This window comes from Brevundimonas sp. UBA7507 (assembly GCF_002478355.1).
Classification (GTDB): domain Bacteria; phylum Pseudomonadota; class Alphaproteobacteria; order Caulobacterales; family Caulobacteraceae; genus Brevundimonas; species Brevundimonas diminuta_D.
Map to the genome: position 1 here is coordinate 214,193 of NZ_DLNP01000011.1, position 42,682 is coordinate 256,874.

Below are 42,682 nucleotides of genomic sequence, written 5' to 3' on the forward strand. Positions count from 1 at the left end.
CCCCTGCGCCGAACGCGCCGCCCCGCCGGTCGGCCGCGCCCTGACGGTCGACGACTGGTCGAAATCCGTCAGCCCCTATCCGTTCGCCTAATTCTTCCTTCTCCCCTTGTGGGAGAAGGTGGCGGCCGTAGGCCGACGGATGAGGGGTTGCGCTGTCGGTTGAGAGCCCCTCATCCGACCTCGCTTCGCTCGGCCACCTTCTCCCGCAAGGGGAGAAGGACACTTCATCAATGCGCCAGCATCAGCGCCACAGGCGCTTCGTTCAGCAGGGTCTGCGTCACCCCGCCGAAGATCCACTGCCGCATCCGCGCATGGCCCCAGGCGCCCGAAACCATGAGCCCCGCCCCCATTTCCTCGGCGCAATCGATCAGCCGCCGCCCGCCCGAGCGGTCGTCATGGGCGCGGGCGTCCGGTTCAGCCGCAATCCCGTGCCCCGCCAGCCAACGCACGACGTCCTGCGTCCGCAGGCGCGCGCCGTCCGTGTCCTCGGGATCGCACAGTTCGACCACGCGCACGCCGTCAGCGCGTTTCAGCAGGGGCAGAGCCGCCTGCGCCGCCAGGCGGCTCTCGCGCGTATCGGTCCACGCCAGCAGAGCGGGCGCATCCACCATCGAGCGGATCGGATTGGGCGGCAGAACCACTACCGGCCGCCCCGAGCGCATGGCCAGGTCCGCCGGATGCGGCGCGCGCCAGGCGCTGGCCCCGCCCGCGTCACGCCCGACCAGCGCCGCGTCCGCCGCCCGCAGGTGGCGCAGCGTCAGGCCCGTCGGATCGCCGACGTCGCCGCGCCACTCGCCCTCGACGCCCGCCGCTTCGATGGCGCCGCGGAACCGCTGCTCGGCGGACTTCAGCGTGGATTCATTGCGCGCCTGCTGGGCCGCCATCACTTCGCCCAACAGGATGCCCGCCCCATAGGCGTCGGCCACCGGCGTCTCGGGCGCGCAGCCCGACACCCCGATCAGCCGCGCCCCATGCGCGCTTGCCAAGGCGCAGGCTTCGGTCAGGCGAGCGGGGTTGTCGGCTTCATCGTCGACATAGACGATCAGACTGGTCCAGGGCATGGGGGCCTCCTGCTTCAGGATACGCCCCATCAACGCACAAACCGCCGTTCCGCGCCTTGAGCAGGATCAATTCGCCAGAATGACGCGTCCATCCTCGACCCGATGAGGCACGCCCGCGCGGCGGAACAGGCTGGCGATCTCGGCGGCGGGATCGGCCGCGCCCTGATCCAGCATCCGCCCGATGTCGGCCGCCAGCGTCGGATCGCCCGACACGCGCGTCAGGGCGTTCATCCACTCGGCGCGGCTCAGCACCCCGTCCCGGCGGTTGGCGTCCAGCAGAGGCCTCAGGAAGCCGAACCAGTCGCCGCCGTCGCGCCGCTTCTGCGCCCCCTCGGCCGTCATCGCGAAGACGGCGCCGCAGGCGTAATAGGCGCGGTGTTCGCCCCGCACGCCCGCCTCGGCCACGCCGCGCCCCTGGCTCAGGGTCACGCAGTCGTCGACCTCTTCCTGCAGGGCCTTGCGGTCGTCATAGGCCGGGTCCAGCGCCTTCAGCGCCCGCACCGCCATCAGGTCGGCGCCGCCCTCGGTGATCCAGGCGTCGCGTGCGAACTCGTAGCGCACCGTCTGGCCCAACCAGAAGTGGGCGCTCTCATGGCCGATGAACCAGCGGGACACCCGCTCCATCTCCGCCGTCGGCCGGGTCACGCCGGTCCCCTCGAACGACATGACGATCAAGCCGGGCAGGACGCTGCCGCCCATGCTGGTCATTCGCTCGGTCGGGCCGTTCCACGACACCATGACCACCGGATTGTCGCCGCCCGAGCCGGGGCGTCCCAGGCGCTGCAGGTAGAACTGGCCCACGCGCGGGGCGAAGTCGCGGATCTTCTCGCCGATCCAGGCCGGCAGATTGGGGTCCATGACCGTGGTCAGCCCCTCGCCCGGCGTCACCCGCGCCTGTCCCAGCAGGACATAGGACCGCTCGCCCGTCGTCGTCAGTTCGGCGTGGCGCTCGCCGTTGAACAGCACCGGCCCGTCCAGGTCGCGCCAGGTCACGCGCGACGCCCCGCCGTCCAGATTGACGCCGTTGAGGTCCGCCGGCATCGCCTCCGCCGCCTCGGGCGAGCCCAGGGCGAAGACGTCCATCTGCCGCGTCGGCAGGGCCACCGCCCCGTCCGAGAAGACCAGGGTCTTGTATTCCGCCTCCAGCTCGACCGCCTTGGGCGTCACGCTGAAACGGACATGGCGCGGCACGGGGCCGCCGTTCGTGCTGCGGATGATGTCGTAATGGCCGCGTCGCTCCATCACTACGCCGGGCGTCTCGACCGTCCACTGGCGCGGCCGCCACGGCTCGCGCACCTCAGAGATCAGGGCCGAATCAATGAAGGCCCAGACCACGGCGTCGCGGTTGAAGACATAATCGACCGTCAACCGCCCGTCCTCGCGCGTCACCGTCACCTGCGGCGCCGCCTCGACGTTCCAGGGGCCGGGCGCAGGGCTGGCGGCGCAGGCCGTCAGCAGGGCGACGACAGAAAGGGCGGTTGCAGACAGGGCTTTCAGACGCACGAAGAGCAGTCTCCTACAAGGAACGGCGCAGCTTAGGGCTCCCAAACGCCGCACGTCACCTTACGGTTTCCTCAGTTTTCCGCCCGTTCGAGGGCGCGGCCCGCCGCCCCAAGCGCCTCGGCCATCACCGTCTTCAGCCGGTCCGGCTCCAGGATGGTCGCCTGCTCGCCCCAGGTGAACAGGTGCCAGGCCAGTTCGCGCATCCCCGAAGCGCGGAACCGCACCACGACCGATCCGTCGGCCTGATCCTCGATCGTCTGGGTCGGGTGCCAGCGCCAGCCGCGCGCCTCGTCCGCCCCCTCTGGCGCGATACGGACGGCGACCTCTTCGATCTCGTCCTGATAGATACCGAACGACTGGCTGGCGAAGACGCCCAGGTCGAAGTCTTCGGGCGGGCGCGCCGTGCCCTCGCCCGCCTCGACCGCGCTCATCCGGTCCAGACGGAAGGTCTGGATGCGCCCGCTCTCGCGGTCGGCGGCCACCAGATAGTTGGCGCGCCCGAACATCAGGCCGCATGGCGTCATGGTGCGGGTGCGCGCTTCCGCCCCCGGCCGGGCGTAGATGAAGTTCAGCGGCCGCTCGGCCAGCACCGCCCCGCGAATCTCGGCCAGCACCGTCTCGTCGGCGCTGGGGCGCGGTCCGGCCTGGACGGCGATGGTCTCGGCCCGCACCAGAGCCTCCAGATCGGGCGCCATGCGGTTCAGGGTGGTCGAGCGCATCGCCGCCTTCACCTTGCGCTCAAGGCTTTCCAGCGCCGCCGCCCGCGCCGGTTCCCCCGCCGCGCGCAGGGCGGCCGCCGCCTTGGTCAGCTCCAGCATCTCGGTGGCCGTCGGCGCCTGTTCAAAGGCCGACAGCCCGCCCCGGATGCGCCAGCGCTTGGTCGGCGGATCCGACACCTCTTCCACCTGCGGGAACAGCATCAGCACGGCGTCGCGCATCCGCTCGGCCGTGCGGCGCCCGACGTTCAGCTGGGCCGCCATTTCGTTCAACGTCAGCCCCTCGGCGCTGGCCGCCATGCCCCGCGCCAGATCGATGACCATGGCCGCCTTGTCGTGCCGCAAATGACTTCTCCACAGACATACGTCCGAAACTGGCGCAATGCTGTCGCATCTTCATCCTGTCAGCAAGAGGCGACCGCCTCCGCATCAGGAGTTTTCCCCATGGCCTTCGTCCGCACCCCCACCGTCCAGAAGCCTGCTCGCAAGACCTTCTCCGACCGCTACATGATCGTGCCGTGCGAGACCGAGAGCGATCTGGCCGTCATCTGGGACCGCCAGGAAGAACAGGTCGTGGACGTCATCAGCGCCTCGACCAGACGCTACACCAACGAGGACGCCCTGTGGGACGAGTTCCACACCCCGCCGTTCAACGCCCGCTCGGACTGGCGCGCGGCGGCCTGAGCCGAGAAGTTTGCGGAACCCCCGCCCCCGCTCCGACGTTGCGCCAGCGTGGCCATATGCCGCCACGCCCAAGGGGAACTGAAACCATGTCCTCGTCCAACGCCGCGCCTTCGCTGGAAGGCTTCGTCAAATCCGCCCTGCATCGATCCTGGTGGTTGCTGCTGTTGCGCGGGATCGCCGCCGTGGCCTTCGGCGTGCTGACCTTCGTCTGGCCGCAGATCAGCCTGCTGACCCTGATCATGGTCTACGGCGTCTACGCCTTGATCGACGGCGTTCTAGCCCTGATCGCAGCGATCCGGGGCGGCGGGTTCGTCCCGCGCTGGTGGCTGGCGTTGGGCGGGGTGGTCAGCATCCTGGCCGCTGTCGTCGCCTTCGCCTGGCCGGGCCTGACGGCCCTGGTCCTGGTCTATCTGATCGGCTTCTGGTCGATCCTGCGCGGCGTGCTCGAAATCATCGGCGCCATCCGTCTGCGCAACGAGATCGCCAATGAGTGGACGCTGGGCGTCGCCGGCGCCCTGTCGGTGATCTTCGGCCTGATCCTGGTCTTCATGCCGGGCGCGGGGGCCCTGGGCCTGCTGTGGCTGATCGCGGCCTGGGCCGTGCTGTTCGGCCTGCTGCTGATCTGGGTCGCCTTCAAGGTCAGGACGCTGGCGAAGGCTTAAAGTCCGCATTGCGCGCCGCGACCCGAGCGCGGATCTCGGCGCGCATCCGCTCCAACTCGGCCGCATCGATCAGGCGGCCGCGCAGCACCACCGCCTCGGCGTCGCGCGTGGCGCTGACGTCAGCCAGCGGGTTCGCCTCCAGCACCAGTAGATCGGCCGACTTGCCCGCCGCCACCGCGCCGTAACGCTCGCCCTGATTGAGGAAGCGCGGCCCGTCCACGACCGAGCCCGCCAGGGCCTCGCGCGGCGTCAGGCCCAGCGACACATAGAGCTCCAGCTCGTCGTGCAGCGAAAAGCCCGGATAGTTGAACGAGTTGAGGAAGCCCGCGTCCGTCCCGGTCAGGATGGTCACGCCCGCGTCGCGCAGCATGGGCAGGGTTCGCGCGGTGACGTCCTTGACGAAGTGACGGTCCTCGACCTGCTGCGGCGTGGCCTGGGCGGCGCGCTGGACGCGCCAGTCATAGGTCGCCCGGATGCCCGGCCCGACATAGGCCAGGCCGTCGTCGTGCGTGTGGTCGTCCCTGTCCAGATTGGCCAGGGTGGTCGAGCCGTAGAGGGTCGGCGACACCGCCGTACCCAGCTCCGCCAGCCGCGCATAAACCCGGCGCGCCGTCTCCACGTCGAAGGTGTCGGCATAGCGGCGCATGGTCTGAGCATAGGTGTACTTGCCCGCCAGATAGTCGGCCGCGATGGCCGCCTCATCGCGCGAACCGGCCTTCATGGCGTAGTCGAGGTGTTCGATCGACGTCAGGCCCGCCTCGGCGGCCTCCAGCACCGTGATGCTGGCCGGAATGTGGGCCGAGGTCTTCATGCCTCGCTTCTTCGCCTCGCGCACCGCGTAGAGGAAAAGCTCGGGCGTCAGGGTGTTGTCGGTGATCTTGACGAAGTCGACGCGCAGGGCCTGAAGGCGGTCCAGGGCGGCGTCGACATCCGTCTCGCTGCCGGTCTCGATCACGCCCTTCCAGACGGGGGCGATGCCCTCGATCTTGGGGCCGGAGGTGAAGATGCGCGGCGCATCGGCGGTCGGCGGCGACGCGCGCCAGTCCAGCACCTGCTGCGCCAGATCGCCCGCCGCGTCGCGCACCGCCACCACGCCGTTGACCACGAACAGCGGCATCAGCTCGGCGTTCTCATCGATCAGGGTCTCGCCCCCGCCGAAGTGGACGTGCATGTCCCACAGGCCCGGCATGACATAGCGGTCGCCCACGTCCAGCGTCCGCGCGGCCTGATAACGGCCCGCCTCCCCCTCAGGCCCCACGGCCACGATGTGGCCGCCGCGCACCGCGACCAGTTGATCCGGCGTCGTCGTTCCCTTCTCGACATCGACCACCGTGGCCGAGGTCAGCAGCAGATCGATCGACTGGACCGGCGTTTCGGCGGCGGCCAGCGGCGCCAGGGCGCAGGCGGACAACAGGGCGGAGGCGGCGATCAGGAAGGTGCGCATGAATCCGCTATAGTCCGTCGGCCGCCGTCGGCAAGCCAATCACGGATAGCGGCGTTTCATCTCGTCCCAACTGGCGATGCAGAGGTCGCGCAGCACGCCCATGTCCGCCTGATCCAGCCGCTTGATGTAGAGGCAGGCTGTGCTCGTCGCGTGGGGCCCAGCCGCGCCAGCATGGCCTGCGTCTGCGGCGTCGGCGGGCTTGGTCTTCGACTCGCTCATTCCCGGCCTCCCGCTCAGGACAAGCCGTCACCTTGCGCCTGTCCGATCCGCCCCGCCAGACACCATCCGCCGACCGCCCGCGTCCTCAGCCAGCCGCCCGCCGGGGCCGTCACCCACACGCCCGATCCCGCCGCCAGGGTCTCGCGCCGCACGCCCGTATCCGTGGCCAGCTCGACCTCAAGCGCCGCGCCCATATAGGCGGTCCACAGCTCCTCGGCCTCGATCGCGCGCCAGTCCGCCGGCGCCTCGGGCGTTAGCAGGCGATAGGCGCCGACCGCCTCTCCGCGCGCGTCCGCGTCCGCCCCCGCCATCGGCCGCCCCCAGCCGCCCTCGGCCAGCGGCCGCAGCCCCAGGTTCTCGACGACCTCTTCGAGCGTGAAATCCGCCTCGCCTTCCATCCAGCCGCTAGTGAGGTGCTTCGCCGCCTGCGTCCACGCGCGGACCGCGCTCCGGCGGCGTGACAGGACGCCAGCGGCCGTTCTCGAACACCACCTCGTCCCCGCCGCGCCAGGGCACGCGGCTCAGCGGTCCGCCGGTCAGGCCGTAGCCGACGATCGTGTATCGCACGCCGGGTTTCAGCGGTGCCGCCTCCACCGTCGTTTCGAACCCCTCGGGCGTCTCGCCATAGACGACCTGCCTCAGACCCCGGCAGTCGCGGCCGCGCGCCTCGATCGACCAGACCGGACGCATCATGGCGTTCGACCGCTCATGCACGGCCAAACCGCCCAGGCAGGCCTTCTCGGGCTTGGCGGGATCGACGCCGAAGGTCGCGACTGGCCGTTCCAGCCCGCCGCTGATGTTGACCGGGATCATCGCCGAGCACGCGGCCAGGGCGACGGCCGTCGTCGCCAGCGCCGCTCCGACGCCCGCGCCGCGTTTCATCGCCCTCGCCCTCAACAGCGGCCGTAGGGAACGTAGCCGACCTCGATCTCGTCAATGCGGACGGCCTTCAGCTCGCGCACCGCCATCTGGTCGAAGTCCGCGCTGCAGTTGAAGGCGGCGTCGATGACGTAGTCCTCGCCCTTGGCCGCCTTGATGGCGTCGCGGATGCGGAAGGAGGCGTCGATCGTGGCGTCGCTGACCATCACGGCCGAGGCGCGAATGCCCGGCGACACGCGCGGGCCGGCGCTTTCCAGATAGACCCACGGGTCGGCCGCATTGCCGCACAGCATCAGGCAGTCGGCCTTGAAGTCCACGTTGCTGCGCGCGGCGGCGAACTCGCCCATGGTCAGGTCGATCTTCTGCGGCAGATCATAATCCTTCAGCGCCGCCAGGGCCTGGGTCGAGCAGGCCGGCGTCATCGGCACGGCGTAGCCGACGACCTCGTCGCCCTCGGCGCGGACGCGGACCGTGCAGCCGCCGATCTCATAGGTGCGTTCCTTGTCCTGAACCGTGCGGGCCGGACCCAGCTTGGATTCCAGATAGGCCACCTGCACGCCCATCATCTGGTCGATGGTCGGCGCGCCGTCCGTTGCGGACGCGACTTCAGGCGCCGCCTGGGTCGCCTCGGCCGGAGCGTCAGTCTTGTCAGCCGTCTTCTCCGCCTGACCGCAAGCGGCCAGTCCCGCCAGGACGCCCAGCACGGCGACGGTTTTCAGTCCTTTGAATGCGGTCATCATCTCTCCACGGCTCAGGTTGAGCGTCGCAAGCCAACGCACCGCCACGCGAAGGGTTCTCGCGCACGAACGTCAGAGGGCTTTCACGATCCCTTCGACCATCTTCTTGGCGTCGGCGAACAGCATCATGGTGTTGTCGCGGAAGAAGAGCTCGTTCTCGACCCCGGCATAGCCGCTACCCATCGACCGCTTGATGAACAGGACGGTGCCCGCCTTCTCCACGTCCAGCACCGGCATCCCATAGATGGGCGACTGCGGATCGGTCTTGGCGGCCGGATTGGTCACGTCGTTGGCGCCGATGACGAAAGCCACGTCGGCCGAGGCGAACTCGCTGTTGATGTCCTCCAGCTCGAACACCTCGTCATAAGGCACGTTCGCCTCGGCCAGCAGGACGTTCATATGGCCCGGCATCCGGCCCGCGACGGGGTGGATGGCGTATTTCACCTCCACGCCCTCTTCCTTCAGCGTGTCAGCCATTTCGCGCAGGGCGTGCTGGGCCTGGGCCACCGCCATGCCGTAGCCGGGCACGATGATGACCTTGGACGCGTTCTTCATGATGAAGGCGGCGTCCTCCGCCGAGCCCTGCTTGACCGGCCGCGTCTCGACCGCCCCACCGCCCGCCGCCGCGCCCGCCTCGGCGCCGAAACCGCCCAGGATGACGCTGATGAAGCTGCGGTTCATCCCCTTGCACATGATGTAGCTGAGGATCGCGCCCGACGACCCGACCAGGGCGCCGGTGATGATCAGGGCGATGTTCTCCAGCGTGAAGCCCAGGGCCGCCGCCGCCCAGCCGGAATAGGAGTTCAGCATGGACACCACGACCGGCATGTCCGCCCCGCCGATGGGGATGATCAGGGTCGCGCCCAGGATCAGGGCGATGGCGAACACGCCCCAGAAGGCCCAGATCGCCGTCCCGCCCGTGCCGATCAGAATGCCGATCAGGAAGACCTGGGCCAGCGCCAGGGCGATGTTGATGAGGTGCCGCGCCGGCAGGATGATCGGTGCCCCGCTCATCCGCCCGTCCAGCTTGGCGAAGGCGATGACCGATCCGGTGAAGGTGATGGCCCCGATGGCCACGCCCAGGCTCAGTTCGACAATCGACAGGGTCTTGATCCCGCCGGTCGCCGTGACGATGCCGAAGGCGTCGGGCGCATAGACCGCCCCCACCGCCACTAGACAGGCCGCCAGGCCGACCAGGGAGTGAAACGCCGCGACCAGTTGCGGCATGGCCGTCATCGGCACGCGGTTGGCGATGACCGCGCCCGCGCCGCCGCCGACCACGACCCCGCCCGCGATCAGGGCCAGGGTCAGGGGGTCCAGGGCGCCCGACGTCCCCAGCGTCAGCAGGGTGACGCCGACGGCCAGGGCCATGCCGACCATGCCGAGCGTATTGCCCCGTCGGCTGGTCACAGGGCTGGACAGCCCCCTGAGCGAGAGGATGAACAGAACCCCCGCCGCCAGATAGGCCAGCGCCGCGATCGATGCGTTCATCCCCTCCCCCCTTGTTTCATGCCTAGATCAAAAAACGTTGACCACGGCGGGCGCCGCGCCGTTGGTGCCGGCGGCGGTCGCTTGGCCGTTCTTGACCACCGCCACGCCGACCGGACCCTGGCCCCCCGTCTTGGTCACGCGGCAGCTGCCGTTGTCGCCCGGCAGGCGTCCGGCCATCCGGCCCGAGCCGGTGTGGTTGATGCGGTTCATGTGCACGCCCCTGATGGTCACCGGGGCGAAGCCGCACTCCAGCGTCCAGCTGGCGCCCTGGGGCGCGGCCACCGACCAGTGCAGGCCGGTATAGGGGTCATTGCCCACTTCGCGCGCGGATTGCGCCGAGGCCGCGCCGGCGACAGCGGCGGCCGACAGGGCCAGGACGGAGATCAGGGAAGCTTTCATCACGCAATACTCTTCGAGGTTAACGTTTGACGGATTGGGTGCGCGACAGACGCCACAGCGCCGCCGCGATGAACAGAGGCCCCAGCAGGATCATCGCCCAGTCGAAGACCGTCATCTGACGATCCTGGATGATGATGCGCGTCAGGACGGCGGCGAAAACCAGCACGACCCCGCAGTCCTGGAACCGCAGGCGCCCGATGGGGTCTTTCACCCGCACCCAGCTCCAGATCCACAGGGCCACGCCCAAGCCGGTGACGGCCCAGGAGGCATAGAAGGCCAACAGGATAGGCGACAGGGTCACGAGGCGGCGGAACCTTCGGCCAGACGCTTGCGCCGCGCCCAGATTATACGAACGCCGCTCCAGGCGATGAAAAAGGCGAAAGCCACGGCGCCCAGCGCCGCCAGCTTGTCTCCGGCCGCCATCAGGCCCGCCGCGCGCCAGATCAATTGGGCGACGACGACTGGAAAGAAGACCAGCGCCATGCCGAGCTCGACGCGGCGGCGCGTCTCAGCCGACAGCTTGCCGCCTAACGTAGCGGCCGCCAGAACCACCAACACGGCGACGGCCAGAAGAACCAGGATCAGGCCGTTGATCAGATTATACATCAGGCGCGCTCCTTCTTCTTGTACATGGCCAGCATCCGGCGCGTGACCATGAAGCCGCCGAAGATGTTGACGCTGGCCAGCGTCACGGCGGCCACGCCTGCGCCCTTGGCGATCCAGGCGTGCGGCCCGCCCGCCTGCGCGCTCATCGCCGCCGCAGCGATCAGACCGCCGACGATGATGACGCTGGAAATGGCGTTGGTCACGGCCATCAGCGGCGTGTGCAGCGCGGGCGTCACGCTCCAGACAACATAGTAGCCGACGAAGATCGACAGGACGAAGATCGCCAGGCGAAAGACGGTGGGATCGACGTGTTCCATCAGCCTCTCACTCCTTCATGCACCACGGCGCCGCCGTGGGTGACGACGGCGGCCTCGAGGATTTCCTCCTCCAGGTCGACCGCCAGGGCGCCGTCCTTGATCATCAACCCCAAGAAGGCGACCAGGTTGCGCGCATAAAGGGCGCTGGCGTCCGCGGCGATGCGGCCGGGCATGTTGCTCCAGCCGACGATCTTCACCCCATTGGCCGTGGTCACGACCTCGTTCGGCTTGGAGCCCTCGACGTTGCCGCCCGCCTCGACCGCCAGGTCGATGATGACCGAGCCGGGCTTCATCGAGGCGACATGCGCCGCCGTCACCAGCTTCGGCGCCGGGCGGCCGGGGATCAGGGCGGTGGTGATCACCACGTCCTGCTTGATGATGTGAGCGGCGGTCAGTTCGGCCTGCTTGGCCTGATACTCGGCCGACATGGCCTTGGCGTAGCCGCCCGTCGTTTCGGCCGCCTTGAACTCTTCATCCTCGACCGCGACGAATTTGGCGCCCAGGCTTTCGACCTGCTCCTTGGCGGCAGGACGCACGTCGGTGGCCGTGACGACCGCGCCCAGGCGCCGCGCCGTGGCGATGGCCTGAAGCCCCGCGACGCCCGCGCCCATGACGAAGGTCTTGGCGGCGGCCACCGTCCCGGCGGCCGTCATCATCATAGGGAAGCCCTTGCCATAGGCGTAGGCCGCCTCGATCACCGCTCGGTATCCGGCCAGATTGGCCTGAGAGGACAGGGCGTCCATGACCTGGGCGCGCGTGATGCGCGGCACGAACTCCATGGCGAAGGCGGTGGCGCCTGCGCCCCTCAACGCCTCAAGCGTGGCCTTGTCGCGCCAGGCGTCCAGCAGGCTGACGACCACCACGCCGGGCTTCAGGGCGCTGATCTCCGACGCCGTCGGGCCGCGCACCTTCAGCAGGATGTCCGCTCCCGCCAGCGCCGCCGACAGGTCCGGCTTCACGCTAGCTCCGGCCTCGGCGTAGTCGGCGTCAGGCAGGGATGAGCCGAGGCCCGTCCCGGCCTCGACGCTCACCGTCGCGCCCAAGGCGATCAGCTTCTTCACCGTTTCAGGCGTAACCGCGCAGCGCGTCTCGCCTTCACGACGTTCACGGGTCACGGCGATGGCGACGGCCAAGCGAATCCCTTCCACTCCCCAGGGTCAGATCGACGTTAGGCCTAAGGTCGAAGGGTCGTCAAACAAGCAAAAGGCCCGCCGGACACGCCGACGGGCCTTGCTGCATTCAATAGGGGGATCGCCCTTAGTGCGCCTTCTTGCTCTTCAGCATGAAGTAGCCCGCCACCGACAGAGCCGCGCCGCTGATGAAGGCGGGAACGAAGCCGGCGCCGACGGCGAACCACACCGTCAGGAACAGGATCAACACGGCCGTCGCCAGCGACAGCCACTTGGTCAGGCCCATGAACAGGCTCCAGGTCCAGGCCTGTTCCGAGATGTTCATATCCCCGTGGACGTGGGGGGCGGTCGCTTCAGCGTGCTGGTCGGCCATGGGGCATCCAAAAAAGAGTCGAGATTTCGACCGCTCTTATAGCGAGGCCTGCGCGCGGCTCAAGCCCGTCAGGGTCAACGACGCCTCAGTCGAGGCTTTCCAGCACCGAACGCGCGAAGGCGGCGACGTCGAAGGGCTTGCCCGCCGGATCTTCGCCGCGCCGCACGATCACCACCTGGCGGCTGGGCACGATCACCACATACTGCCCCCGGTTGCCGAAGGCGGCGAACGCATCAACCGGCACGCCTTCGGAGCGGTTGATCAGCCAGAAGGTCGCCCCATAGCCGAAGTCGCCCGTCGGCGGCTGCGGCCCGGCGGGCGCCGTAACATAGTCCCGCCAGCCCTCCGGCAGGAGGCGCCGCCCCTCCCACACCCCGTCCTGCAGATACAGCTGGCCGAAGCGGGCCAGATCGCGCGCCGTGGTCCAGACCTGGCTCGACAGGATGTAGTTGCCGCGCCAGTCGGTCTCGGCCCAGGTGTGCGTCATGCCCAGCGCATCGAACAGTTCGGCGGGCGGATGGGCGGTGAAGGTCGGGGCGGCGGCCAGGGTCGCCAGCAGGGTGTCGTTGTTGGCGTAGCGATAGACCGTCCCCACCGGCGCCAGCAGCGGCCAGCCGGGCGCCTGTTCATCGACGGCCACGCCGCCGAAATAGAGGCCGTCGGTGCGGTTACCCGCCGTGTCGCTGGTCAGGCCGGACGACATCCGCATCAGGGCGTCGACCGTGATGGTCGCGCGCGGATCGCCGGGGCGGCTCCAATTGGCGATGGCGGCGGGCGCCTTCACATCCAGTTCGCCGCGCTGGACCGCCGCGCCGATGACGGTTCCAGCCAGGCTCTTGGCCACCGACCATGTGCGCTGGGGCGTGTTCGGGCCGAAGTCGGCGGCATAGCGTTCCGCCACCCGCTTTCCGCCCTGCATGACCACGACGCCGGTGGTGTTGGTCCCTTCGCCGAATCCCTGATCGAAGGCGCGCGCGACGGCGGCCTCCAGCGCGCGGGCGTTCCCCTTGGGCCGCGCGGTCGGCAAGTCCGGCGCCGAGGCCCGACGCGCCAGCGGCGTCCGCTCAGGCGCAGCGCCCGGCGCATAGCCCATCGGCTCGATGACGCAGCCGCGCCCGTCGGTCCAGGTCGCGACGCGCGGCGGCGCGGCCTGATCCCAGGCGACGGTGACGGCGTTCCCGGCCATCTCGGCCTTCATGCTTCCGATCAGCGGCTGAAGCTCGGGATAGACGCCGACCAACTCGTTCGCCTCGACGCTGGCGACCGTGCGATCGGCCCCCGCCGCGCGCGCCGAATGCAGGGCGCTGCACACCGTCAGTGCCTTGTACCCCGCCGCCAGGGCGCGGTGATTGGCGGAAGGCTCAGCCGTCTGGGCGAGGACCGTCGTCGGCAGGGCGAGGACGGCGGCGAGAACAAGCACACGGGACGCGATTTTCATGCGGCCACGCTTCAACGCCGCGTCCCGCCTGTCAACGCATTCCGGTCAGCCCAGCGCCTCGAACCGATCGATCAGACCTTCCAGCCGCTTGGTCCCGATGGTCCAGAAGGCCGGGTCGCGCGGGTTCAGGCCGAACGGCTTCAGCGCCTCGACATAGGTCCGCGCCCCGCCGCCCGACAGCAGGTCGCGATACAGGGGCGTAAAGGCCGCCGGATCCTTGGCCCGCGTCTCCATCAGCGCCGCGACCAGCAGGTCGCCGAACGCATAGGCATAGACATAGAAGGGCGCGTGGACGAAGTGGCTGACATAGGCCCACCAGTCTTCATAGCCGCTCAGGTCCACCGCCGGACCGAGGCTGGCGCCCAGCTCCTCCATCCAGATTTCGCGGATGCGCTCGACTGGAACCTCTCCGCCTGCCCGCTCGTCATGGAAGCGCGTCTCGAAGCGGTGAAAGGCGATCTGGCGCACCACCGTGTTCAGCCCGTCCTCGATCCGACCCGCCAGCAGGACGCGCTGTTCGTCCGGCGTCGCCTCGGCCAGCAGGCGGTCGAAGGTCAGGCCCTCGGCGAAGATCGACGCCGTCTCGGCCAGCGTCAGCGGCGTATCGGCCAGCAGGCTGCCCTGCCCCGCCGCCAGCGTCTGGTGCACCCCGTGGCCCAGTTCGTGCGCCAGCGTCAGCACGTCGCGCCGCTCGCCCATCCAGTTCAGGAAAACATAGGGGTGCCGATCCGCCGTCACCGGGTGGGCATAGGCGCCGGACTGCTTGCCCGCCCGCGCCCGCGCATCGATCCACGGCCGGTCGAAGAACCAGCCCGCACGCTCGGCGAAGTCCCCGCCCAGGTCAGCAAAGCTGGACAGCACCACCTCGCGCCCGCCCGCCCAGTCATAGGCGCGCGACGCCGCCGCCTCGATCGGGGCGTTGCGGTCCCAGTGGGCCAGCCGGTCCTTGCCCATCGCCTTGGCCTTCAGCGCATAATAGCGATGCGCCAGACGCGGATAGGCTTCGGCCACCGCCTCGGCCATGGCGTCCACGCTCTCGCCGTCGACTTCGTTGCCCAGATGGCGGCTGTCCGCGGGACGCTTGAAGCCGCGCTTCCTGTCCTCCAGCGCCTTTTCGGCGGCCACGGTGTTCAGCACCATGGCCATGGTCCGGGCGATGCCGGAAAAGGCCGTCGACAGGCCCTCGCCCGCCGCCTGACGCTTGGCGCCGTCCGCGTCGCTGAGACGGTTCAGACCCTCTGCCAGGGTCAGTTCCTCATCTCCGACGGATGCGCGCAGCACAGCCAGGGTCTCGTCGAACAGGCGCGGCCACTGAGCCTGGATCGGCCCGCGTTCGGCGATGAAGGTCTCAAGCTCGGCCGACAGCTCATGCGGCTTCATCGCCCGCACCCGGCGCAGCCACGGCGCCCAGCGCGCGGCGGGCGCATGGGCCGCCAGCGCCGCCTCCACCGCCGCCTCGTCCAACGCATTGATCTCCAGCGTCAGCCAGACGGTCGGCGTGGCGATGACCGTCAGCTTCTCGCGCACATCGGCCTCGAAGCCTTGCGCCGCCGCATCCTCGCGGTTGGTCGAGGCGGCGAGGAAGGCATAGGCGCCCAAGGCCCCCATCACGTCCGCCGCCTGTTCGTAAAGCCCGATCGCCTCGTCCAGCGCCCGGCCCAGCTCGGCGCCCCACAGCGCGGCCAGCCGCCCCTGCCAGGCGTTCATCCGGTCGACCAACGCCCTTGCCCGCTCCAGATCGGCGGCGATGCGCGCATCCTCGCGCGAGGCGTAGAGGTCGGACAGATCCCACAGCGGGGCGTCGGCGAATTCGGTCGGTTTGACGGGCGCGTTCATGCCCTTGGTTGTGGGGAGGCGAAGGGCGCGATGCAAGCCGCATCCCTTCCTTCTCCCACCAGGGGAGAAGGAAAAGTCTTCCCTTCGCCCTCAAAATCGAGCACTGTTCAAATATGACCCATGCCGCCCCCGACCCCACCGGCCGCGCCTCGCTGGAAGGCGCGCGCGGGCTCGCCGCCATCCGCATCGGGATCGGTCTGATCCAGGGGCTGGTTCTCTATCTGCTGTATCGCTCGGCGTCGGACGCCACGGCCCTGGCCTGGCCTGCCACCCAGCCTTCGCTGTTCGCCGCCCTGGTGCTGGCGGCGGCGTTCGCGCCGATCATGCTGCTGGCGGGCGTCGGACGGATGGGATGGAAGACGCTGGCGCTGTGGGGCGCGGTCGCGACGGCGGTTCTGGCCCTGCTGGGCTGGCACGACGCAGCCCAGCAGGCGAGCGACTATTTCCGCCCGCCCTATCTGAACTTCCCGGTCGTGGCCTTCTCGGCGGCGGCCCTGTTCATCGCCCATCACCTGATCGTTCCGGCCGTCCAAGGGCGACGCTGGATCGCCGATTACGACGACTATTTCGACACGGCGTGGAAGGCGGGCGTGCAGCTGGTGCTGTCGCTAGGCTTCACCGGCGCCTTCTGGCTGCTGCTGTTCCTGGGCGCGGCCCTGTTCCGCGTCATCGGCCTCAGCTTCCTGAGCGACCTGTTGGGCGAGGAGTGGTTCTCCATCCCCGTCACCTGCCTGGTCTTCGCCGTGGCAGTGCAGCTGACCGACGTGCGCGGCGGCCTGATCCGGGGCGTGCGGACGGTGGCGCTGATGCTGTTGTCCTGGCTGCTGTTGGTCATCACGGTTCTGGTGGCGGGCTTCCTGGCCGCCCTGCCCTTCACCGGGCTGGATGGATTGTGGAAGACGGGCAGCGCCACGGCCCTGGTGCTGTCGGCCGCCGCCGCCCTGATCGTGCTGATCAACACCGCCTATCAGGACGGACGCGAGGACAATCTGCCGCCCGCCGCCCTGCGCCTGGCGGTGCGGGTCGCCTCGGTGCTGCTGACGCCGCTGATCCTGATCGCCGTCTGGGGCCTGAGCCTTCGCATCGGCCAGCACGGCCTGACGCCCGACCGCATCATCGCCTCGGCCTGCGCCCTGGTGGGCGTCCTCTACGCCGTCGGCTACGGCTGGGCCGCCCTGTCGCCCCTGTGGCGCAAGAGCGCCTGGATGAAGCCGCTGGAGCGCGCCAACGTCCTGGCCGCCGTCCTGACGGTGCTGGTCATTCTGGCCCTGTTCAGCCCCCTGGCCGATCCGGCCCGCCTGTCGGTCAACGACCAGGTCGCCCGGCTGAAGCGCGGCGCCGTCAGCGCGGCCCAGTTCGACTACGCCTTCCTGCGCTTCGGCGCGGGCAAGACGGGACGCGCGGCCCTGGCCGAGCTGGCGAAATCCTCCGACGCCGAGATCGCCCGCCGCGCCAAGGCGGCCCAGGCCGTGACCTCGCGCTATGACATAGAGGAAGCCGTCCTGCCCGCGCGCGCGCCGAACATCGCCCCGTGGCCGGCGGACAAGCCCCTGCCCGCCGCCTTCCTGGCCCCGGCGCCGTCCGGCGATCCGCGCTACGCCTGCAACAGCGACGACAACTGCCTCGCCGCACAGCGCGACCTGAACGGCGACGGCCGCGACGAAATCCTGTTGGCGACCACTTACAGGATCGCCCTGTTCGCTCAGGGCGCCGACGGCCGCTGGGTCCATCAAGGCGACTATCAGGTTCCGCATTGTCCCGGTCCCGGCGGCCGCGATCTGCGCGAGTCGCTCAAGCACCCCGACCTGAAGACCGCCGCATCGCCCTGGCCCGATCTGAACATGGGCGCCGTGACCGGGCGGCTGCAGCCGGAAGCCGTCTGCCCGAAGCCCGCCCCCGTTAACCCCTGACTCAGGTCTCCGAAACCCGATCTTCATTCCCTCCGTTCTAGGGTTGTGTCGAAACGAGCCAGTCCCGACCCAATGAGGACGGCCGTTCGATGGTGATGTTGAAGGGTGTGCTCCAATGGCCAAGACCGTTCTGGTCGTCGACGATGATCCCACGCAGCGCCGCCTGATTCAGGCGGTGCTCGACCGTGAAGGCTATGCGGTCGTCCACGCCGAGAGCGGGGGCGAGGCCATCGACCGTCTGACCAAGGGCGGCGGCGCCGACGTGGTGCTGCTGGACCTCGTCATGCCCGGCCTGTCGGGCATGGAGGCCCTGGCCGAGATGCGCACGGCGGGCGTGACCACGCCGGTCATCGTGCTGACGGCCAACGGCGGCATAGAGACGGTGGTCAAGGCCATGCAGGCCGGGGCCCAAGACTTCTTCGTCAAGCCGGTCGGCCCCGACCGCCTGCTGGTCGGCGTCCGCAACGCCCTGCAGATGACCCAGCTGACCGCCGAGATCGGCCGCCTGAAGAAGCGCGCTGCGGGCCGCACCTCCTTCGACGACATGGTCGGCGACAGCGAGCCGATGCGGATGGTCAAGGCCCTGGGCCAGCGCGCGGCCAAGTCCTCCATCCCCGTGCTGATCACGGGCGAAAGCGGCGTCGGCAAGGAAGTCATCGCCCGCGCCCTGCACGGCGCCTCGGACCGGGCGGGCAAGCCCTTCGTCGCGGTCAACTGCGGCGCCCTGCCCGCCAATCTGGTCGAATCCATCCTGTTCGGCCACGAGAAGGGCGCCTTCACCGGCGCGCACGAAAAACATGCGGGCAAGTTCGTCGAGGCGAACGGGGGCACCCTGTTCCTGGACGAGATCGGCGAACTGCCCCTGGACATGCAGGTCAAGCTGCTGCGCGCGCTTCAGGAAGGCGAGGTCGATCCCGTCGGCGGCAAACGCCCGGTCAAGGTCGACGTCCGCATCGTCTCGGCCACCAATCGCGACCCGGCCCAGCAGGTCAAGGAAGGCGCCTTCCGCGAAGACCTCTTCTATCGCCTGAACGTCTTCCCGATCGAGGCCCCGGCCCTGCGCGAGCGGCGTGAGGACATTCCGGCCCTGGTCGAGCACTTCATCGCCCGCTTCAACGTCGAGGAAGGCAAGCGCGTCGCGGGCTGCTCGCCCGAGACCCTGGCCCTGTTGCAGGGCCACGACTGGCCCGGCAACGTCCGCCAGCTGGAGAATGCGGTCTATCGGGCCCTGGTCCTGGCCGACTCGCCCCTGCTGCAGCCGCACGACTTCCCGGCCATCTCGGGCGTCGCCGTGCCGCTGGACGCCGTGGCCGCTCCCCGGAGCGGCGAGCACGCGCTCGCCTCGGCCTCCGAGTCCGCCTCGAGCGATGAGGACGCCCAGCACGACAGCCCGGTCCGCATCACCGATGACCGCGGCCACGTCCGCACACTGGAGCAGATCGAACGCGACCTGATCCAGCACGCCATCGAGGTCTACTCCGGCCACATGTCCGAAATCGCACGCCGCCTGGGCATCGGCCGCTCCACCCTCTATCGCAAGGTCCGCGAACAGGGCCTTGAGGAACAGCTCAAGGAAGCCGGCTGAGAAGCCCGAAGACCACAGGCGCAGGAACCCTCGCCCGCGCCTGACGCTTCCCTAGTGGGATTTCACACAGGGGCTGCGCCATGGACGCACATTTCCGACTGGACGGTCACGTCGCCCTGGTGACGGGCGCGGGGGCCGGAATCGGCCGCGCCATCGCCGAGACCTTCGCCGCGGCGGGCGCCGCGGTGGCCGTCACGGACCTGGATGCAGCCAAGGCCCTGGCCGTGGCGGACGGCGTGGTCCGGGCCGGCGGACGCGCGGTCGGCCTGGCCTGCGACGTCACCGACGAAGCCCAGCGCATCGCGACTGTCGAGGCCGTGGTCGCGGCCTTCGGCAAGCTGACCCTGCTGGTGAACAATGCGGGCGGCGGCGGCCCCAAGCCCTTCGACATGCCCATGAGCGATTTCGAGCGCGCCTATCAGCTCAACGTCTTCGCTCCCTTCCGCTTCATGCAACTGGCGGCGCCGCACATGCAGGACGCAGGCGGCGGAGCGATCCTGAACATCACCTCCATGGCCGGGGAAAACAAGAACGCCCGCATGGCCTCCTACGGTTCGTCCAAGGCGGCGGTAAGCCATCTGACCCGCAACGTCGCCTTCGACCTGGGTCCGTGCGGCGTTCGCGTCAACGCCATCGCGCCAGGCGCGATCAAGACCGACGCCCTGGCCGGCGTCCTGACGCCCGAGATCGAGCAGGCCATGCTCAAGCACACGCCGCTGGGTCGTCTGGGTCAGCCCGAAGACATCGCCCGCGCGGCCCTGTTCCTGTGCTCGCCCGCCGCGTCGTGGATCAGCGGCCAGATCCTGACCGTCTCCGGCGGCGGCGTTCAGGAACTGGACTGACCCACGATGCTTGAGGCTTCCAAACGGCGGCGGTTCCGGCCACAGGTCTCTTCTCAGTGCAACTAGGGGAGCCCGCCATCTTGTTTCGTCATACCGCCGCCGTTCTGACCGTGGCGTCCGTCGTCGCCCTGACCGCCTGCTCCAACGCCGAGGCGCCGCCCCCGGCTGAAGCCGGCGCTTCCGCCCTTTCCAAGGCCGCCCTGCCGTCCGAGTGCGTGGATCACCCGCTTCTGGCGGCCATGCCGACGGCCCAGACCATCGCCGGCAAGCCGCTGACCGAGGTCGAGTGCCAGGCCTTCTCCGTCTCCATGACCTATGGCGAGCCGGGGACCAGCGCCGAAATCCTGCTGATCGATTCCAAGGCCACCGTTCCCGAGGAAAGCGGTCCCATGTCCGGCCTGCTCGCGGGCGCTCAGGAGACCGCTTTCAAGAGCGTCGTCGCAGGCGTGGAAATGACCAAGGGCGTGCGCGAGATGGCCCTGTCCTCCCCGCCCGCCCTGGCTTCGATCGGCGGCGAGGACTATCTGCCCGTGGTCATGGACGCTCCGTCAGGCGAGCCCATCGTCATCGGCGTCGAACCCAAGGATTCAGGCGGACGCGTCGGCTCGATGATGAGCGCGCTCAAGGGCCGCTACGGTCTGACCATCCATATCGAACAGGACGACCTGTCCGGCGCGGCGGCCGCCCGCACGGCCTATGAGCCCTATCTGTCGGCCATGCGCCTGAACGCCCTGCCCTAGACGGCGAAAAGAGCGGCGGAGTTCGCCTCCGCCGCCCCTCGTTTGAGTCAAAGCCTCAGTTCCGACTGACCGTCAGAACATAGTTCCCGCTCTCGCCTCGACGCGCCGAGGCGCGAGGCTGGAACGGGGTAATGACATAGGTCGTGTCCTTGGCGGCCTTCAAGTCGGCCGTTTCGCCCTCGACCTCGCCCCGGAACACGGCTGCGCCGCTCTGGTCCGTCGCGTCGCTGATGTTGAAATACAGGTTGGTGTTGGACGGTTTGAAGGCGACCTTCAGCGTCTGTCCCGCCGCGACGGGTACGGCGTAGACCGGCGCCGCATAGCCCTTCACCGTTCCTTCCTTCGTCACCGATCCGGCCCGCTCGAAGGTCAGCACCTCCAGCGTGGAGCCTTCCTCGCGAACGAAGGCGCGCGCGGCGGCCTCGTCGACGACAGGCAAGGCCGGGACGGCGTTCGGCGTCGGGCTGACCGCCTGGGGCGCCGCCGCCGGACCGCCGCTGAGATCGACCGTCGCCTCAGACGCGGCCTCTGGCGCCGCCCCCGGACGATCGCCGCACGCCGCCAGCGCCAGGCTCAAACTCAGAAGGCCGCCAGTGAAGGCGGCGGGAACGAAGCGTCTCATGAGACTTCCCTCTCAAGGGGTTGGATATCCGCAGGCGCAACGCACGGCCAAGCTGAACGGTTGCGGGCTTCATTCAACCTCATCGGGCGTCGGCGGGCTTTCTTTCCTGCGTCGCCCGAATCGACGCGGTTCGCCTTTGGCCTTGGCCGTGATCTCTTTCAGCTTGCGGCCCTGCATGGCCGACAGCGCCTGGCCCGGCGCGCCCTTTTCCGGGTCGGCGAAGGCGCGGCCATGGGTCTGGATTCGCTCGCCCACCGAATCGAGGAACTCCCCCTCCCATTCGGACAGGGAAACGCCCGCCTTCTCTGCCGAGCGGCGGGCGCGTTTGAGGGCGTTGAGCGCGGATCGTTTCGCCGCTTCCTTCTGCTGCTCCCAAGGACTCAGAGAAGGTTTGGTTTTAGAGGCGCTACCGTCCTTCGGACTGCTTGAGCGCGAGAGGCCGCTGGATCGCAGCTTGGAGCCGCCGCCCTTCAGGCTGCTGGAGCGTGAAGGGCCGTCGCCGGAGGGCTTGAAGGGCGTGCGCTTCAGGCCCGCCTCCCTCAGATCTCGCCGAGAGCCGAGAGGTAGAGGTCCAGAATCGCTTCTTCTTCCTGACGCTTGGCCTTGTCCTGCTTGCGCAGGCGCAGAACCTTGCGCAGCACCTTGACGTCATAGCCTTCGCCCTTGGCCTCGGCGAAGACCTCCTTCATGTCGACCATGACGGCCTGCTTGTCCTCTTCGAGGCGCTCCAGGCGTTCGATGATCGAGCGAAGACGGCCCTGGGCCGTGGCGGTCAGGACGTCGGGGCTGGCGTCGAAGGAAGCGTCGTCCATGACTGAACTCCAGAACTCATAAATCAGGCTGCGCCCTCTACAGGCGGCAAGCCGTCAGGGCGAAAGAAAAACGCCCTCAAGCAGGCCGAAGGCCGTTAGGGCGACTAAAAAAGAATCACTAGTCAGACGCGAGCCTGCGCTCAATGCCGGACGCGAAAAAGCCGCGGACAACGCCCGCGGCCCTGTGGATAGTCATCCCATCCACCGACGGTCGGCGCGCGCCTCGCCCGCGAAAGGCGGGGCGCGCCGATCGCGCCTGATCAGCCTTGCTTGGCTTTGAAGCGCGGGTCGGTCTTGTTGATGACGTACAGAACGCCCTTGCGGCGAACGATCTTGCAGTCGCGGTGGCGACCCTTCAGCGACTTCAGCGAGCTACGGACCTTCATGGTCGGACGTCCCGGATTTGGAGGCCCGTGAGGGCGGGTAAAACAAAAGAGCCGCGGGCGAACCTGCGGCGGAGGCGGTCGTATAGAGAGGCCTTCGCCTTTCGTCAACATTCCGCGCGGGGAATCCGCTGGAGGCCTGGCCTCCGAGTCGAACGGAGGATCTCCGGACTTGCACGTCCGGCGCGTCGCCCCTCCGCCACCAGGCCATGCTCAGGGAACGCTGCAATGTAAATTCGGCTGATTAACCGCCTCCTTGCGAGAATGGTTAACGGCGCTTTCACCCTTATCACGGAAACTCATCGGACCTTCGCGCGCTTGTGATTGGTCGTGGAATTCGGGGGCGTTAGCCTGTGATTATGCGTATCGCTTATCGTCTTCTGTTGTTGGGTTCGGTCGCCGCCTGCACCCCCATGGTTCCCACGCCGCCGCAGCCCCAGCCTGCGCCGCCGCCCGTGGTCGAGCCTGCGCCCGCCACGCCGGCCCCCACGCCCCCGCCCGCTCAGACGGATCTCAGCGAGGCCTATGACCACGCCAGCTTCGACGCCTGGAAGCAGAGCTTCCTGGAGCGCCACGGCGGCGCCCGCAAATGGGAGTACGCCCGCGAGCTGGAGAGCGTGACGCCGAACCCCAGCATCATCCGCCTGGACCGCAACCAGCCCGAATTCTCTCGCCCCGCCGGGGTCTATATCCAGAACGCCACCACTCCGGCGCGAATCGCCATGGCGCGCCAGCGCGTCGACCGCGTGCCGTGGGACGTGACCCAGAAGTACGGCGTGCCGACCGAGATTCTGCTGGGCGTCTGGGCCCAGGAAAGCGCCTTCGGCCAGGTCCAGGGCGATTTCGACGTCATCCGCTCGCTGGCGACCCTGGCCTATGACGGCCGCCGCCGCGCCTGGGCCGAGGACCAGCTGAAGCACGCCCTCGACATCGTCGTGACGGGCAAGCGCGACCGCGCAGGGCTGAAGGGCAGCTGGGCCGGCGCCATGGGCCAGACCCAGTTCATGCCGGATAACTATCTGCGGCTGGGCGTCGACCAGAACGGCGACGGCAAGGTCGACATCTGGGGCTCCGACGCCGACGCCCTGGCCTCGGCGGCGAATCTGCTGGCCCAGGCCGGCTGGAAGCGCGGTCAGGGCTGGGCCTATGAAGTCACCCTGCCTTCCAACTTCGACTACAGCCAGGCCGAGGGGCCGAAACACCCCTGGTCCTACTGGGTCGCGCGCGGCGTGCGTCTGGCCGACGGCTCCTCGCCCAACAGCGCCGAGGCGGCCGAGGGCGCGGCCATCCTGCTGCCGCAGGGCGCCAAGGGCCCGGCCTTCCTGGCCCTGCCCAACCACTACGTCATCCGCCGCTACAACAACTCGGTCAGCTACGCCCTGGCCATCGGCATGATCGCCGACGGGGTGGCGGGCAAGCCTGCGCTGAAGGCCTCCTGGCCCAACGACGGCCCCCTGACGCGGGACCAGCGCGTCGGCGCCCAGCAGGCTCTGACCCGCATGGGCTTCGACACCCAAGGCGTCGACGGCGTCATCGGCTCCAACACCCGCGCCGCCCTGCGCCGCTGGCAACAGGCCAACGGGCGGACGGCCGACGGCTATCTGACCGACGTGCTGGCCGAAGAACTGATCCGCCGGGCGCGGTAGAGTCCTTCTCCCCTTGTGGGAGAAGGTGGCCCGTCAGGGCCGGATGAGGGGTCTCTCCGCAATCGGATGCAAGGATTGCGAGGCTAACGTCTCGCAACCCCTCATCCGTCAGGCTCCGCCTGCCACCTTCTCCCACAAGGGAGAAGGAAGCCTCAGCCCTTCATCCGCCAGGTCGCGCCCTGCGGGCCGTCCATGACGACGACGTTCAGTTCGTTCAGGCGGTCGCGGATGCGGTCGGCTTCCGCCCAGTTCTTGGCCGCGCGGGCGGCGGCGCGTTGCTCCAGCAAGCCCTCGACCTCGGCCTTCAGCCCTTCGTCGACGCCCGAGAACCACTCCGCCGGATCGGCCTGAAGCACGCCCAGAATGGAGGCCGCCGCAATCAGTTGCCCCTTGGCCGTCGCCACCGCCGCCGTGTCGCCCGCCGTCATGCCCCGCTCGATGTCGCTGGACAGGGCGAACAGGGCCGCCATGGCGCCCGGCGTGTTCAGATCGTCCTCGATGGACTTCATGAACTCGACCGGCGGCTCCACGTCCGCCGCCTCGACCCCGGCCGCGCGGTGCAGGGCGCCGTAGAGGCGGTCCAGGTTCTTGCGGCTCTGCTCCAACAGGGTCTGGTTCCAGTCCAACGGCTGACGATAGTGGGCGCTCAGCAGAGCCCAGCGCACCACCTCGCCCGGCATGGCCTGCACCAGATCGTGCAGCAGCAGGACGTTGCCGATCGACTTGGACATCTTCTCGGCGTCCACGGTCAGGAAGCCGTTGTGCATCCAGTAGCGGGCGTATTCATCGTGCGCGGCGTCGCCGTGGGCATGGCCGTGGGCGCAGACGCCCTGCGCGATCTCGTTCTCATGGTGCGGGAAGACCAGGTCGATGCCGCCGCCGTGGATGTCGATGGGCAGGCCCAGCGTCTTCTCGATCATGGCCGAGCACTCGATGTGCCAACCGGGGCGGCCTTCGCCCCACGGCGAGGGCCAGGACGGCTCGTCCGCCTTGGACGGCTTCCACAGCACGAAGTCGTGCGGGTTCTTCTTGTACGGTGCGACCTCGACGCGGGCGCCGGCGATCATGTCGTCCAGATTACGCCCCGACAGCGCGCCGTAGGACGGATAGGACGACACGTCGAACAACACATGGCCCTCGGCGGCATAGGCGCAGCCGGAATCGATGATGGCCTGAATCTGTCTGGTGATCGCCTCGATGTAGTCGGTGACGTGCGGGGCGATGTCGGGCGGCGACACGTTCAGCAGGCCCATGTCGGCCAGATAGGCGGCCTCATAGCGTGCGGTGATCTCGCCGATGGCGACGCCTTCCTTGGCCGCCTTGGCGTTGATCTTGTCGTCCACGTCGGTGACGTTGCGGGCGTAAACCACCTTGTCCGCGCCATAGGTGCGGCGCAGCAGGCGCACCAGCACGTCGAACACCACCGGCGGGCGGGCGTTGCCGATATGGGCGTAGTCATAGACCGTCGGGCCGCAGACATAGAGGCTCACCCGGTTCGGATCGCGCGGCGCGAACAGGCGCTTTTCACGGCGCAGGGTGTCGTGGATGTGCAGGGCCATGGGTCAGGTCTTTTGCGAGTTTTCTTGCGGGACTGAGGAGGTGTCCCATATAGCGGCCTGATAGACAGTCAGGGCCGCGCGCCCAAGTCCATATATATTTGTATTCTGAACAGGCGCTCTCGCCGCCGCCGGATCGTTTCATGAGCAGCACCCCCGCCAAGCCCGTCCTCGTCGCCAATGAGGCGCCCCAGCGTCCCAGCCGCGAACAGGCTCTGGAGGCCGTGCGCACCCTGATCGCCTGGGCCGGCGACAACCCCGACCGCCCCGGCCTGCTGGACACGCCCAAGCGCGTGGTCGACGCCTACGGCGAATGGTTCGACGGCTATGACGCCGATGCGGGCAAGGAGCTGTCGCGCACCTTCGAGGACGTGACCGGCTATGACGACATGGTCATCCTGCGCGACATCGAGGTCGAGAGCCACTGCGAGCACCACCTGGCTCCCTTCCTGGGCAAGGCCTACGTCGCCTATCTGCCGGGCGAGAAGGTGGTCGGCATCTCCAAGCTGGCGCGCGTGGTCGAGATCTTCGCTCGCCGTCTCCAGAACCAGGAGACCCTGACCAACGACATCATCGAGGCCATCGAATCGCACCTGCAGCCCAACGGCGTGGCCGTGCTGGTCGATGCGGCGCACCAGTGCATGACGACGCGCGGCGTGCATCACCGCCACGTCTCGACCATCACCACCCGCTTCACCGGCGCCTTCAAGAACGACCCGGCCCTGGCCGAACGATTCCTCAAGCTGGCCCGAGGCTGAGAGTCAGCGAGGGGATTCCGGGGCTGAATTGATCGCGGCCAGGGCGGCCCTGCGCCGAATTCGCAATCTTATTCCCCTGCGGCGTCATTTCCTCGCATTCGACGGCTTTACAAGCCTGCTTCAGGACGCCAAGAGACGAGCCAGACTTTCAGTGTGGTCCGCCGGAGGGTGCGGATCTTGATGGAGACGAGGGCGTAATGGGCGCGAAACTTTCCTCAGGCGGTGGCGGCGGCAAGCTGGCGCAACAGAACGCGGACATCAACGTCACGCCGTTCGTTGACATCATGCTCGTGCTGCTGATCATCTTCATGGTCGCGGCGCCGATGGCTACCGTGTCGATCAAGCTGGACCTGCCGCCCGCGACGCCGCCGGCGCCGGACGCCGAGAAGCCGAAAGAGCCGGTCTACATAACCATCCAGGAAAACGGCTCGCTCTACATCGCTGAGACGGAAACCACGATCGCCAAGCTGACGACTGACGTGTGCGCCGCCCAGGCCGTGACGACGGACTGCCGTGAAGAACGCGTCTTCGTCCGCGCCCAGCCGGAAGTGAAGTACAACCAGTTCATGGAAGTCATGAACAAGCTTCAGGAAAACGGCTTCTACAAGGTCGGCCTCCTGAACGAAGACATCACCTGAGACGGTCGGTAATCGACAGTCTGGAAAAGGGTCGCCTCGGCGGCCCTTTTTCTTTGCCCGTCAGCCATCGACCGCTTGCGCCCTCCCCCTGTTCCAGCCTCAATGCGCGCCTCGAATGAGGGGGAGTCAATCATCATGCGTCGCCGCACCTTCCTGTCCGCCCTGCCCGCCGGAGCCCTGATGGCGGGGGCCGCCCGCGCCCAACAGGCGCCCGCTGGCGCGCCGGTCGCCAAGCCGGCGTCCGTTCAGCCCGCCCCTGCGCCTGACCCCTATGCCGGCGTCGGCATCGGCGACCGCATCACCGGGCCGCGCTTCGTCGGCCGCTCGACCGTCTGGGGCGCGAACGGCGCCGCGGCCACGGCCCATCCGGCCGCCACCCTGATCGGCCTGGACACCCTGCGACGCGGCGGCTCGGCCATCGACGCCGCCATCGCCATCAACGCCGCCCTGGGCTTCCTGGAGCCGACCGCCAACGGCATCGGCGGCGACGCCTTCTGCCTGATGTGGGATCCGGCGCAGAAGAAGGTCGTCGGCTTCAACGGCTCAGGCGCCAGCCCGCGCGGCCTGTCGCTGGCCGCCGCGCGATCCAAGGCCGGAGCCGACGGCTATCTGCCCCGCTACGGCGCGGTGACGGTGAATGTGCCCGGCACGGTCGACGCCTGGTGGAGCGCCCACCAGCGCTACGGCAAGCTGCCGTGGAAGGACGTCCTGCTGCCCGTCGCCGAACTGTGCGAACAGGGCGTGCCGGTGCCGCAAGTCGTGGCCTACTATCTCGAACGCGGCATGGCCAACTTCGACAAGAGCGCAGCGACGATCGAAGAGAACGACAACCGCAAGAAGGTCTGGCTGACCGGCGGCCGCACGCCGAAGACGGGGGAAATCTTCGCCAACCCGGACCTCGGCCGCACCTACCGCATGATCGCCGAGGGCGGCCGCGACGCCTTCTATGACGGGGTGATCGCCGACCACATCGAGCGCTATTTCAAGCGCATCGGCGGCTGGATGACCCGCGCCGATCTGGCCGCCCACCGCACCGAATGGGTCGAGCCGCTGATGACCACCTATCGCGGGGTCGAGGTCTATTCGCTGGGTCCGAACACCCAGGGCCTGTCGACCAATCAGATCCTGAACATCTGCGAGCAGTTCGACCTGAAGGCCATGGGCTTCCAGTCCGCCGCCTCCATCCACGTCCAGGCCGAGGCCAAGCGTCTGGCGTTCGAGGACCGCGCCCGATACTTCGCCGACGAGCGCTTCGCCAAGGCCCCGACCGCCTGGCTGAACTCCAAGGCCTACGCCGCCGAACGAGCGAAACTGATCCGCCCCGACCGCGTCATGGACCGCGTCTTCCCCGGCGATGCGCCGACGCAGGGCGACACCACCTATTTCAGCGTCGCCGACAGCGACGGCATGATGGTCAGCTGGATCCAGTCCAACTATCGCGGCATGGGCGGCGGTCTGACGCCCGACGGCCCGGACGGCCGGACGCTGGGCTTCATGTTCCAGAACCGCGGCGAACTGTTCGCCCTGACCGACGGCCACCCCAACGTCTACGCCCCCGGCAAGCGCCCCTTCCACACCATCATCCCCGGCTTCGCCTGCAAGGACGGAGAGCCGTGGATGGCCTATGGCGTCATGGGCGGCGGGATGCAGCCGCAGGGTCAGGCCCAGATCATCATCAACATGGTCGATTACGGCCTCGACCCGCAGGAGGCCGGAGACAGCCCGCGCTGGCAGCACTACGGCTCGTCCGAACCGACCGGCCAACCGGCCGAGGGCGTCGGCAAGCTGCACCTCGAATCCGGCGTGCCCGAGGCGACCAAGCAGCAGCTGACGGCCATGGGCTGGGATCTCGGCCCGCCCGACGGCGGCTTCGGCGGCTATCAGAACGTGATGAAGCAGATCAACGAACAGGGCCGCTGGACCTACGGCGCCGCCACCGAAATGCGCAAGGACGGCAACGCCCTGGCCTATTGATCCGGCCCAGTCAGGGAGACACCCATGATCGCCGCCCTCATCGCCGCCGGTCTGCTATCGGCTTTTGACTGGTCCGACGGTTGTCGTCCCGTCGCAGGGTCCGAGGCCCTGTGGCGCGACGACGTCCGCTATGTCTTCGTCGGCGAGACGCACGGCACGGTCGAGGCCCCCGCCGCCTTCGCCGACCTGGTCTGCGCGGCGCTGGAACAGGGGCCGGTCGTCGTCTCTCTGGAGTATCCAGTCGAGTTTCAACCGACGCTGGACGCCTTCATGGAGGCCGACACCGAAGCCGAGGCGCGCGCGGCGCTCGCCGCCTATCCGCACGGCCCCTTCGTCCATCATGACGGACGCGGCAGCGAGGCCATGCTGGACTTGCTGCTGAGATTGCGCGCCATGCTGCGTGAAGCCGCCGATATGACCGTGGTCGCCTCAGTCCCGAACAGCCCGCGTGTCGAAGGTTTCCGTCAATCCTATGCGGAAATGGATCGGGCGGTTCTATGGAGCCGTCAGGCCATGGCCCAGCCTCACTCCCGCCTGCTGGCGCTGGTCGGGCGGGTCCATGCCGAGAAGATCCGCCGCGTGGGTTCGCTGCTGGGCCTGCCCGCCGCCGCCCATATCCGGCCTGAGGAAACCTTGTCTCTCAGCGTCGCCCAGCAAGGCGGCGAGGCGTGGATGTGTCGTGACGACTGCGGCGGCGCACCGATCCCCAATGTCGACGCTTCCGAAACGCGCGGCGTCATTCTCGCATCGCAACAGGATGGCAAGTTTGACGGGCTGCTGGCGCTTGGCCCGACCACAGCGTCCGCCCCCGCAAAGCCTTGACCTGACGCCGCGTCAATCGGCTAGAGTTCGTTTCCAAACAGGACGGACCTGATGACCGATCTCGTCACGCGCGACTTCATCGCCCCGGCCGCCGACGGTTATCCGCTGTCGATGCGACTGGTGTCGGCCGCAGAGCCGCGCCTCGCCGTGCTGGTTTCGTCCGGCACCGGCTTCCCCAAGGGCTTTTACGAGCGGTTCGCCCGGCATCTGGCCGAGCGAGGCGCGGCGGTGCTGACCTATGATTTCCGGGGCATCGCCGGGTCGCGGCCGGATGATCTGAAGGGCTCGACCATCGACTATCCGGACTGGGGCCGGCTGGACATGCCCGCCGCCCTGGACGCCCTGATCGACGCGGCGCCGGGCCTGCGCGTCGTCCATGTCGGTCACAGCGTCGGCGGCCATTTCCTCGGCTTCATGCCCAATCACGACCGGATCGAGCGGCACGCCTTCGTCTCGGTCGGGACCGGCTGGTGGGGCGGGCACCACCGCAGCTACAATCCGATGGAGCTGTTCTTCTGGCTGGGCTTCGGCCCGTTCAGCCTGATGCGGCACGGCTATATCAAGGGCGGCGGCCTGTGGGCCGGGACCGATCTACCGCGCGGCGTCTTCACCACCTGGCGGCGCTGGTGCCTGAAGCGCGCGTATTTCTCCAAGGAGTTGGAGACCAGCCTGCGGCCGCATCATTATGATGCCGTGACCGCGCCGATCCGGTCGTGGATCTTCACCGACGATCCCATCGCCACGCCTAGAACGGCGCGCGATCTGCTGAGCGTCTATCCCCACGCCCCCTCGGACATCAGCCTCCATGCACCCAGCGACTTCGGCGCGCGGCGCATCGGCCACGAAGGCGCCTTCCGCAAGGGAATGGAGCCGTTGTGGGATCGGATTTTCCACTGGCTGGACAATGGCGACGCCTGAGCGGGCGCCTATATCCCAGGCTCATCTTCCCACCGGAGCCTCCCCCATGCCCTATTCCGATCAGCCTACCGTGACCGCCTCGGGCGTGGAGATTCCCCTGCTCGGTTTCGGCACCTGGCAGCTGGAGGCGGACGACGCCCGCCGCATGGTGCGCGAAGCCCTGCGCATCGGCTATCGCCACATCGACACCGCCTGGATCTACAAGAACGAGAAGGCGGTCGGCGACGGCATCGCCGACGCCGTGGCCGAAGGGATCGTCACGCGCGACGACATCTTCGTCACCACCAAGATCTGGGTCGAGCATTTCCAGCACGATGCCCTGCTACGTCAGGCTGAAGAGTCCGCCCTCAGCCTGGGCCTGACGCCGGACCTGCTGCTGCTGCACTGGCCCAAGCCGACGCCCGCGCTGGCGGAAACCATCGGAGCCCTGAACGAGGCGAAGGAAAAAGGCTTCACCAGGAACATCGGCCTGTCTAACTTCCCCTCGGCCCTGTTCCGCGAGGCCGCCGCCCTGTCGAGCGCGCCGCTGATCACCAATCAGGTCGAATACCACCCCTATCTGTCGCAGAAGACGCTGATCGAGACGGCGCGCGATCTAGGGTCGTCCATCACCGCCTGGTCGCCGCTGGCCCAGGGTAAGATCGCCGACGACTCCGTGATCGCCGAGATCGCAAAAACGCACGGCAAGACCAACGGCCAGATCACCCTGCGCTGGATCATCCAGCAGGGCGTCATCGCCATTCCGCGCACGGCCAAGGAAAGCCGCGCGGCCGAAAACTTCGACCTCTTCGACTTTGAGCTGTCGGCCGACGAAATGGCGCGGATCAGCGCCCTGGCCCGCCCCGACGGCCGCATCGGCGATTGGCTGGACGAGGCCTTCCAATGGGATCAGGATGCCTGATCCGACACGGTTCTAGGGCGTATGCGCCGAGGAAGACGCCATGGGTTCGGTTCTGGGCTTTCCGGGCATTGATCCGATGGACGTCGTCGTCGGCGCGCGCATCCGCCGCTGGCGCGACCGGCGCGGCGTGGCCTTCAACGATCTGGCCGCCGCCATCGACCTGACGCCCGAGGCCTTGCGCCGGGTCGAGGCGGGCCGCGAGCATCTGGATTCCGTGCAATTAGACGCCGCCACCCGCGCCCTGCGCCTGCCGGTGTGGGCGCTGGTGTCCGACGCCCCGGCCTATTGATGACGGCGCGGCTCTATCGGTCGCTGTTCGCCCTGGTCGGCTGGGGCGCCCTGGCCCTGCAGTACGGCCTGCTGCTGCGGAACAATCCCGGCTCCGGCGCAGGCGAGCTGACGCTGAACTTCTTCAGCTTCTTCACGATCCTGACCAATCTGCTGGCGGCGCTGGCCCTGACGGGGCCGGCGCTGGCGCCCGACGGCGCCTTGGGCCGGTGGAGCCGAAGCGAGGGCGTGCGGGCCGCCGTCGCCATGTACATCGTCGTGGTCGGCGTCGTTTATCATCTGCTGCTGGCCCAGACCTGGAATCCGCAGGGCTGGCAGAAGGTCGCCGACACTCTGCTGCACACCGTCATGCCGCTGGCCTTCGTCGGCGACTGGCTGCTGTTCACAGCCAAGGGGCGGCTGCGCTGGATCGATGCGGTCAAATGGCTGGCCTTTCCGCTGCTCTACGGCGGCTGGACCCTGGCGCACGGGGCGATGACGGGCTGGTGGCCCTACTGGTTCGTCAATGTCGGCGAGTTGGGTCTGGCGCGGGCGGCGGCGAACTTCGCGGGGCTGCTGATCTTCTTCCTGCTGCTGGGCCTGATCGTCGTGGCGATCGATCGCGCCTTCGGACGGCGTGACAGACGGACGATTGCCCCCTAAGCGTCAGCGCATGGCCTACAAGTCCCTGCGCGATTTTCTTGCGACCCTCGAAGCCGACGGCGAACTGGTCCGCGTGTCGGAGCCCGTCTCCACCCATCTGGAGATGACCGAGATCCAGACCCGGCTGCTGCGCAACGGCGGCCCGGCGGTCCTGTTCGAAAAGCCGGTCATGCCGGACGGCACGATCAGCCCCATTCCCTGTCTGGCCAACCTGTTCGGCACGGTGAAGCGCGTCGCCATGGGGGTGACGCTGGAGGGCAAGCAGCGCACCACGCCCGGCGAGCTGCGCGAGGTCGGCGAACTGCTGGCCTTCCTGCGCAATCCGACGCCGCCGCGCGGGCTGGGCGACGCCATGGAGATGCTGCCCCTGGCCCAGACCGTCATGTCCATGCGGCCCAAGACGGTGAAAAAGGCCCCGGTGCAGGAGGTGGTGCTGAAGGGCGATCAGATCGACCTGACCGCCCTGCCCATTCAGGGCTGCTGGCCGGGCGAACCCGCGCCCCTGATCACCTGGGGTCTGGTCGTGACCAAGGGGCCGTCGGACGAGCGCGAGGACGACTTCAACCTGGGCATCTATCGGATGCAGGTGCTGGGCAAGGACAAGGCCATCATGCGCTGGCTGGCCCATCGCGGCGGCGCCCAGCACTACGCCCGGCACAAGAAGGCGGGCAAGCGCGAGCCCCTGCCCTGCGCCGTCGTTCTGGGGGCCGATCCGGGAACCATCCTGGCCGCCGTGACCCCGGTGCCGGAGACCCTGTCGGAGTATCAGTTCGCGGGGCTGATGCGCGGCTCCAAGGCCGAACTGGTCCCGTGCAAGACCGTGCCGCTGATGGTTCCGGCTCAGGCCGAGATCGTGCTGGAAGGCCACGTCCTGCTGGACGAGTTCGAGGACGAAGGCCCCTACGGCGACCACACCGGCTACTACAACTCGGTCGAGAAGTTCCCGGTCTTCCAGGTGACGGCCATCACCATGCGCAAGGATCCGATCTATCTGACCACCTTCACCGGCCGTCCGCCGGATGAGCCGAGCGTGCTGGGCGAGGCGCTGAACGAGGTCTTCATCCCCCTGATCCGCCAGCAGTTCCCCGAGATCACCGACTTCTGGCTGCCGCCCGAGGGGTGCAGCTACCGCATCGCCGTGGTGTCGATGAAGAAGGCCTACCCCGGCCACGCCAAGCGCGTGATGATGGGCTGCTGGAGCTATCTGCGCCAGTTCATGTACACCAAGTGGATCATCGTGGTGGACGACGACATCAACGCCCGCGACTGGAAGGACGTCATGTGGGCCGTCTCGACCAAGATGGACCCGGCGCGCGACATCACCGTCATCGAGAACACCCCCATCGACTATCTGGACTTCGCCAGCCCCGAGAGCGGCCTGGGCTCCAAAATCGGTCTGGACGCCACCGACAAGTGGGAGCCCGAGACCAAGCGCGAATGGGGCGAGGAGATCCGCATGGACGAGGCGGTGGTCGAGCGGGTCAATGACATCTGGGATCGCCTCGGCCTGCCCGGCGACGGCGCGCCGATCTGGAAGCGCTGAACCGGTCTTTTGGAACCGATTGCAAAAACTCGTTTCACGAGAGAACCCAAATGGCTGATCGGCGTTCAGTTTCCCGGCTGAAGGAACGGCGACGCTTGGGGCGCGCTGATCGGCTTAGGGGAATCCATATGATTTCACGCACCAGCGCCGGCGTCGCCACGCTCGCACTCGCCGCCGCGCTTAGCCTTTCGGCGTGCGGCGACAGCAAGGGCAACGCTGAGAATCCGGCGCCCAAGTCGGTCGCCCAGGCGGCGGGCAACGAGGCCACCCAGGAGAAGATGAGCCTCTACATCGACGCCTTCAACGCGCTGATCGATGACCACTGGGGCGTGTCGAAATACTTCGGCGACTATCAGAAGCTGGACATCCCGAACGCCTCGGCGTCGGCGAACCTCCACTTCCCGGAGAACATCTCGCACCTGGAGCGCGCGATCGCGAAGCTGAAGGAAGGCCGGGCGCTGAACGGCGGCAATCAGGGCAAGAAGGCCGATGAAGCGGCCGACAAGCTGATCCCGCAACTGGAGGCCCTGCTGGCCCAGTGGCAGGCGCTCGACCCCTATTTCGAATCCCGCGCCTATCGCGACGACGCCCTGGCCAAGGCCAAGGCGGCCCACGCCGCCCAGACGCAGGCCTATCAGGGCAGCGTCGCCGGCATCGAACAACTGGACGTCGCCCTGACCGAATATCAGCGCGCCAGCAACGCGGCCAAGATGGAAGCCATGCGCAAGGGAGGCCACGCCGCCGAGGCCAGCCTGCTGGACGCCATGCAGAAGGCTGACCTGTTCACCAATGCGGTGATGGAGGACAACAAGGCCGAGGCCGACGCCCAGTTGCCGGCGATGGAAGCGGCCATCGCCAAGCTGCGCGAAGAGCAGGCCAAGATGCCGGCGGACAACCGCAACAAGTCCTATCTGTCCAGCATCGCCGACAACCTCAGCGGCATGGTCGGCGCCTATCGCGACTTCAAGCAGTCCAATTCGGACAGCTACCAGGAGTCCGTCGTGGACCGTTACAACAGCGCCATCGGCAACATGAACCGCGTGGAACTGCCCGGGTAACGACCCTGCGTCCGGCCGCGCAAAGCGGCCGGACGCGCCTCTCGCGAACTGCGCCGGGGTTGCCAGACGGCTGTGATCGGATCACGAAGGGCCTATGCGCCTTGACCGTTTCGTCACAGCGGCCGTCGCCGCCCTAGTTTGTTTCGCGAGCTCCGCCATGTCCCAGACCCCGTCCGCTTCCGTTCCCAACGAAGCCCCGTGGGACCAGGCCTTCCTGCCGCCCGCCCCCGCCTGGGACGGCCCCAGCCGCGCCCTGCTGCGGGGCGCCGCCGATCCGTGGGTTACGGGGTTCGAGGCTGATGCGGCGCATGACTTCTCGCCCAACTACGCCGACACCCGCGCCTGGTTCGACAAACTGGACGCCGCCAGCGACCTGATCCGCATCGAACAGTTCGGAACCTCGCCGGAGGGCCGCCCGATCTACGCCGTGATCGCCTCAAAGGACGGCGCGGCCTTCGATCCGTCCAAGCCGGTCCTGCTGGCTCAAGCGGGCATCCACCCGGGCGAGATCGACGGCAAGGACGCGGGCATGATGCTGCTGCGCGACATCGCCTTCTACGGCAAGGACGGGTTGTTGGACCGCGCCAACCTGATCCTGATCCCGATCCTCAGCGTCGACGGGCATGAGCGCGCGGGCGCCTATTCCCGCCCCAACCAGCGTGGCCCGCGCATTCAGGGCTGGCGCCACACGGCGACGAACCAGAACCTGAACCGCGACTTCATGAAGCTGGATCAGGCCGAGATGCAGGCCGTAATGGGCCTGATCCACAAGTATCAGCCGGACCTCTACGTCGACATCCACGTCACCGACGGCATCGATTATCAATACGACGTCACCTTCGGCTACAACGGCGAGGACGGCGTCTGGAGCCGCAGCCCGGCCATCGCGAAGTGGCTGGACGCCGCCTTCAAGCCCGCCATGTATGAGGCGCTGGAGATGCAGGGCCACATCCCCGGCGAACTAGTCTTCGCCATCGACGACCGCGATCCGAAGAAGGGTCTGAACGACGGCGGCCTGGGCGAGCGTTTCTCCAACGGCTGGGGCTCGGCGGCGCACGTCCCGACAATCCTGATCGAGAACCACAGCCTGAAACCGCATGAGCAGCGGGTGCTGGGAACCTATGTCTTCCTCGAACAGGCGCTGAAGCTGCTGGCTGAAAAGTCCGGCGACCTACGCGCCGCCATCGCCGCCGACCGCGCCCTGCGTCCCGCCGAACTGCCCGCCAATTTCGACAGCGACGAGACGCCCTCGCACACCCGCCCCTTCAAGGGCATCCGCTATGAGACGTTCGACAGCATCGCCTCGGGCCGTCCCGAAATCCGCTGGCTGGGCCAGCCGGACGCCGAACTGTGGCAGATGCCCTTCTACGGCTCCCACCCCACGCTGACGCTGAAGCGGCCGACCGCCTATTGGGTGCCGTCCTATCGTCAGGACGTGATCGAGCGCCTGCGCGTCCACGGCGTGCAGATGGAGACGCTGGACGCCCCGCGCACCGTCGCCGTCGACATGTTGCGCCTTGTCGATCCCAAGGTGTCGGGCCGCACCAATGAAGGCCATGTGCCGATCTCGGTCAGCGACGTCCGGCCCGAGGCCCACGACTGGACCTTCCCCGTCGGCTCCGTCCGCGTGCCGACCGATCAGCCGATGGGCGACGTCGCCATCCTGCTGCTGGAGCCGCAGTCGAACGAGAGCTTCTTCGCCTGGGGGATGTTCCCCGAGGTGCTGAACCGCGTCGAATACATCGAGGCCTACGCCATCGCGCCTCTGGCCGAGAAGATGCTGGCCGCCGATCCGGCGCTGAAGGCCGCGTTCGAGGCCAAGCTGGCCGCCGACCCCGCCTTCGCCGCCGACGGCGACGCGCGTCTGGCCTGGTTCTATGAGCGCACCCCCTTCTACGACCAGCGCTATCGCCTCTATCCCGTGGGGCGTGAAAATTGAGCCTGATCCCGACCATTCAGGCGGCCGCCCTGTGGGGCGGGCTGCTGATCCTGCTGCTGTTCGTCCTGTCGGGCGTGGTGGTGCGGCGCCGTCGTCAGCATCTGGTCGAGTTCGGCGACGGCGGAGTGCGCGAACTGGTCTGCGCCACCCGCGCCTTCTCCAATGCCGCCGAGTACATCCCGGCCGGGATGTGCGGCCTGATCCTGCTGGCCTTCCTCGGCGCCCCGGCCATGCTGATCCATGCGGTCGGCGGGATGCTGTTCGCCGGACGGGTGATCCACGCCCTGGGCCTGCTGTTCCAGGAAGGCCCGTCGCTGGGCCGTTCGGTCGGCATGATCCTGACCTGGCTGGCGCTGCTGGTCGCGGCCGTCAGCCTGATCGCCTGGTCGATCCTCTAAACCCTCCACACTGAACCCTCTCCCGGCGGGAGAGGGTATGCTGTTGCGCCCCCCGTTTCCCTCCGCCATATCGGGGCATGTCCGATAAGACGCCCTCCCCCGACATCCTGAACGATCTGATCTCCGCCGCGCTGAAGGCCGGCGCCGACGCGGCCGAGGCCGTGTCCGCCTATCGCGCCTCCCTGTCCGTCGGCGTGCGCAACGGCGCGCTGGAAGACGTCGAGCGTGAAGAGGCCCGCGATCTGGGCCTGCGCGTCTTCATCGGGCGGCGTCAGGCGACGGTCTCCGCCTCCGACCTGTCCGACGCGACCCGCACCCGCCTGGTCGAGCGCGCCGTAGCGATGGCCAGGCTGGCGCCCGAAGACCCCTATGCGTCCCTCGCGCCGCAGGACCGACTGGCCGCCGCGCCGCACGCCGATCTCGACCTCCATGACCCCGCCGAACGCTCGGCCGAGGCGCTGGAAGCCGCCGCCGCCGAAGCCGAAGCCGCGGCCCTGGCCGTATCGGGCGTGTCCAAATCCGAAGGCGGCCACGCCTCATGGTCGGCCAGCGAATGGCGTCTCGTCACCTCGCACGGCTTCGACGGCCGCCATCGCGGCAGTGCCTTCTCGCTCGGCGTCGGCGTCATCGCCGAGAAGGACGGCGCCATGGAGCGCGGCGGCGAAAGCCGCGCCGTCCGTCACCTGTCCGACCTGCCCGACGCGGCCTCCATCGGCCTGAAGGCGGGCGAGCGCGCCATCGCCCGCGTCGGCCCGCGCAAGATCGCCTCGACCACCGCCCCCGTCATCTTCGAGAACCGCGTCGCGACCCAGGTGCTGTCGCCGCTGCTGGGCGCCATCTCCGGCCCGTCGATCGCGCGCGGCAGCTCCTTCCTGAAGGACAAGCTGAACCAAGCCGTCCTGCCGATCGGCGTCGATCTGATCGACGATCCGTTCCGCCCGCGCGGCCTGGGCTCCACCCCCTTCGACGACGAGGGCGTGGCGGTCGAGCGGCGCGAGATCGTCAGGGACGGCGTCCTGACCACCTGGCTGCTGAACACGGCCTCGGCGGCACAGCTGGGCCTTCAGACCACCGGCCACGCCTCGCGCGGACTGGCGGGACCGTCGGGCGTCTCGACCCACAACCTGCACCTGGCGCCGGGCGAAGGCGATCTGGACGCCCTGATGGCGCAGGCCGGGACGGGCCTGCTGATCACCTCCATGTTCGGCCCCTCGCTGAACGGCAACACCGGCGACTGGTCGGCCGGGGTGTCCGGCTTCTGGTTCGAGAACGGCCAGCGCGCCTATCCGGTCAGCGAAGTCACCGTGGCGGGCAATCTGATCGACCTCTACGCCCGCCTGCAACGCGCGGGCGATCTGGAGTTCCGCGGCGCGTTCAACAGCCCCTCCCTGCTGTTCGACAAGGTGGCGATCGCGGGCAAATGAGCGACCCCTCTTCCGCGCTCTGGGCCGCCGACCTCGCCCTGATCCGCGACGCGGCCCTGGCCGCCGGTCGGCTGGCGCTCGAACACCGCGCGGCCGGGCTGAAGGTCTGGTCCAAGGACGGCGGCTCGCCCGTCACCAGCGCCGATCTGGCGGTGGACCAACTGCTGCGCGACGCGCTGCTAACCGCCCGCCCCAACTACGGCTGGCTGTCCGAGGAGACGGCGGACAGCACGGAGCGCCTGTCGAAGAAACGCATCTTCGTCGTCGACCCGATCGACGGCACCGTCGCCTTCATGAAGAACAAGCCGTGGTGGTGCGTGCCCATCGCCGTAGTCGAGGACGGCCGCCCCGTCGCCGCCGTCATCCACGCCCCGATGATGGACGAGGTGTTCGAGGCCACGCTGGGCGGCGGCGCCCGCCTGCAGGGACGGCCCATCAGCGCCTCCGACACCGACGACCTTGAAGACGCCGAGCTTCTGGCCGACGCCCGGCTGATGGAGGCGCGCGAATGGGACGAGCCGTGGCCCTCAATGCGCTTCTCCAAACGCAACGCCCTGGCCTATCGCATGGCGCTTGTGGCGGCGGGGGCCTTCGATGCGGCCATCGCCATCAGCCCCAAATGGGACTGGGACGTCTGCGCCGGCGCACTGATCGCCGAAGAGGCCGGGGCCAAGGTCAGCGACCATATGGGCCATGCGTGGCGCTTTAATCGCCCCGATCCGCGTCAAACCAGCCTGATATGCGCCGCGCCGGCCCTTCACCCGTTGATCGTGAGGCGCACAGCGCCTATCCCGCTGGCCATCTGACATTCCTCCCGCAATGGACCCCCTCTCCATGGCCGACTCTCACGACCCCCAACTGCTTCACCTCGTCATCGGCGGCGAGATGCGCCACCCGGCCGAGCCCGTCTTCCGCGACCTGTCGCAGGTCGAGTTCGTCGGCGCCTTCGGCAACTATGAAGACGCCAAGAAGGCCTGGAAGGCCCGCGCCCAGGCGACCGTCGACAACGCCCACATGCGCTACTTCATCCTGCACGCGCACAAACTGATCGATCCGCGCACCGACGCCTGATCGAGCATTCACGGCGTCATCACGCCGCTGTTCAGGAACCGCAGGGGCGGCTGATGCGCTTTCTCATCAGTCGCCTTTGTCATGAACAGGATTCGCCATGCTGCCGACCCTCATCGTCCTGCTTCTGGTGGTCGTCGCCGTGGCGGCGATCGTGTGGGTCGTGCGCAAGGGCCCGCCGCACGTCGCCCGCCCCGGCGAGGATCAGGACACCGCCTGGAACGACCCCTTCACCCCTTCTGATCGGGACCGCAGACCTTGACGCTATTCGGCCAGACGCTGGACGGCCAGCAGATCTTCGGCGTGGTCTCCCTGATCGCCGTCCTGGCGCTATGGCTGATCGTCCTGGCCCGCCAACGCGATCACGTCCGTCAGATCAAGCGATGGAAGAAGGAACAGGCGGCGCGCAACGCCCCGCCGCCCGCCGCCGGACGCGGCCCCTGGGGCTGAGGCCTATTCGCGTTTCAACAGGCGGTCGACGACCAGCTTGCCCCACCAGCCGGCCTTGAACTCGGCGCGGATCGCCTTGGGGTCATAGGCGTCGCTTTCGACCCAGTCCTCGAAGCTGACGCCCGTGGGTTCGACCTCGGCGACGTATTTCTCCAGCGTATAGTCCAGCACGCCGGTCAGCCCCTCGCGGCTGTGCAGGGTGCGCTTGCCCAGTTCCTCCATCGCCGCCGAGATCGGTTCGCCCAGGTGGAAGTGGCGATAGAAGACCGCCATCATTCCCGCCCGGTCCGCGCCCGACTTGCAGTGGATCAGGGCCGGATACTCCATCGTCTGGAACAGGGCCTTGGCCCGGCGCACCCGGTCCTTGCCCGGCGGATCGCGCGAATCCAGCGGCGCGTCAATCAGGGTCAGGCCCAGCCGTTCGCACGCGTCCTTCTCCAGCCAGTAATAGGCCTCGTCCCTCTGTCCGCGCAGATTGACGACGGTGCGGATTCCCTGCCGCTTCCACCAGGCCAGCTGGCGCGGCGACGGCTGATTGGTCCGCACCAGGTCCGGCCCGAGCCAGTGGGCGTTGGTGAACGCCGTGCGCAGCAAGGCGTGATCCTTCCAGAAATAGGACCAATGCGCCTTGAAACGGCCGAACGGCGTAGTCAGATCGTAGCGCCCCATGACGGCGAAATAGCGCCGTTTGCACCCGGCGTCACCCGTCCAAGGCCGTCTCTCTCGCGCGCGGCCGCTTGACTTGACGCCTCAGCCGTTCGACCGAAGGCCGATGACCGTTCCCGTCCCCCATGCCGACGCCCGCGAGCCGCTGCGGCCTCTGCTCGCCCGCATCTGGCGCGAGTATCTGTCGCGGCACAAGCCGGCCTTCTTCACCTCCATGCTGCTGGCGGGCGTGTCGGGCGGGCTGACGGCCCTGCTGCTGAAGTTCCTGGAACCGGCCATCGACCTGCTGTTCGGCAAGCACGCAGGCCCCGTGACCATCTGGAACACCGTCACCATCCCGGCGGACAAGGTGCTGATCGCCATCCCCCTGTTCATCATCGCCGTGGCGGTGATCCGCTCGCTGGCCATGGCGGGTCAGGCGGCGCTGGTGAACCGGCTGGGCCACGGCATCGTCGGCGACATCCAGAAACAGCTGTTCTCGGGCATGATCCGGGCCGACCTGTCGCGCCTGCGCAGCCAGCATTCGGGGACGTTCGTCTCCTCCGTCCTGTTCGACGCCAATCTGGTGCGCGAGGCCTTCACTTCGGGCGTGGTCAACTACACCCAGAACGCCCTGATGCTGCTGGGCGTCATCGTCGCCATGAGCTTCATCGACCTGCCGCTGACGCTGATCGTCCTGCTGGGCGTGCCTCTGGTCAGCTGGATCATCCGTCGCTTCGGCAAGAAGTCGAGGAAGGCCGCCCACGGCGCCATGGTCGAGACCGAGGCCCTGTCCAGCGCCCTGATGGAGAACCTGGACGGCGTCCGCGTCATCAAGATCGAAAACCGCGAGGCGGCCGAGGAAACCCGCGTCTCCACCGTCATCGACCGCCGCCAGCGCCACGTCATCAAGGGCGCCGACAGCCGCGCCTTCGCGGGTCCGGCCAGCGACATCGTCGCCTACGGCGTCGTCGCCGCCGTCATGGCCTATGCCGGATGGAGCGCCAGCCGGGGTCATATGACGGTCGGCGCCTTCGCCTCCTTCATCGGCATGCTGCTGCTGGCCGGTCAGGCCCTGCGTCAGGTGACGAACCTGACGACGGTGCTGAGCGAGGGCTTCACCGCTGCGCGACGCCTGTTCGCCGCCCTGGACATCGAGCCCGAGATTCGCGAGGCCAGCGACGCCGCCCAGATCGCGCCTGGCCCCGTCACCGTCGCCCTGGAGCAGGTCTCCTTCGCCTATCGCGCCGACGAGGACGGGTCCGCCCCGACCCTGTCGGACGTCAGCCTGCACGTCGCGCCGGGCGAGACCATCGCCCTGGTCGGCCCTTCCGGCGGCGGCAAGTCGACCATCCTCAGCCTGCTGCCGCGCTTCTATGACGTGACGGCCGGCCGAGTGACGCTGAACGGCCGCGACATCCGCGAGCTGAGCCTGTCGTCCTTACGCGACCACATCGCCCTGGTGACGCAGGAGCCCTTCCTGTTCGACGACACCATCGCCGCCAACATCGCCTATGGCCGCCCCGGCGCCACGGCCGAAGACATCGTGGCCGCCGCCCGCGCCGCCGCCGCTCACGACTTCATCGCCGCCCTGCCTGACGGCTACGCCACCCGCGTGGGCGAGG

General features: G+C 68.3%; 48 protein-coding genes and 1 tRNA gene. 25 read left to right on the plus strand and 24 right to left on the minus strand.

What is annotated here, in order from left to right:
• Positions 1–227: 227 nt before the first annotated feature.
• The 3 genes from B3D50_RS06765 to B3D50_RS06775 all read right to left on the minus strand — a co-directional run bounded on the left by B3D50_RS06765 (position 228) and on the right by B3D50_RS06775 (position 3,625).
• Positions 228–1,061, minus strand: coding sequence for a universal stress protein (locus B3D50_RS06765; protein WP_286950328.1), 834 nt, complete (start codon positions 1,059–1,061; stop codon positions 228–230).
• A gap of 66 nt (positions 1,062–1,127) precedes the next feature.
• On the minus strand, positions 1,128–2,564 hold the full coding sequence (locus B3D50_RS06770; protein WP_286950330.1) for a hypothetical protein: 1,437 nt from the start codon (positions 2,562–2,564) through the stop codon (positions 1,128–1,130).
• Positions 2,565–2,635: 71 nt separating this feature from the next.
• Positions 2,636–3,625, minus strand: coding sequence for a helix-turn-helix transcriptional regulator (locus tag B3D50_RS06775; RefSeq protein ID WP_409516088.1), 990 nt, complete (start codon positions 3,623–3,625; stop codon positions 2,636–2,638).
• 99 nt (positions 3,626–3,724) lie between these two features.
• Here B3D50_RS06775 and B3D50_RS06780 point away from each other — a divergent pair, with 99 nt between their 5' ends.
• Both B3D50_RS06780 and B3D50_RS06785 read left to right on the plus strand, forming a co-directional pair.
• On the plus strand, positions 3,725–3,964 hold the full coding sequence (locus tag B3D50_RS06780) for a hypothetical protein (protein WP_286950332.1): 240 nt from the start codon (positions 3,725–3,727) through the stop codon (positions 3,962–3,964).
• A gap of 86 nt (positions 3,965–4,050) precedes the next feature.
• A complete protein-coding gene (locus B3D50_RS06785) occupies positions 4,051–4,626 on the plus strand; it encodes an HdeD family acid-resistance protein (RefSeq protein ID WP_286950333.1) in 576 nt (191 codons plus the stop codon).
• Here B3D50_RS06785 and B3D50_RS06790 read toward each other — a convergent pair.
• The 14 genes from B3D50_RS06790 to B3D50_RS06855 all read right to left on the minus strand — a co-directional run bounded on the left by B3D50_RS06790 (position 4,604) and on the right by B3D50_RS06855 (position 15,495).
• On the minus strand, positions 4,604–6,070 hold the full coding sequence (locus B3D50_RS06790; RefSeq protein ID WP_286950334.1) for an amidohydrolase family protein: 1,467 nt from the start codon (positions 6,068–6,070) through the stop codon (positions 4,604–4,606). The genes B3D50_RS06785 and B3D50_RS06790 overlap by 23 nt on opposite strands.
• A 39-nt stretch (positions 6,071–6,109) precedes the next feature.
• Complete coding sequence (locus B3D50_RS06795; protein ID WP_286950335.1) at positions 6,110–6,289, minus strand: hypothetical protein; 180 nt, start codon at positions 6,287–6,289, stop codon at positions 6,110–6,112.
• A gap of 14 nt (positions 6,290–6,303) precedes the next feature.
• Positions 6,304–6,687, minus strand: coding sequence for a cupin domain-containing protein (locus B3D50_RS06800; RefSeq protein WP_286950337.1), 384 nt, complete (start codon positions 6,685–6,687; stop codon positions 6,304–6,306).
• 7 nt (positions 6,688–6,694) lie between these two features.
• The gene (locus tag B3D50_RS06805; protein WP_286950339.1) at positions 6,695–7,171 is read right to left on the minus strand and encodes a hypothetical protein; all 477 of its coding nucleotides are present in this window, start codon (positions 7,169–7,171) and stop codon (positions 6,695–6,697) included.
• 11 nt (positions 7,172–7,182) lie between these two features.
• On the minus strand, positions 7,183–7,905 hold the full coding sequence (locus B3D50_RS06810; protein WP_286950341.1) for a hypothetical protein: 723 nt from the start codon (positions 7,903–7,905) through the stop codon (positions 7,183–7,185).
• 72 nt (positions 7,906–7,977) lie between these two features.
• Positions 7,978–9,396, minus strand: a complete 1,419-nt coding sequence (locus tag B3D50_RS06815; protein ID WP_286950343.1) for an NAD(P)(+) transhydrogenase (Re/Si-specific) subunit beta — start codon at positions 9,394–9,396, stop codon at positions 7,978–7,980.
• Positions 9,397–9,423: 27 nt separating this feature from the next.
• The gene (locus B3D50_RS06820; protein WP_046653285.1) at positions 9,424–9,795 is read right to left on the minus strand and encodes a hypothetical protein; all 372 of its coding nucleotides are present in this window, start codon (positions 9,793–9,795) and stop codon (positions 9,424–9,426) included.
• Between the two features lie 19 nt (positions 9,796–9,814).
• Positions 9,815–10,096 carry a hypothetical protein gene (locus B3D50_RS06825; RefSeq protein ID WP_046653284.1) on the minus strand — a complete coding sequence of 94 codons (282 nt, stop codon included), beginning with the start codon at positions 10,094–10,096 and terminating at the stop codon, positions 9,815–9,817.
• Positions 10,093–10,401 (minus strand): NnrU family protein, encoded by a 309-nt coding sequence (locus B3D50_RS06830; RefSeq protein WP_286950347.1) that lies wholly within the window; start codon positions 10,399–10,401, stop codon positions 10,093–10,095. Before B3D50_RS06830 ends, B3D50_RS06825 begins: the two co-directional genes overlap by 4 nt.
• A complete protein-coding gene (locus B3D50_RS06835; RefSeq protein WP_286950348.1) occupies positions 10,401–10,718 on the minus strand; it encodes an NAD(P) transhydrogenase subunit alpha in 318 nt (105 codons plus the stop codon). The genes B3D50_RS06830 and B3D50_RS06835 overlap by 1 nt, the downstream gene beginning before the upstream one ends.
• On the minus strand, positions 10,718–11,851 hold the full coding sequence (locus B3D50_RS06840; RefSeq protein WP_286950349.1) for a Re/Si-specific NAD(P)(+) transhydrogenase subunit alpha: 1,134 nt from the start codon (positions 11,849–11,851) through the stop codon (positions 10,718–10,720). Before B3D50_RS06840 ends, B3D50_RS06835 begins: the two co-directional genes overlap by 1 nt.
• Positions 11,852–11,975: 124 nt before the next feature.
• Positions 11,976–12,221 carry an aa3-type cytochrome c oxidase subunit IV gene (locus B3D50_RS06845; RefSeq protein WP_040345866.1) on the minus strand — a complete coding sequence of 82 codons (246 nt, stop codon included), beginning with the start codon at positions 12,219–12,221 and terminating at the stop codon, positions 11,976–11,978.
• Positions 12,222–12,306: 85 nt separating this feature from the next.
• Complete coding sequence (locus tag B3D50_RS06850; protein ID WP_286950350.1) at positions 12,307–13,659, minus strand: serine hydrolase domain-containing protein; 1,353 nt, start codon at positions 13,657–13,659, stop codon at positions 12,307–12,309.
• A 45-nt stretch (positions 13,660–13,704) separates the two neighbouring features.
• A complete protein-coding gene (locus tag B3D50_RS06855; RefSeq protein WP_286950351.1) occupies positions 13,705–15,495 on the minus strand; it encodes a M3 family oligoendopeptidase in 1,791 nt (596 codons plus the stop codon).
• 113 nt (positions 15,496–15,608) lie between these two features.
• Between B3D50_RS06855 and B3D50_RS06860 the strand changes: the two genes are divergently transcribed.
• The 4 genes from B3D50_RS06860 to B3D50_RS06875 all read left to right on the plus strand — a co-directional run bounded on the left by B3D50_RS06860 (position 15,609) and on the right by B3D50_RS06875 (position 20,572).
• Positions 15,609–17,405, plus strand: a complete 1,797-nt coding sequence (locus tag B3D50_RS06860; RefSeq protein ID WP_286950353.1) for a DUF4153 domain-containing protein — start codon at positions 15,609–15,611, stop codon at positions 17,403–17,405.
• A gap of 115 nt (positions 17,406–17,520) precedes the next feature.
• Positions 17,521–18,990 (plus strand): sigma-54-dependent transcriptional regulator, encoded by a 1,470-nt coding sequence (locus tag B3D50_RS06865; protein WP_286950354.1) that lies wholly within the window; start codon positions 17,521–17,523, stop codon positions 18,988–18,990.
• Positions 18,991–19,070: 80 nt separating this feature from the next.
• Positions 19,071–19,832 carry a 7-alpha-hydroxysteroid dehydrogenase gene (gene hdhA / locus B3D50_RS06870; RefSeq protein WP_286950356.1) on the plus strand — a complete coding sequence of 254 codons (762 nt, stop codon included), beginning with the start codon at positions 19,071–19,073 and terminating at the stop codon, positions 19,830–19,832.
• An 80-nt stretch (positions 19,833–19,912) separates the two neighbouring features.
• Positions 19,913–20,572 (plus strand): hypothetical protein, encoded by a 660-nt coding sequence (locus B3D50_RS06875; RefSeq protein ID WP_286950357.1) that lies wholly within the window; start codon positions 19,913–19,915, stop codon positions 20,570–20,572.
• A 55-nt stretch (positions 20,573–20,627) separates the two neighbouring features.
• On the opposite strand, the gene B3D50_RS06880 is transcribed toward B3D50_RS06875, so the two are convergent.
• The 5 genes from B3D50_RS06880 to B3D50_RS06900 all read right to left on the minus strand — a co-directional run bounded on the left by B3D50_RS06880 (position 20,628) and on the right by B3D50_RS06900 (position 22,598).
• A complete protein-coding gene (locus tag B3D50_RS06880) occupies positions 20,628–21,194 on the minus strand; it encodes a hypothetical protein (protein WP_286950359.1) in 567 nt (188 codons plus the stop codon).
• Between the two features lie 69 nt (positions 21,195–21,263).
• On the minus strand, positions 21,264–21,449 hold the full coding sequence (locus B3D50_RS15765; protein ID WP_374559087.1) for a hypothetical protein: 186 nt from the start codon (positions 21,447–21,449) through the stop codon (positions 21,264–21,266).
• A 284-nt stretch (positions 21,450–21,733) separates the two neighbouring features.
• Positions 21,734–22,006: a DUF2312 domain-containing protein gene (locus tag B3D50_RS06890; RefSeq protein WP_003165749.1), complete on the minus strand. Its 273-nt coding sequence runs from the start codon at positions 22,004–22,006 to the stop codon at positions 21,734–21,736.
• 260 nt (positions 22,007–22,266) lie between these two features.
• Positions 22,267–22,392, minus strand: coding sequence for a type B 50S ribosomal protein L36 (ykgO, locus tag B3D50_RS06895; RefSeq protein ID WP_003165750.1), 126 nt, complete (start codon positions 22,390–22,392; stop codon positions 22,267–22,269).
• A gap of 129 nt (positions 22,393–22,521) precedes the next feature.
• Positions 22,522–22,598 (minus strand) — tRNA-Ala (locus B3D50_RS06900).
• A 150-nt stretch (positions 22,599–22,748) separates the two neighbouring features.
• Between B3D50_RS06900 and B3D50_RS06905 the strand changes: the two genes are divergently transcribed.
• Positions 22,749–24,035 carry a lytic murein transglycosylase gene (locus B3D50_RS06905; protein ID WP_286950361.1) on the plus strand — a complete coding sequence of 429 codons (1,287 nt, stop codon included), beginning with the start codon at positions 22,749–22,751 and terminating at the stop codon, positions 24,033–24,035.
• A gap of 152 nt (positions 24,036–24,187) precedes the next feature.
• Here B3D50_RS06905 and cysS read toward each other — a convergent pair whose 3' ends face one another.
• Positions 24,188–25,594 carry a cysteine--tRNA ligase gene (gene cysS, locus B3D50_RS06910; RefSeq protein WP_286950362.1) on the minus strand — a complete coding sequence of 469 codons (1,407 nt, stop codon included), beginning with the start codon at positions 25,592–25,594 and terminating at the stop codon, positions 24,188–24,190.
• 140 nt (positions 25,595–25,734) lie between these two features.
• Between cysS and folE the strand changes: the two genes are divergently transcribed.
• The 17 genes from folE to B3D50_RS06995 all read left to right on the plus strand — a co-directional run bounded on the left by folE (position 25,735) and on the right by B3D50_RS06995 (position 40,412).
• Positions 25,735–26,349: a GTP cyclohydrolase I FolE gene (folE, locus tag B3D50_RS06915; protein ID WP_286950363.1), complete on the plus strand. Its 615-nt coding sequence runs from the start codon at positions 25,735–25,737 to the stop codon at positions 26,347–26,349.
• Between the two features lie 197 nt (positions 26,350–26,546).
• The gene (locus tag B3D50_RS06920; protein ID WP_286950364.1) at positions 26,547–26,987 is read left to right on the plus strand and encodes a biopolymer transporter ExbD; all 441 of its coding nucleotides are present in this window, start codon (positions 26,547–26,549) and stop codon (positions 26,985–26,987) included.
• A 135-nt stretch (positions 26,988–27,122) separates the two neighbouring features.
• The gene (locus B3D50_RS06925) at positions 27,123–28,961 is read left to right on the plus strand and encodes a gamma-glutamyltransferase family protein (protein ID WP_286950365.1); all 1,839 of its coding nucleotides are present in this window, start codon (positions 27,123–27,125) and stop codon (positions 28,959–28,961) included.
• Between the two features lie 24 nt (positions 28,962–28,985).
• A complete protein-coding gene (locus tag B3D50_RS06930) occupies positions 28,986–29,783 on the plus strand; it encodes a hypothetical protein (RefSeq protein WP_286950367.1) in 798 nt (265 codons plus the stop codon).
• Between the two features lie 51 nt (positions 29,784–29,834).
• Positions 29,835–30,701 (plus strand): alpha/beta fold hydrolase, encoded by an 867-nt coding sequence (locus B3D50_RS06935; RefSeq protein WP_286950369.1) that lies wholly within the window; start codon positions 29,835–29,837, stop codon positions 30,699–30,701.
• Positions 30,702–30,747: 46 nt separating this feature from the next.
• Entirely contained in the window at positions 30,748–31,602 is an 855-nt protein-coding gene (locus tag B3D50_RS06940; RefSeq protein ID WP_286950370.1) for an aldo/keto reductase, read from the plus strand.
• 40 nt (positions 31,603–31,642) lie between these two features.
• Complete coding sequence (locus tag B3D50_RS06945) at positions 31,643–31,891, plus strand: helix-turn-helix domain-containing protein (protein WP_286950371.1); 249 nt, start codon at positions 31,643–31,645, stop codon at positions 31,889–31,891.
• The gene (locus B3D50_RS06950) at positions 31,891–32,532 is read left to right on the plus strand and encodes a Pr6Pr family membrane protein (RefSeq protein ID WP_286950373.1); all 642 of its coding nucleotides are present in this window, start codon (positions 31,891–31,893) and stop codon (positions 32,530–32,532) included. Before B3D50_RS06945 ends, B3D50_RS06950 begins: the two co-directional genes overlap by 1 nt.
• A 10-nt stretch (positions 32,533–32,542) precedes the next feature.
• Positions 32,543–34,075, plus strand: coding sequence for a UbiD family decarboxylase (locus B3D50_RS06955; protein WP_286950374.1), 1,533 nt, complete (start codon positions 32,543–32,545; stop codon positions 34,073–34,075).
• A 128-nt stretch (positions 34,076–34,203) separates the two neighbouring features.
• The gene (locus B3D50_RS06960) at positions 34,204–35,133 is read left to right on the plus strand and encodes a DUF3829 domain-containing protein (protein WP_286950375.1); all 930 of its coding nucleotides are present in this window, start codon (positions 34,204–34,206) and stop codon (positions 35,131–35,133) included.
• A 157-nt stretch (positions 35,134–35,290) separates the two neighbouring features.
• A complete protein-coding gene (locus B3D50_RS06965; protein WP_286950376.1) occupies positions 35,291–37,072 on the plus strand; it encodes a M14 family metallopeptidase in 1,782 nt (593 codons plus the stop codon).
• Complete coding sequence (locus B3D50_RS06970; RefSeq protein ID WP_040345894.1) at positions 37,069–37,470, plus strand: MAPEG family protein; 402 nt, start codon at positions 37,069–37,071, stop codon at positions 37,468–37,470. Before B3D50_RS06965 ends, B3D50_RS06970 begins: the two co-directional genes overlap by 4 nt.
• 77 nt (positions 37,471–37,547) lie before the next feature.
• The gene (locus B3D50_RS06975) at positions 37,548–38,894 is read left to right on the plus strand and encodes a TldD/PmbA family protein (protein WP_286950378.1); all 1,347 of its coding nucleotides are present in this window, start codon (positions 37,548–37,550) and stop codon (positions 38,892–38,894) included.
• Positions 38,891–39,700: a 3'(2'),5'-bisphosphate nucleotidase CysQ gene (locus B3D50_RS06980; protein WP_286950379.1), complete on the plus strand. Its 810-nt coding sequence runs from the start codon at positions 38,891–38,893 to the stop codon at positions 39,698–39,700. Before B3D50_RS06975 ends, B3D50_RS06980 begins: the two co-directional genes overlap by 4 nt.
• Positions 39,701–39,713: 13 nt before the next feature.
• On the plus strand, positions 39,714–39,965 hold the full coding sequence (locus B3D50_RS06985; protein ID WP_286950380.1) for a DUF4170 domain-containing protein: 252 nt from the start codon (positions 39,714–39,716) through the stop codon (positions 39,963–39,965).
• A 97-nt stretch (positions 39,966–40,062) separates the two neighbouring features.
• Positions 40,063–40,224 (plus strand): hypothetical protein, encoded by a 162-nt coding sequence (locus B3D50_RS06990; protein WP_003165767.1) that lies wholly within the window; start codon positions 40,063–40,065, stop codon positions 40,222–40,224.
• A complete protein-coding gene (locus B3D50_RS06995; RefSeq protein ID WP_003165768.1) occupies positions 40,221–40,412 on the plus strand; it encodes a hypothetical protein in 192 nt (63 codons plus the stop codon). Before B3D50_RS06990 ends, B3D50_RS06995 begins: the two co-directional genes overlap by 4 nt.
• Positions 40,413–40,415: 3 nt before the next feature.
• Here the strand turns inward: B3D50_RS06995 and B3D50_RS07000 are convergent, their stop codons facing one another.
• Entirely contained in the window at positions 40,416–41,081 is a 666-nt protein-coding gene (locus tag B3D50_RS07000) for a fused DSP-PTPase phosphatase/NAD kinase-like protein (protein WP_286950382.1), read from the minus strand.
• A 103-nt stretch (positions 41,082–41,184) separates the two neighbouring features.
• Here B3D50_RS07000 and B3D50_RS07005 point away from each other — a divergent pair.
• On the plus strand, positions 41,185–42,682 hold a 1,498-nt coding region (locus B3D50_RS07005), incomplete at its 3' end, for an ABC transporter ATP-binding protein (protein WP_286950383.1).

Coding starts and splice junctions, on each gene's coding strand:
- B3D50_RS06805 (WP_286950339.1), bottom strand. CDS start 7,171: ATGAAACGCGGCGCGGGCGTCGGAGCGGCGCTGGCGACGACGGCCGTC.
- B3D50_RS06815 (WP_286950343.1), bottom strand. CDS start 9,396: ATGAACGCATCGATCGCGGCGCTGGCCTATCTGGCGGCGGGGGTTCTG.
- ykgO (WP_003165750.1), bottom strand. CDS start 22,392: ATGAAGGTCCGTAGCTCGCTGAAGTCGCTGAAGGGTCGCCACCGCGAC.
- B3D50_RS07000 (WP_286950382.1), bottom strand. CDS start 41,081: ATGGGGCGCTACGATCTGACTACGCCGTTCGGCCGTTTCAAGGCGCAT.
- B3D50_RS06960 (WP_286950375.1), top strand. CDS start 34,204: ATGATTTCACGCACCAGCGCCGGCGTCGCCACGCTCGCACTCGCCGCC.
- B3D50_RS06985 (WP_286950380.1), top strand. CDS start 39,714: ATGGACCCCCTCTCCATGGCCGACTCTCACGACCCCCAACTGCTTCAC.
- B3D50_RS06965 (WP_286950376.1), top strand. CDS start 35,291: ATGTCCCAGACCCCGTCCGCTTCCGTTCCCAACGAAGCCCCGTGGGAC.
- B3D50_RS06905 (WP_286950361.1), top strand. CDS start 22,749: ATGCGTATCGCTTATCGTCTTCTGTTGTTGGGTTCGGTCGCCGCCTGC.
- B3D50_RS06925 (WP_286950365.1), top strand. CDS start 27,123: ATGCGTCGCCGCACCTTCCTGTCCGCCCTGCCCGCCGGAGCCCTGATG.
- hdhA (WP_286950356.1), top strand. CDS start 19,071: ATGGACGCACATTTCCGACTGGACGGTCACGTCGCCCTGGTGACGGGC.
- B3D50_RS06930 (WP_286950367.1), top strand. CDS start 28,986: ATGATCGCCGCCCTCATCGCCGCCGGTCTGCTATCGGCTTTTGACTGG.
- B3D50_RS06945 (WP_286950371.1), top strand. CDS start 31,643: ATGGGTTCGGTTCTGGGCTTTCCGGGCATTGATCCGATGGACGTCGTC.
- B3D50_RS06820 (WP_046653285.1), bottom strand. CDS start 9,795: ATGAAAGCTTCCCTGATCTCCGTCCTGGCCCTGTCGGCCGCCGCTGTC.
- B3D50_RS06990 (WP_003165767.1), top strand. CDS start 40,063: ATGCTGCCGACCCTCATCGTCCTGCTTCTGGTGGTCGTCGCCGTGGCG.
- B3D50_RS06880 (WP_286950359.1), bottom strand. CDS start 21,194: ATGAGACGCTTCGTTCCCGCCGCCTTCACTGGCGGCCTTCTGAGTTTG.
- B3D50_RS06830 (WP_286950347.1), bottom strand. CDS start 10,401: ATGTATAATCTGATCAACGGCCTGATCCTGGTTCTTCTGGCCGTCGCC.
- B3D50_RS06955 (WP_286950374.1), top strand. CDS start 32,543: ATGGCCTACAAGTCCCTGCGCGATTTTCTTGCGACCCTCGAAGCCGAC.
- B3D50_RS06795 (WP_286950335.1), bottom strand. CDS start 6,289: ATGAGCGAGTCGAAGACCAAGCCCGCCGACGCCGCAGACGCAGGCCAT.
- B3D50_RS06890 (WP_003165749.1), bottom strand. CDS start 22,006: ATGGACGACGCTTCCTTCGACGCCAGCCCCGACGTCCTGACCGCCACG.
- B3D50_RS06785 (WP_286950333.1), top strand. CDS start 4,051: ATGTCCTCGTCCAACGCCGCGCCTTCGCTGGAAGGCTTCGTCAAATCC.
- B3D50_RS06980 (WP_286950379.1), top strand. CDS start 38,891: ATGAGCGACCCCTCTTCCGCGCTCTGGGCCGCCGACCTCGCCCTGATC.
- B3D50_RS06860 (WP_286950353.1), top strand. CDS start 15,609: ATGACCCATGCCGCCCCCGACCCCACCGGCCGCGCCTCGCTGGAAGGC.
- B3D50_RS06940 (WP_286950370.1), top strand. CDS start 30,748: ATGCCCTATTCCGATCAGCCTACCGTGACCGCCTCGGGCGTGGAGATT.
- B3D50_RS06850 (WP_286950350.1), bottom strand. CDS start 13,659: ATGAAAATCGCGTCCCGTGTGCTTGTTCTCGCCGCCGTCCTCGCCCTG.
- B3D50_RS06865 (WP_286950354.1), top strand. CDS start 17,521: ATGGCCAAGACCGTTCTGGTCGTCGACGATGATCCCACGCAGCGCCGC.
- B3D50_RS06780 (WP_286950332.1), top strand. CDS start 3,725: ATGGCCTTCGTCCGCACCCCCACCGTCCAGAAGCCTGCTCGCAAGACC.
- B3D50_RS06935 (WP_286950369.1), top strand. CDS start 29,835: ATGACCGATCTCGTCACGCGCGACTTCATCGCCCCGGCCGCCGACGGT.
- B3D50_RS06920 (WP_286950364.1), top strand. CDS start 26,547: ATGGGCGCGAAACTTTCCTCAGGCGGTGGCGGCGGCAAGCTGGCGCAA.
- B3D50_RS06835 (WP_286950348.1), bottom strand. CDS start 10,718: ATGGAACACGTCGATCCCACCGTCTTTCGCCTGGCGATCTTCGTCCTG.
- cysS (WP_286950362.1), bottom strand. CDS start 25,594: ATGGCCCTGCACATCCACGACACCCTGCGCCGTGAAAAGCGCCTGTTC.
- B3D50_RS06845 (WP_040345866.1), bottom strand. CDS start 12,221: ATGGCCGACCAGCACGCTGAAGCGACCGCCCCCCACGTCCACGGGGAT.
- B3D50_RS06810 (WP_286950341.1), bottom strand. CDS start 7,905: ATGACCGCATTCAAAGGACTGAAAACCGTCGCCGTGCTGGGCGTCCTG.
- B3D50_RS06950 (WP_286950373.1), top strand. CDS start 31,891: ATGACGGCGCGGCTCTATCGGTCGCTGTTCGCCCTGGTCGGCTGGGGC.
- B3D50_RS06975 (WP_286950378.1), top strand. CDS start 37,548: ATGTCCGATAAGACGCCCTCCCCCGACATCCTGAACGATCTGATCTCC.
- B3D50_RS06765 (WP_286950328.1), bottom strand. CDS start 1,061: ATGCCCTGGACCAGTCTGATCGTCTATGTCGACGATGAAGCCGACAAC.
- B3D50_RS06790 (WP_286950334.1), bottom strand. CDS start 6,070: ATGCGCACCTTCCTGATCGCCGCCTCCGCCCTGTTGTCCGCCTGCGCC.
- B3D50_RS06800 (WP_286950337.1), bottom strand. CDS start 6,687: ATGGAAGGCGAGGCGGATTTCACGCTCGAAGAGGTCGTCGAGAACCTG.
- folE (WP_286950363.1), top strand. CDS start 25,735: ATGAGCAGCACCCCCGCCAAGCCCGTCCTCGTCGCCAATGAGGCGCCC.
- B3D50_RS06855 (WP_286950351.1), bottom strand. CDS start 15,495: ATGAACGCGCCCGTCAAACCGACCGAATTCGCCGACGCCCCGCTGTGG.